The organism is Hamadaea sp. NPDC050747 (assembly GCF_040654195.1).
Lineage (GTDB): Bacteria > Actinomycetota > Actinomycetes > Mycobacteriales > Micromonosporaceae > Hamadaea.
In genome coordinates, this window is record NZ_JBFAHM010000020.1 from 1 (window position 1) to 57,671 (window position 57,671).

Genomic DNA, 57,671 nt, shown 5'->3' on the forward strand with positions numbered 1-57,671 from the left:
GACTACCCGTGGGGTGTCCAGGCGGTGCGAGTGCTCACCTGCCGGCGGCTACGGAACCGAGTCTGCGTCACAACCCGGCAGAACTCATTAGGCGGATTCGGGGCTGGGGGCGGGGCCGACGATGGCGTGCGGATGGGCGGCGGGCAACCGCGAGGCGAGCCGCCGAGCGCCCGGCAGCGTCGTACGCGCGATCCAGGCCAGCAGGTCCTCGGCCGGCATCGGGCGGGCGTAGAACCAGCCTTGGGCCACCTCACAGCCCTGCTTGTGCAGCATCCGCCAGGTCGGCTCGTCCTCGACGCCTTCGGCGACCACTCGCAGCCCGAGCGCGCCGGCCAGTTCGATGATCGAGCTGACGATCGCGGCGTCGTCGGGGTCGTCACGCATCCCGAAGACGAACGTGCGGTCGATCTTCACTTCGGCCAGCGGCAGCCGCCGCAGGTGCTGCATGGAGGAGTACCCCGTGCCGAAGTCGTCGAGGGCGATGGCCACCCCGAGCTTGTCCAGCTTGGCGAGGGTTGCGAGGACCCGGTTCGGGTCGGCCATCAGGCCTTCCTCGGTGATCTCCAGCTGGAGCTGGTCGGCGGTGACGCCGTACTCGCGGAGCAGGTCGGTGACGTGCTCGACGATGTCGTCGTTGTGCAGGTCCCGCACGCTCACGTTGACCGCGCAGCGCAGCCGCAGCGCCATCGGCCGCCACCGGGCCAGCTGGGCGACGACCTCGGCCAGCACCCAACGGGTGAGCTGCCGCATCACCGCGCTCGGCTCGGCCGCCTTGATCAGCTCCTCCGGATCGACCGGCCCGTACGCCGGGTGCTGCCAGCGCAGCAGCGCCTCCACGCCGACGACCTCGCCGGAGGAGATCTCGATCTGGGGCTGGTAGAAGACGGTCAGCCCACCGCCGTCCGGAGCCTCCAGCGCCTTCCGGAGGTCGGCGACGAGGCTGAGGCGCCGGGGCGAGTTGTGGTCCGACTCGGCGGCGTACACGGCGATGCCGTCGCCGCGGTGCTTGGCGTCGTACATCGCGACGTCGGCGTGCCGCATCAGGGTGGCGAAGTCGGTGCCGTGCTCGGGGTACAGGGCGATGCCGATGCTGCCTGAGATGTCCAGCGGCAGGCCGTCCAGCGTCACCGGGTCCTGGAGCGCCTCGGTGATCCGGGCGGCGAGGCGTACGGCGTCGTCGGGGCTGGTCAGCCGGCCGGAGACGATGGCGAACTCGTCCCCGCCCAACCGCGCCACGAGGTCGCCCTCGCGGATGTTCTTCGCCAGCCGATCGGCCACCGCGACCAGGAGCCGGTCGCCGACGGTGTGCCCGAGCGCGTCGTTGACGTGCTTGAACCGGTCGAGGTCCAGCAGCAGCAGGGCGAACCGCGCCTTGGCCGGCGAGCGGGCGTACTCGGCGGCGATCGCGCCGACCTCGCTGATCAGCACCTTGCGGTTGGCCAGCCCGGTGAGCGCGTCGAGCCGCGCCAGCCGGGTCTGCTCGGTGGACAGCACGGCCAGCCGCTGGACGGCGATCAGCGGAATGATCGCCAACGGCACGTAGAGCGCGCTCTGGTCGGCCGCGGCCGCCAGGATCACGCCGAGCAGGAGTAATGCGCCGGTGGTCAGCGCCTCCGGGGCGAACGGCGCGCGCAGGGTCGGCCACAGTGGACCACCGAAGCGCAGCCAGACGGCCAGCGAGGTCGTCGTGTACTTGCAGAGGAACCAGGCCACGGCGGCGAGTACGCACACCAGCACGGTCCACCCGGGGGCGGCGTCGACCGGCAGCAGCGTCGAGCCGATGTGGATCACCGCCGACGCGGCCGACAGCGCGATCGCGTACTGGGCGATGTTGAAGACCGCCCGCCACGGCCGGTGCTTCATCCGCCAGGAGGAGACGACGACCGCCGCCGCCTGCACCAGCAGCGCCGCCACGAGGTTCGAGTCGATGAGGACGGCGAAGCTGAAACAGATGGACGGGAACACCGCCGAACTCATCCGGCGCCCTGGCGGACTCATCGGAAACGCGTCCGCGGCGAGCGCCATCGCCGCCATCAACCAGATCTCGGCCTCCCAGGTGCCGGAACCGGCGAACGGCGTCGCGAGTTCGACAACAAGGACGGCGGTCGCCAGGACGACCACAATCGCCACATACCCGATAAAACGTCGGGAACCCATGACGGGTGCGGTGTTCCGGAGCGATTCGGGAGGAGCTGTGATGGACGGAGTCTCGGCACCACCGGCGGCCGAGCGTGACGCCGATGCCGTCATGCGTCCCCCACCTTCCCGCATATCTGCAGGTCGGAGCCCTGGTCCGAGCGCCAACACACGAACCTACAGCCTAGGACCTCCGAGGGCGGAGAGCGAGCTTCCCGCCACGCCCGGTTACCGATGTGAGATAGGAAACCACACCGGAGAGCGTGACGGGGAACGCCGAACGTCGCTGTAAGGGGCGGTTTCAGGCAGCGGTCGAGGCGGCGTGGGCCCGGGCGGCGTCCGGCCCTTCGGCGAGCAGGATCGCCAGACCCGCGTCGTCGAGGATCGGTACGCCCAGACTCTGCGCCTTGTCGAACTTCGAACCCGGGTTCTCCCCCACCACGACGAAGCTGGTCTTCTTGGAGACGGATCCGGCCACCTTCGCGCCCTGGGCGGTCAGCGCGTCGGACGCGTCGTCGCGGGTGAAGTCGGTCAGCGTCCCGGTGACCACCACGGTCAGCCCGTCCAGCGGCTTGGGGCCGGTGTCGACGCCGATCTCCTGCTCCATGACGACCCCGGCGGCCCGCCACTTCTCGACGATCTCGCGGTGCCAGTCGACGGTGAACCACTCGCGGACGGCTTCGGCGATGATGCCGCCGACCTCCTCCACCGAGGACATCTGCTCGACGCTCGCCTTGCTGATCGCGTCGACCGAGCCGAACGCGTTGGCCAGCGCCTGCGCGGCCGTCGGACCGCAATGCCGGATGGAGAACGACACCAGCACCCGAGAGAGTGCGACCGTCTTCGCCTTCTCCAGGTTCTCCAGCAGCTTGGCCGCGTTGGCCGACAGAGTGCCGTCCTTCTTCGTGAAGAACGGCGACTGGGCCAGATCCTCGGCGGTCAGCGCGAACAGGTCGCCCTCGTCGGCGATGACTTTGTCGTTGATGAGCGCGACGCCCGCCTTGTAGCCCAGGCCCTCGATGTCGAAGCCGTCCCGGCCACCCAGGTAGAACAGGCGCTCGCGCAGCTGCGCGACACAGAAGCGGGTGTTGGGGCACCGGACGTCGACATCCGACTCCTTCGCCGGTGCCAGCGCGGTTCCGCACTCCGGGCAGTGGGTCGGCATCACGAACTCGCGCTCGGTGCCGTCTCGCAGGTCGACGACCGGTCCCAGCACCTCCGGAATGACATCGCCCGCGCGCCGGATGGTGACCGTGTCGCCGATGAGGACGCCCTTGCGCTTGACCTCCTCCTGGTTGTGCAGGGTCGCGCTGGTGACGGTGACCCCCGCGACGTGGACCGGTTCGAGGACCGCGTAGGGCGTGACCCGGCCGGTGCGGCCGACGTTGACGAGGATGTCGACGAGCTTGGTGTTCGCCTCCTCCGGCGGGTACTTGTACGCGATCGCCCACCGCGGCGCCCGGCTCGTGGTGCCCAGGCGGCCCTGGATCGCCACATCGTCCACTTTGATCACGATGCCGTCGATGTCGTGTTCGACATCGTGCCGGTGCTCGGCGAAGTACGCGATGAACTCCCGCACCTCGTCGAGGGAGTCGACCACCTTCCACCGCAGCGACGTGGGCAGACCCCAGCTCTGCAGCAGCTTGTACGCCTCGGACTGCCGCTGCGGCTCGAAGCCCTCGTGCGCGCCGATGCCGTGCACGATCAGGCGCAACGGCCGGGAGCCAGTGATCGAGGGATCCTTCTGCCGCAGCGAGCCGGAGGCGGCGTTACGCGGGTTGGCGAACGGGCGCTGACCGGCCGCGACCAGGCCGGCGTTGAGATCGGCGAAGCCGGAGGTCGGGAAGAAGATCTCGCCCCGCACCTCGACGAGAGCCGGGACGTTGTCGCCCTGCAAAGTCTTGGGAACGTCCTTCAGCGTACGCACGTTGGCCGTGACGTCCTCGCCGGTCCGCCCGTCGCCCCGGGTCGCCGCCCGGACCAGGCGGCCGTTGCGATAGGTCAGGTTGATGGCGAGGCCGTCGATCTTCAGTTCACAGAGGAAGGGCACGGGGCCGCCGGCGTCGCGCACGACACGGTCGGCCCACCCCGTCAGCTCCTCGTCGGAGAAGGCGTTGTCGAGGCTGAGCATCCGGGCCGCGTGCTGCACCGTGGCGAACCCCGCCGCGGCCTGCCCGCCCACGCGCTGGGTCGGCGAGTCGAGCGACCGCAGCTCGGGGAAGTCCTGCTCGAGGCCCTCCAGCTCGCGCAGCAGACCGTCGTATTCCGCGTCGGAGACGGTGGGCGCGTCGAGCTCGTAGTAGCGCTGCTGGTGCGCCTCGATCTCGCTCGTCAGCTGGGCAATCCGCGACCGGGCTGCATCAAAGTCCTTCTCGCTCACACGAGGAATCTAGCGGCTGCCTACGACACTTCGACGTCCGCGTCAGACCTCGGCGAGCCGCCGACCGGCCTCCCGGCACGCGGCCAGGACGTCGCGCGCATAGGCCGGGGTCGCTCCGGCGAGACCGCAGGCCGGTGTCACCACGACCTGCTCGGGCAGCTGCGACTCGCTGAACCCGAGCGTGCGCCACGTTGTGCGTACCCTGTCGGCGAGCGTGGCGGACGACGGCGCGCGAGTGCCCCGCGTCGGCGCGACCCCCGCGAAGAGCGTCAGCCCGGCGTCGATGAGTTCGCCGACCGGATCGAGGTGCTTGACCTGGTCCAGGTCGAGCGCGACCGCGGCCGCCCCGGCCTCCCGGAACAGCTTCAACGGCGCGTCGGGCGCGCAGCAGTGCAGGACGACCGGCGCGTCCGCGGCCTCGACCACGCGAGTCAACGCCTCGCGGGCGACCGACTCGGCGACCGACCGATAGGTGTGCAGGCCGCTGGCCGTGCGCACCCGCCCCGCCAGCACCGCGGGCAGCGACGGCTCGTCCACCTGCAGGATCACCTGGGCGCCCGGCACGCGGCGGCGCACATCGGCCACGTGCAGGCGCAGCCCCTCCGCGAGCGACTCGCTCAGGTCCCGCGCCGCGCCATGGTCGGACAGCACGGCCTGGCCGAGGGCCAGCTCGATGCTCGCGGCCAGCGTCCACGGCCCCGCGGCCTGGACCTTCAGTGGTCCCGCGAAGCCGTCCGCCTGCTCGGTCAGCTGGTCCAGGTCGCGTTCGAGGAGATCATGGGTACGCCGAAGGTCGCGCCCGCCGCGGGCGGCGATCCGCCACCGTCCCGTGTACAGCTCGACCGGGAGCCCGACGAGCAGCCCGGCGCCACGGCCGATCATCTCCGCGCCCGGACCCCGGCCGGGCAGCTCCGGCAGGTACGCCACCGGCAGCTCGCCCAGGCTGTACTTGACCGCCTCGACGAGGTCCGAACCGGGCAGCGACCCGATGCCGGTCGCACTTCCGCGTGGCAGCTCGATCATGCGGCGCTCGTCGCGGCCACGTCGGCGGTGACAGCCGTGGTGCCTGTGCTCGTGGCGGTCGCGCTGCTGTCGGTGGCGCTGCGGTCGGTGGCGCTGCGGTCGGTGGCGTCGGCGCTCGTGATGGTCGCGCTGGCGAGGACTGCGTCCCCGGCGGCGTCGGACCGGTAGACGACGATCGCCTGACCGGGCGCGATCCCCCGGGCCGGCCGGCGCAGGCTGGCCGTCAACACGCCGTCGACGATCTCGACCACGGCGTCGATCGGCTCGCCATGTGCCCGGAGCTGCACCTGGGCCTCCGTCTTCGGCTCCAGGGGAGCCAGGATGATCGGGCGCGTGGCGGTGACGAAGGTGACGTCCAGCGCCTCGGCCGGGCCGACCGTGACGGTGTTCGTGACCGGCGTGATGCTCAGGACGTAACGCGGCTTTCCGTCGGGTGCGGGTCGGCCGAGGGCCAGCCCCTTGCGCTGGCCCACGGTGAAGGCATATGCCCCGTCGTGGGAGCCGACGACCTCACCGGTGGCCGAGTCGACGATGTCGCCGGGCGCCTCACCCAGCCGCTCCTGCAGGAACTTGCGGGTGTCGCCGTCGGCGATGAAGCAGATGTCGTGCGAGTCGGGCTTGCTCGCGACGGCCAGCCCCCGCTCCGCCGCCTCCTGCCGCACGTCGGCCTTGTGGGAGTCGCCCAGCGGGAACATCGCGTGCGCCAACTGCTCCGGCGTCAGAACGCCGAGCACGTAGGACTGGTCCTTCTCGGCGTCGGCGGCCCGCCGCAGGACCCCGTCGGAGCCCAGGCGGGCGTAGTGCCCGGTCACGACGGCGTCGAAGCCCAAGGCCAGCGCCCGGTCCAGGACGGCGGCGAACTTGATCTTCTCGTTGCAGCGCAGGCACGGATTCGGCGTACGCCCCGCCGCGTACTCGCTCAGGAAGTCCTCCACGACGTCGGCGTGGAACTCCTCGGCCATGTCCCAGACGTAGAACGGGATGCCGATCACGTCGGCGGCCCGCCGCGCGTCGTGGGAGTCCTCCCGCGAGCAGCAGCCCCGGGCGCCCGTCCGATAACTCTGCGGATTCTTCGACAAGGCCAGATGCACTCCGGTCACGTCGTGCCCGGCCGCCACCGCCCGGGCGGCCGCCACCGCCGAGTCGACACCACCGGACATCGCCGCAAGAACTCGCACCCGACGAGCTTACCCGCGGACTACGAACGGTCCTTACGGAGTTTCCCGGCTCGGCGGGCGCGCTCGACGACGGCCGGCAACGCGGCCACCAGCTCGTCGATCTCCGCCGAGGTCGACGTGTGCCCGAGCGAGAAGCGCAGCGACGAGCGGGCCATCACCGGATCGCACCCCATCGCCAGGAGCACGTGCGAGGGCTGGGCGATCCCCGCGGAGCACGCCGACCCGGTCGAGCAGGCGATTCCCTGAGCGTCCAACAGCATCAGCAGGGCGTCGCCCTCACAGCCCGGGAAGGCGAAATGGGCGTTGCCCGGCAGCCGGTCCACCGGGTCGCCGTTCAGGACGGCGTCCGGCACGGCTGTGCGTACCTTGGCGATCAGCTCGTCCCGCAGGCTGGTGAGGTGCGCCGCCGTCGCGGCCTGTGTCGAGACCGCGATCTCCACCGCCGTGGCGAAGGCCACGATGCCTGGGACGTCCAGCGTGCCGGAGCGTACGTCCCGCTCCTGACCGCCGCCGTGCAGCAGCGGGGTGCAGGGGACGTCCCGGCCGAGCAGGAGCGCGCCGACCCCGGTCGGTCCGCCCAGCTTGTGCCCGGTCAGCGTCAAGGCCGACGCCCCGGACGCGGCGAAACCGACCGGAATCTGGCCCACCGCCTGAATCGCGTCCGTGTGCAGCGGTACGCCCCGCGCGGCCGCCTTGGCCGCCAGCTCGGCGATCGGCTGGACGGTGCCCACCTCGTTGTTCGCCCACATCGCGGTGACCAGGGCGACGTCGTCGTCCAGTGCCTCGTCGAGCACGGCCGGATCGATGCGCCCGTGGGCGTCCACCGCCAGCCAGGTGACCTTGGCGCCCTCGTGCTGCTCCAGCCAGTTCACCGTGTCCAGGACGGCATGGTGCTCGACCGAGGAGGCGACGACGCGGCATCGGCCGCCCGGTCGCTGAGCCCAGAAGATGCCCTTGACGGCGAGGTTGTCGGACTCCGTCCCGCCCCCGGTGAAGATCACCTCGGACGGGCGGGCGTCGAGCGCCGCCGCGATCCGCTCCCGGGACTCCTCGACCTTACGGCGGGCACAGCGACCCGGCCCATGGAGGGAGGACGCGTTGCCGACGTCGCGAGCGGTGGCGACATAGGCGTCGAGCGCTTCGGCGAGCATGGGCGTGGTCGCCGCGTGATCGAGGTATGCCATCGCCCCTCAGCCTATCCGCCGAAGCCCCGATATCCCGACCCGCTCCTAGATCACAAGCAGATCAGGGTTCTCGGTCATATCTTGCTCCAAGATTCGACCGAGAACCCTGATCCGGCGCCTTCAGCAGGTCGGCGGAGGCTACTTGCGCTTACGGATCTCCTCGGCGGCCTGCGGCACGACCTGGAACAGGTCGCCGACCACGCCGTAGTCGGCAAGCTCGAAGATGGGCGCCTCGGCGTCCTTGTTCACCGCGACGATCGTCTTCGAGGTCTGCATGCCGGCCCGGTGCTGGATCGCGCCGGAGATGCCCAGCGCGACGTACAGCTGCGGGGAGACCGTCTTACCGGTCTGGCCCACCTGGAAGGCGTGCGGGTAGAAGCCGGAGTCGACGGCCGCCCGGGACGCGCCGACGGCGCCGCCGAGCAGGTCGGCCAGCTCCTCGACCAGCTTGAAGTTCTCCGCGCTGCCGACGCCGCGGCCGCCGGAGACGACCACCGACGCCTCGGTCAGCTCCGGGCGGGCGCCCTTGGCCTCGGCGACCCGCTCCACGACCGTGGCCAGCTTGGCGTTGTCCGGCACGGAGACGGTGACGGTCTCCACGGCCGGCTCGGCCGGCGCCGGGCTCGGCGTGAGCGAGTTGCCGCGTACGGTCACGAGCGGGAAGCCCTTCGTGACCTTGGACTTCACGATCGTCGAACCGGCGAAGACGACCTGTGTCGCCACGCCGTCCGCGCCGAGCGCCACCACGTCGGTGAGGATGCCGTTGTCCAGCTTGACCGCGAGGCGGGCGGCGATCTCCTTGCCCTCCTGGGTCGACCCGATCAGCACGGCGGCCGGTTCGGCCGACTTCACGATCTCGGCCAGCACGGCGGCCTTCGGGGCGACCAGGTAGCCGTCGAGGTCAGCGTCCTCGGCGACGAGGACCTTCTGCGCGCCGTACTCGCCGAGCTTGGCGACCAGCGGCTCGGCCGTGCCCGCGCCACCGAGCACCACCGCGACCGGGGTGCCCAGGTCACGGGCGAGGGTCAGCATCTCCAGCGTCACCTTCTTGACGGCGCCGCCGGCGGACTCCACTACAACCAGAACGTCAGACACTTGAACCTCACACGAACTTCTCGGTGGCGAGGAACTCGACGAGCTGCGAGCCGCCGTCCCCGCTGTCGGTCACCTTCACGCCGCCCGAGCGCGCCGGGCGCTTGCTGTGCTCCACGACCGCGCTGTACGCGCCGGCCGCGCCGACGGAGGCCGGGTCGACGCCCAGGTCGCCGAGGGCGAGGGTGGAGACCGGCTTCTTCTTGGCCTCCATGATCCCCTTGAAGGACGGGTAACGCGGCTCGTTGATGGTGTCCCAGACGCTCACGATGGCGGGCGTGGCCGCGCGCACGACCTCGTAGCCCTCCTCCGTCTGCCGCTCGGCGGTCAGCGTCGAGCCCTCCACGGTGAGCTTGCGCGCTCCGGTGAGGGCGGCCACGCCGAGCCGCTCGGCCAGCATGTGCGGGAGCACCTGGCCCCGCGCGTCGGTGGCCTCCGCTCCGCAGATGACGAGGTCGGGCTCCAGCTGCTGCAGGGCGGCGGCGAGCACAGCCGAGGTGCCCAGCGCGTCCGACCCGTGCAGGGCGTCGTCGACGACGTGCACGGCCTTGTCCGGCCCCATCGACAGCGCCTTGCGGATCGACTCGGTCGCCCGCTCGGGGCCCATGGTCAGCAGCGTGACCTCGGTGCCGGCGTTCGCCTCGCGGATGCGCAGAGCCTCCTCGACGGCGTACTCGTCCATCTCGTTGATCACGTTGTTCGCCGACGCTCGGTCGACGGTGTTGTCGTCAGTACGCAGCGTGCGGTCCGCGCCGGAGTCCGGCACCTGCTTGACGAGTACGACGATCTTCATCGTGCTTCGACGCCTCCTGTTATGCCACAGCCTGAACGTTCGTTCATGCTGCCATGTGACACCGGATTCGGATGTTACCCGCTAGTAGCTTGCCGTGCTCAGCCAGCTGCTTCCGGGACCGAGTGACACAACTCACCTCGTAATGATCGCGGGCCGGTAGAGTCCTATATGCAGGAGGTGTCGCGAATGTCCACACAAATGGCTCCCCTGCCCGTCACCAAGGCCGGGCCGGTCGAGAAAACACGCCCGGCCCCCACCGGAAAGACAACCACGAGCCGATCCGGCCAGGACGGGCAGGTCGGTCATCACACCCGGAAATCACCGAACGAGCACCTGTGCACGTGCGGCCGGCTCCGGGAGGAGTGCGTACGGGACACCGTGCGCGCGCTCTGGCGGGACGCTCAGGCGTAATGCCGGCGCTGCGGCCAGGTCAACTCGGCGCGCAGCCCGTTCTCGGTGAACACCAGCGGATGCCGGGGATCCACCCGGAGCGGCGTACTGGGATCGCGATCGTGGTCGACGGGCAGCCCGGTGGCCTGACGCTCGGCGTTCGGCACGCCGACGCCACCCGGCCCCACCGGAATCCGGTCCGGGTCGCCAGGGTCCTCGTGCCGCCCGGGGAGGACGGTGCCGTTGACGAAGTCGTATTGGTGCGCCATCTCGTGGTAGAGGACGGCGACCGGCGGTGTCGAGCCGAGGAACGTGCTGAAGCCGGCGTTGTAGTCGATCGCCCGTTGATGACCACGCTCGAACGACACATCGGCCGACGCGGCCGCGTTGTGCTCACTCCACTCCCGGATGGTCAGCGTGTCCGGCCCGCGCAGCCCGGCGTCCAGCGCGGTCAGCATCTGCTGGCCGGTCGGCGACGCCGCGAGGAACTCCAGGTCTGACCGCACCCGCGCGGTGAACTCCGGCGAACCCTCCACGTGGATCTGGGCCGGGATCTCCGCCAGCTGGACGGTCACCTCCCGGTCGACGCCCATCAGGGCCGCGTCCTTGTCGTGGTACGCGATGTCGTCGCCGTCGCCCCCGTCGACCACGTCGGCGCCGCCACCGGAGTAGAGGACGTCGGCCCCGGCACCGCCGGAGACGCGATCCGCCCCGGATCCGCCGACGAGCACGTCCGCGCCGTCGTCGCCGGACAGCACGTCACTGCCGTGCCCGCCGTCGAGGTAGTCGCGGCCGTCGCCGCCGTCGATCGCGTCCGCCCCGGCCAACCCGTACGCCGTGTCGTGGCCGTCGCCGCCGGACAGCTTGTCGTCCCCGGCGCCACCACTGAGGTAGTCCGCGCCGGCCGACCCGTAGAGGACGTCGTCACCGTCGCCGCCGTGCAGTTCGTCGTCGCCGTCGCCGCCCACCAGCGTCAGCCGGACGGAGGTCCCGGGTGCGACGGTGACAGTGTCGTCCCCACCCCCGGTACGCAGAATGAGCCGGAGGCCGCCGGGAAAGCGCCACTCTCCGCTCCGGCCGGTGATGATCTGTTCGCCGGTCACCGGATCGACGCGTACGCCGACCTGGTCGTCCTCCGAACCGGTGCTCACCACGACGGTGTCCCCGCTGCGCAGCACCTGCGTCGCCGCGACCTCCCGCGGCACGGTGAAGGTCGCCGACCCCGCCGCGCGCCAGGTCTTCGCCAGGGCTTCCCATTCGGGCAGCGTGGCGGTGATCTCCTTCGCCTGCGCGGCCAGCGTCCGCTCCAGATCGCCCCGGAGCCGGACGGCCTGCGCGACGGCCGCCCGGGCCGCGCCCGCCCCGGCCGGGTCGCTGACGGTGAGGCTGACCGTGCCGTCGGCCGCCGGGCGAGCCTGGAAGACGTCGCACACGACGGAGAAATGCGCCGACAGCCGATATCGGGCGGTCGCCGACGCCTCGGCGCAGACCTCCAGGGCGGCGGCGATGCGGGCCGCCAGGCGCGCGCAGCCGTCCACTCCGCCGGCCAACCGCATCCGATGGGCGTCGTAGGTCGAGGCGGTCGCCCCCGACCACTCGGTCAGCACCCCGGACGCCTGGCCGGACCAATCCAGGCGGTGCGCCTGCGGACCGGCGGCCAACCCGCGCCAGGCCGCGGCGGCTTGGGCGTATCCGTCGTCGGCGAGGTGCCAGTGATCGGCGACTCGCAGCTCCCGGGGCCTCACGACCGCCGCCCCGGCTTGCCCATGCGCCAGGCGGCCCGGTCGTCGGCCGCCTCGTACGCGAACGCGGTCTGCCACAGCCGATCGGCGTCGGCCGCCATCACCTCCGCGATGCGGCGTACGGCGAGATCGGCCTGGGCGGCGGCGGCCTCGGCGGCCCGGCGGGGCGCCGTCCGCGGTGTCGCCGGGGTCAGCAGCGGGCCGTGTTTCCGCCAGGCGTCGGACAACGCCGTGGCCAGGTCGAGCGTCGCCGACGCGAGCCGGCTCACCCGCGCCGGATCGACCTTCGTCTCCTCAGCAGCCATGCTTGCGACGGTAGGACGGACCGGGCGGCCCAGGATCGGCTTGTGGATGACGGCGTTCCCGTCAGAGAACCGGAAATGCCGTCATCACAGCGTCATGGGTTCATTCACCGGCCAGATCGGGTCGGAACATGTACGGCGTCGTGGTGGTGATCGGGATGAGCCCCACGCGCTCCAGGATCGGACGGCTGTCCGGCGAGCAGTCCACCTGCAACAACGAGTACCCGCGCTCGGCGGCCCGCCGCGCCCGGTGCTCGACGACCGCCTTGTAGATGCCGCGACCCCGGAACTCGGCGAGGGTGGAACCACCCCAGAGCGTGGCGAACTCCGTTCCCGGGATGTACCGGGTCCAGCCGGCCGAGACGACCCGATCGCCCACCTCGGCGACCACGACAAGCAGCCCCTGAGGGTCGGCGGCCAGCTCACCGGCCAGGGACTCGGCGAGGTACTCGCGCGACCCGTCGCCCCAGACCTCCTCCTCCATCGCCGCGATGCGATCGAAATCTGCACGGCTGGTCACCTCGCGAAGGCGTACCCCTGGGATCTCGCGCAGCGGCGCGGCCGCTAGCGGGGCGACCGGGCCGATCACGACGGTCTCCTGCTCCTCCGGCACGAAACCGTGCGCGACCAGCCGGTCGGCCAGATCGGCGGGCCGGTCGTGGCCGTGCAGCTTCCACTCCACCTCCTCGCCCCGGTCGGTGAAGGTGCGCACCTGGCGCGCGATCAGCTCGTCCAGCTCGGCGCCGTCGAGTCCGCCCAGGTCGCGATAGGTGAGGTAACCACTGCGGCTGAGCCCGAAGAACCGCACGAGCGGTCCGTCCCGGTCGACCGTCACGCCGGCGGGCAGCCGCTCCGGCACGTGGGCCTTGAGCTGTTCGTCATAGATCTCACGCAGGCGTCCCGCGTCCAAGGCTTCGTTCACGCCGGGATAATAGGCACGTGTTCCGCCTGATCAGGATGTGGTTTTTCCCGCGCGACGTGCTCGAGGTCGGAACCACGCCCGACTACCGCTTCTCGCTCGCCAACGAACGGACCTTCCTCGCCTGGATCCGGACCGGCCTGGCGCTGGTGGGCGGCGGGCTCGCGGTGGCCCAGTTCCTGCCCCCGCTGGCCGTTCCGCACCTGCGCGAGATCTTCGCGCTGGGCCTGATCCTGGTCGGCGCGGCGTGCGCGCTGCGAGCGGTCGACCACTGGGTACGCTGCGAGATCGCCATGCGTAAGGGCAGGCCACTGCCGGCCTCCCGATTCCCGGCGATCCTGGCGTTGCTGGTGGTGGCCGGCTCCATCCTGCTGTTCATCGGCCTCGTCGCATGACGCCTTCCGCCGCCGATCCGGATGGGGGTGCCCAGGCTTCCGCCGATCGGGTTGGGCAGGCTCCCGCCGATCGGGGGGCGCAGGCGGAGCGCACCCGGTTGGCGTGGCGGCGTACGGCGTTGGCGATGACCGTCGTGGCGGTGCTGACAGTGCGACTCGCGTTGCACGCCGGAGTCACCCCCGTACGCGCGGCCGCCCTGATCGCCGGCTGCGTCGTCTGGGTGTTCTTCCTGATCGTGGCGCAGCGTCGCATCTGGTCGCTCGCCCGCCCGGCGGACCGCACTCCCGGCGGCGCACCCCGGAGCGCCCCGGTCAACGCGGCCGTACGCTCCCCCGCGTTGACCGCCGTGTCCTGTTTGGCCATGGCGGCGGTGGGGGCCGCCCTCGCCGTTGATCTTTGGTCGCTACCGCTCTGGCGTTAACGCGAGAATTTCTCTACGCTCCGCGACCATGAGGAGGATCACACTCGGCATCGCGGCCGTGCTGTGCGCGTACCTGGTCATCGGACTCGGTCAGGCGCCCGCCGCCGCTCACGACGAGCGCCCGACCCGGACGCTCGACGGCAGCGGAAGCGTGCCGGTCTACCGGACCGACGGACCGACGCTGCTGGTCTGCAAGACCGACAAGGCGGCGTTCGACCAGGCGATCGCGGGCTTCTCCGCCGATCTCAAGGCGCAGAACGAGGCGCTGTGGACGCAGTGCCAGACCAACGGCTACCGCCATCTGCAGGCGGCGGTCGACGCCGCGAACCTCCCCGGCACGATCATCAAGATGCTGCCCGGCCGCTACCAGGAGGAGCCGAGCCTGGCCCCGGCGCAGGGCGCCTGCGTCAACCTCAGCGGACTGCGGAAGTCGGCGCTCTACAAGTACGACGTGCTGACCTTGCAGCAGCAGCTGGACTGCCCGCACAACCAGAACCTCGTCGCCATCATCAACAAGCACGGGCTGCAGATCGAGGGCACCGGGGCGAAGCCCACCGACGTGATCGTCGACGCGCAGTACCAGAAGCTGAACACGATCCGGGCCGACAACGCCGACGGCGTCTACTTCAAGAACATGACCGCCGAGCGCAGCCAGTTCAACGCCTTCTACATCATGGAGACCGACGGCTTCGTGGTCGACCACACCGTCGGGCGCTGGAACGACGAGTACGGCTTCCTCACCTTCGCCGTCGACCACGGGCTCTACACGGAGGCCGAGGGCTACGGCAACGGCGACTCCGCGTTCTATCCGGGAGCCGCGTCCAACATCAACAAGGACGAGGGCTACACCCCGCCCCGGTACGCCGTCGAGATCCGCAACAGCTACGGACACGACAACATGCTGGGCTACTCGGGAACCGCCGGCGACTCGGTCTGGGTGCACGACAGCGTCTTCACCCACAACTCGACCGGGATCTCGACCGACAGCGCCTTCCCCGACCACCCCGGCATGCCGCAGAACCACTCCAAGTTCGAGCGGAACATCATCGCCGACAACAACAACGACTACTACCGCTATCACAAGGACGGCACCTGTCAGAAGCCGTACGAACAGCGCGGTTACGAGAACGGCGTCGTCTGCCCGGTCGTCGGCGTACCGGTGGGCAACGGGGTGATCAACCCGGGCGGCAACTACAACATCTGGCGCGACAACTACATCTACGGCAACAAGTACTCCGGCTTCGTAACGAGCTGGGTGCCGGGCTTCGTCCGCAACGACACCTCGTTCGCGGCCCAGTTCGACACCTCGAACCACAACCGCTACCTCAACAACCACATGGGGATCAGCGAGAAGGGCGTCGCCTCGCCCAACGGCGTCGACTACTGGTGGGACGGCCAGGGCGTGGACAACTGCTGGACCACCGCGTCCGACAGCGTCGACGTGACGTCCAACATCGGCCCGGTGCCGTCCTGCGGCTCGGACGAACTGCCGACGGCGCTGGGCACCAAGCGCTTCATCGGCGAGCCCGCCGGGACGCTGAAGATGTACTCCTGCGCGCAGTACAGCCTCCAGAGCCAGAAGATGCCGATCGACTGCGACTGGTGGGGCGCGTACGCCGCTTCCACGTCGGAGCGCATCGAGGTCCGCTGGGCCTTCGGCGAGGCGATCGTGCTGGGCCTGCTCTTCCTCGCGACCTTCTTCCGCCGCCTCCGCCGGTCGCCGGTCGCCACTGGTGGCGTGGTGCTCGTCGCCGCCGGATTCGTCCTCGGCGTGATCGGCACCGCTCAGTACAACGCCCTGCTGGAAGGCGTCGGCCTGGGCCTGGCCGGGCTGGGCTGGCTCGCCCTCGGCCTGCGGCTTCGCCGGATAGGCCGGGGCGCGCTCGGCTGGCTCACCCTGCTCGTGGCGTTCTTCGCCCTGCTGGGCGCGGTGGACCGGGCGGTCGTGATGATCCCGTTCATCCCGGTCGCGCCGTCGCTGATCCGAGTGCTGCTCGAGGTCATCTGGATTCCGTCGGCGATCGTGTCGCTGTTCCTCCGCGACAAGTCCACTTCAGCGGCCGACGCAGCCGACGCGGCCGCTCCCGCCGACACTCCGGACAGTTCGGACACTCCCGACGCGCCGGACTCGCCGGCCGAGGAGGCACCCACCCCCGCTTAGGCAGCGGATCAGGGTTCTCGGTCGAATCACGGGCCAAGATTCGACCGAGAACCCTGATCCAGCGCTGATCATGCGCCGGCGGGGCGCCAGAGGGCGTCAGAGGGCGTCAGGGGGCGTCAGCGGCGTATCAGCGAGGTGTCAGCGACCCCCGGCAGAGTCCGGGGCATGACGAACGCGATTGTTGCGGAAGGGCTGGTCAAGCACTACGGCGAGACCAAGGCCCTGGACGGCGTGGACCTCGCCGTCCGTACCGGTTCCGTGCTGGGCGTCCTGGGTCCGAACGGAGCGGGGAAGACGACCACCGTCCGCATCCTGGCCACGCTGTTGCGGCCGGACGCCGGCCGGGCCGTCGTGGGCGGGTTCGACGTCGTACGCCAGGCGCACTCCGTCCGCGGCCTGATCGGGCTGACCGGCCAGTACGCCAGCGTGGACGAGAGCCTCACCGGCGTCGAGAACCTCCTCATGATCGGCCGCCTGCTCGGCTTCAGCCGTAAGGAGGCCCGGGCGAGGGCGAACGAGCTCCTCGGGAACTTCTCCTTGAGCGACGCGGCCGACCGGGCGGCGAAGACCTACTCCGGCGGGATGCGGCGGCGGCTGGACCTGGCCGCCAGCCTCGTCGGGCGGCCCCGGCTGCTCTATCTGGACGAGCCCACGACCGGTCTCGATCCCCGCGCCCGGCTGGAGATGTGGGACATCGTCCGGACTCTGGTCGCCGACGGCGTCACCGTGCTGCTGACCACGCAGTATCTCGAGGAGGCCGACCAGTTGGCCGACGAGATCGTGGTGATCGATCACGGGAAGGTCATCGCGGGCGGTACGCCGGCCGAGCTGAAGTCCCGCACCGGCGCGCAGACCCTCGCCGTACGCCCCGTCGACCCGGCCGAGCTGGAGATCGTCACCAAGGTCGTGGCCGACGTCGCGCGTACCACTCCGGAGATCGCGGACAGTGTGGTGACCGCGCAGGTCACCGACCCCGCGGCTCTGCCGGCCGTGGTCCGCCGCCTCGACGACGCGGAGGTCGCCGTGGCCGAGCTGACCCTACGCACGTCCACATTGGACGAAGTCTTCCTGTCCCTGACCGGCCACCGCACCGAGCAAGAAGGAGTCCCGGCGTGACCACTCTGGCCGTCCCGAGCGCCGCCACCAGCCGCGTCAGCCCGCTGACCGGGGTAACGAACACGGCGACCCTGGCCTGGCGCAGCCTGGTCAGCATCAAGCACAACCCGTTCGAGATCATCGATCTCAGCATTCAGCCGCTGATGTTCCTGCTGCTGTTCACCTACACGCTGGGCGGCGCGATCGCCGGGTCGACGGACAAGTACCTCGCCTTCGCCCTGCCCGGCATCCTGGTGCAGAACACCATCTTCGCCACGATGAACATCGCGCTGCTGCTCAACAACGACCTGACCAAGGGCGTCTTCGACCGGCTCCGGTCGCTGCCGATCTCCCGATGGTCGCCGCTGGCCGGGCGGATCCTCGCCGACACGGTGAAGCAGGCCTGGTCGGTCGCGTTGTTACTGGGCTTCGGGATGATCCTCGGCTTCCGGGTGCAGACCAGCTTCTGGGGCGTGCTCGGCACGTTCGGGCTCATGCTGGTCTTCTGCCTGTGCGTCGCGTGGATCGCGGTCCTCGTCGGCGTGGTCGCGTCCGCCGAGGACAAGGTGCAGATCTTCATGTTCTCGTTCATGTTCCCGCTGACCTTCACCAGCAACATCTTCGCCCCGACCGAGTCGATGCCGGGCTGGCTGCAGTCCTGGGTGAAGATCAACCCCGTCACCATCCTGGCCGACGCGGTCCGCGCCATGCTCAACGGCGGCGACGTCGCGACGCCCGTGCTGCAGTCGCTCGGCTGGGGGGCCGCGATCCTCGCGATCTTCGCCCCGCTCGCGGTCTGGCGCTTCAAGCGCCGCGTCTAGAGCAGCTCAAGCACGTTCTCCATCGTGTACGCACGACCGCGCTCGACCGCTTCGGTGAACGCCGAGGGGCCGAGCGCGGTGCGTACCGCGGACTCGACGCGGGCGCGGTCGACGACCGCCCGGTCCTCCACTCCGACGATCGCGGCGGCCGCGCCGAGCTGCGTGGCCGCCTTCGCCGGATCCCCCTGACGCTCGGCGAGATCGGCCAGGCCGATGAGGACCATCCCGACGATCGGCGAGTCCCCGGCCGACAGCCCGTCCTCCAGCGCCGTCCGATGCTCTCGGGCGGCGGCGGCGTACTCACCCTGGGCGGCCAGGGTGAGGCCGAGGCCGTTGCGGATCATCGCCCGGAACTGCGGCGCCGCCGAGGCCGGGCCGAGCTGGACCAACGCCGCCTCCATGAGCCGTCGCGCGCCCGGCAGGTCACCGGCCAGCCGGGCCATGTTGCCCCGCCCGAACGAGACCACCGCATGAACGTGCGGCTGGGTGGCGTCCTGCGCCAGCCGGGTGGCCGTCTCGATGGCGTCGTCCACCGCCGCCGACTCCCCCGCCAGGTAGAGCGCCCAGGCCAGGTTCATCCACTGCTGGACCTGATCCTCCTGGGCGCCCAGCTCCTCGGACAGCGCGATCGTCTCGCGGGCGTACTGAGCGGCGGCGGCGTAGTCCCCGGCGTTGTTCGCGATCGTGCCGAGCGCGTCGAGCACGAGTGCGAGCCCCCATCGGTCGCCGAGCTCCCGGAACCGAGCCAGCGCCGCCTCGAAGTCCCCGACGGCCACCGCCCGATCCCAGCCGAGGTTGATGGCGGCGTGGCCGTGCAGCGCCCGGGCCGTCGCCGCGACCCACGGATCGGGATCGTCGAAGTACTCGGCCAGGATCTCCGCCTCACTGCCGAGCCCGTTGATCCCGCTGGACATCAGCGCCCGCATCGGTTCGGCCAGCCGCAGCATCGGGTGCTCCGACTCGTGTCCCCGCGCGATCCGGGCCGCCTCCTGGAGAACACAGGTGGCGTACTCGAAGTCACCGAAGGTCTCGACGTAGATCACCGCGGAGAACACCTTCGCCAGCGCGAAGTGGCGGACCGGGACCTCGCCCGGCAGGTTGAGCGCGTCCTCCACCAGGACGGCGGCCTCCGCCCGGTAGTTGCGCAGCCACCAGTACCAGCCGAGCCCGGCGATGAGGCGTACGGCGGTCTCCTTCTGGCCGTGCCCGACCGCCCAGCGCAGCACCGAGAGCAGGTTGTCGTGCTCGGCCTCCAGCAGCCGCAGCCAGGGCAGCTGATCAGCGGTACGCAGCCGCGCCTCGGCCGCCTCGGCCAGCTCGACGAAGTACTCCGTCCACGCCTTGCGCGCCTCGGCCTCCGCGCCGGACTCGGCGAGCCGCTCCAGCCCGTACTCCCGGATCGTCTCCAGCATCCGGTAGCCGGAGCCCTCCACCCGGATCAGCGACTTGTCGAGCAGCGCGCCGACGACGTCCACGGCGTCCGGGCCGAGCAGCGCCTCGGCCAGGTCGACGCTGATCACCGAGGTCGCCATCGCCAGCCGTTGCCAGCCCCGGCGCTCGTCGTCGCCGAGCAGGTCCCAGCTCCAGTCGATGACGGCACGCAGCGTCTGGTGCCGGGGCAACGCCGTCCGGGAGCCGCCGCGCAGCAGCCGGAACTTGTCGTCGAGGCGATCCGCCAACTGCCCAGCCGGCATGCTGCGCAACCGGGCGGCGGCCAGCTCGATGGCCAGCGGCATGCCGTCCAGCGCCCGGCAGATCGCCACGCTCGCCTCGTCGATCTCGAAATCCGGCCGGACCGCACGGGCCCGTTCCCGGAGCAGCTGCACGACCGGGAAGGTCAGCGCCTGCGCCACCGTCGCGTCCGGCGGCGGCAACCGCAGCGGCTCCACCGGCCACAACGCCTCCCCCGGTACGCCCAGCGGCTCCCGGCTGGTGGCGAGCACGCGCAGCAGCGGGCACGCGGCGAGCAGTTCGTCGACGAGCCGGGCGGCGGCGTCCACCACGTGCTCACAGTTGTCCAGGACGAGCAGCGTCCGGTGCTCGGCCAGCACGGACACGATCCGGTCGAGCGGGTCGGCGGCGTCGAAGAAGACGTCTTTGCGTAGGGCGCGAGCGCGGGCGCCGAGCGCGCTGACGACGGCGGGCGCGACATCCTCCGGCTTGGTCACCGGAGCCAGTTCGACCAGCCACACCCCTTCCGGGTACGCCGGCAGAAGCCCTCGCGCGACTTCGAGCGCCAGCCGGGTCTTGCCCGAACCACCCGGCCCGGTCAGGGTCACCAGCCGCGAACGGTCGAGCGTCTCGCGTACGCGGAGGAGGTCGTCGTCCCGGCCGACGAAACTGGTCCGCTGGGCGGGCAGGTTCGTCCGGGGTCCCTTGACCGGGACGGATTCGCTGTCGCCTCGCAGGATGTCCACGTGCAACTGCCGCAGCGCCGGGCCAGGATCCGCGCCGAGCTGATCGGCAAGCAGCTCCCGATGACGTTCGTACGCCGACAGCGCCTCCGGGCCGCGCCCGGCCGCCCGCAGCGCCAGCATCAGCAGCTCGACCGGCCGGTCCCGGAGTGGCCGGGCCGCCACCCATTCCTGCAACGCCGCCAGTTCGACGGTGCCCGCCTCGATCTGCCGGGCGAAGAGCGTCTCGCTCACCTCGTCGCGCAGAGTGGCCCAGCGCGCCAGCGTCACCTGGGCGAACTCGGCGTCCTCGGCCTCCAGCAACGGTTCGCCCCGCCACAACGCGAGGGCCTCCTCGGCCCGGCCCGCCGTCGTCAGCCGCTCGAAGCGGACCGCGTCGACCGCGTCGGCCGGAATCCGCAGGAGGTAGCCGCCCGGGGCGGCCTCGACGGGGAACCCCGCCCGCCGCAGCCGGCTGACCAGCGCCTGCAAGGCGTTCACGGCGTTGGCCGGGACGTCCTCGGCCCACACCGCGTCGACCAATGCGGCCACGCTCACGGCCCGGCCGGGGTCGAGCGCCAGCCGGATCAGCAACCGCCGCAGGCGTACGCCGCCGAGGTCGAGGCGCGTGCCGTCATCGGCCCGCGCCTCCAACGGCCCCAGCAGCGAGATCTCCACCGGCCCATTCTGCCCGACCGACCCTCCGCGGAAGCGGCTAGGCGAGGTTGGCCGAGCGGGGGTACGCGTCCGCCGGATCGGTCAGCACGTTCACCAGGTAAGGCACTCCGGCGTCGAACGCACGCCGCAACGCCGGACCGAGCTGGGCCGCGTCGGACACCGTCTCACCGGCGCCGCCGAGTGCCGCGACGACCGCGTCGTACCGCAGGCCGGGCTGCAGATCGGCGGCCACGTCGTAGCCGTAGACCGCCCGCATCGGGTGCTTCTCCAGACCCCAGATGCCGTTGTTGCCGACCACGATCACGACCGGCAGCTTCTGGCGTACGAGGGATTCGGCGTCCATCAGCGAGAACCCGGCCGCGCCGTCGCCCATCAGGACGCAGATCTGTCGGTCCGGATGGGTCACCCGGGCGCCCATCGCGTAGCCCATGCCGGTGCCGAGGCAGCCGTAGGGTCCAGGATCCAGCCACGTCCCCGGCTGCGCGGGCTCCAGGTAGCGGCCCGCGTAGGAGACGAAGTCGCCGCCGTCGCCGATGGTGATGGCGTCCGGCGCCAGCACCTTGCGCAGCTCACCATAGACGCGCGCCGGCTTGATCAGGTCGCTGTCCGCCGCCATCTCGGCCGCGTGCTTCTCCGCCGCCGCGGTCTCCACCGCTCGCAACTCGCCCACCCAGTCCGGGTGCGTCGTGCGTACCCCTTCGGCGAGCGCGGCGAGGATCAAGCGGAGGTCGCCCGCGGGCGAGACCGCCACGGACACGTGCTGGGCCCGCTGAGCCGGCGCGTCGACGATGTGCACGACCTGCGCGGACCCGAAGTCGCCGAAGCCGAGCCGGAAGTCCAGCGGCGTGCCGACCACCGCCACCACGTCCGCGCGGTCCAAGGCCGCGCGCCGGGCCTTCGCGAAGGCCAGCGGATGCTCCGGCGGCAAGGCGCCGCGGCCCATGCCATTGGTGAAGACTGGTACGCCCAACGCCTCGGCGGCCGCTCGCAACGCGTCGACGGCGTCCCCGGCGTAGACGTCGGACCCGGCGACGATGACCGGCCGCTGGGCGCTCCGGAGCAGCTGCGCGGCCTTGTCGACGTCGTCGGGATCGGGTTCGATCACCGCGACCTCGGGCGCCTCGACGACGGCTTCGCCGGTGCTGAACACGACCTCCAGCGGGAAGTCCAGGAACGACGGTCCTCTGTGGGCGGTGAGGCTGGCCTCCAGCGCGTGCCGGACGTCCCGGGCGATCTCCGCCGGATCGGTGACCGTCTTCGCGACCTTGGTGACCGGCGCGACCAGCGGAATGTGGTCGATCTCCTGGAGGCTGCCCGATCCCCAGCGGAACTGCGGCGCTCGCCCACCAAGAACGAGCACCGGCACGGCGTTGAAGTACGCGCTGGTCAGCCCGGAGATGCCGTTGGTGACCCCGGGGCCGGCCGTGAGCGCCGCGACCCCCGGCCGGCGGGTCAGCTTCGCGACCGCCTCCGCCGCGAACACGGCGGTCTGCTCGTGCCGCACGTCGTACAGCGGAAAGCCGGCCTGCACCGCCGCGTCGTAGAAGGGAAAGATGTGCCCGCCGGAGAGCGTGAACAGCTCCCGTACGCCCGCCTTCCGCAGCGCGGCCAGCGCGAGTGCGCCGCCGTGGCCCTCGATCGTCTCGGTCATTGGCGCAGCCTACCCACGCTTCCAGAAAATGTGAAGGAGTCTCGTCTTTGCTTCGCGTACGCCTCGCGTCACCGCCTGCGGTCGAGCAGCGCGACCGTCAGCAGTGAATGACGCCAGACCTGGTCCACCGTGTAGTGCTCCAGCAGGAAAGGCGTCTTCCCACCGTCGAGACCGCCTCTCGGATCGCCCGGATCGTCCGCCCGGATGACCCAGATGCGCGGCGCGGGACCCACGCAGGCCACCACGTCGGCGCACTCCACCGCGAGAAGACGGCCGCCGGCTCGTTGCGGGCGGACCATCAGCGCGTCGCGGGGCGTCCGGTCGGCCGGCAGATAGCGGGCGACGATGTCGCGCGGCGACCATGGGATCGACGGATGGTTGTCGCCGTAGACCGCGACGTCGTCGACACCGAATCGGGGGCCGATGATCTGGGCGATTCGGCGGGAGTCCTGGCTGTGCCCGTCCGGTCGCCGAACGGCGACGTTGCCGGCCACGCCGAAGACCATGAGCAGCAGCATCACGACGGTGGCCCGCCGGACCGACAGCCGGTGCAGGCCCGCGGCGGCCAGCAGGGCGAGGCCCGGCAGGGTGAAGACGACATAGCGGGCGACCCAGATCGGGGTCAGGATTCCCGCCGCGAGCAGGAGACCGATCGGCAGCAGTCCCCAGCACGCCATCGCGATTATCCGGCGTTCCCGGCGCAGCGCGAGCAGCCCGAGGAGGAACAGCGTCGCGGTCACGGCGATCGGTCCGGCCACCCCCAGTGACCGCTCCACCACTCCGTTGCGCCCCTCCCACCCGAGCAGGGGAATCCAGGAGACCTGGGCTCGCTGAGTCAGTGCCCCGGCGAGAAACAGCGTCAGCCCGGGAAGGACGGCGGCGAAGGCGCTGACTGCCCACGCCCGTCTGGCGTACGCCGGCCAGGCGAGCACGGCGTGCGCGACGAGGATCATCGCCCCGAAGGGCACCAGGGAGACGGCGATGCCCAGCGTGATCGCGTACGCCGCGAGCCGGGCCGCGCCGGGCCGCTCGGTCCAGCGCAGGAGCAGCAGCGTCGCCAGGGTGAACCCGAAGACCGCGAGCGAGTACCCCCGGGCCTCCTGGGCGAAGCGCGAAAAGACCGGGAGGACGGCAAGGACGAGTCCGGCGAGCAGACCAGCCCGATAGCTCCACAGCCGGGCCCCGACAGCGGCGGTCACGCCGACCGCGCCGACCGCCGCCAGCGCGGACGGGAGCCGGACGGCGATCTCGGAGGTCCCGGCGAACGCCGTCCAGACGTGCAGGAACGCGTAGTAGGGAGCGAGCACGAGGTCGGTCTCACCGAGGAGATCCTTGAGCCGCCCCCAGGTCAGCGCCGCGGCGTTGACCGAGGCGAGTTCGTCGGCCCAGAGCGCGGGACGGCCGAGGTGCCAGGCGGCCAGCACGGTCATCAGCAGCACCGGCGGCGACCACGGTGCGGCGAGCAGCCGACGGCGGACGGCCGGGGTGGCGGGGTGAACGGTCGGGCTCAGGGTCTGCGGCTGAGGGATGGTGGACGGTGGCCTCACCGCAGCCCTCTGACGCGAGCGAAGAACGTGACCATCTGCCCTTCCTTGGACAACAGCGAGCGGCTGCAGCGGTCCCCGTCGACTTCGGGGGGACCGTATATCAAGGACAGAGCCGCTGGTGTCTCATCCCCGACGCTCTCCCAACGAGCGTGGGCGAGCCCTGGTCGCGCGGGGCCGCAATCGCCAGAGGCCGCGTCATCTGTGATAACGCGGCCTCTGCCTGCCGAGGTCAGCGGCCGGTGAACTCCGGCGGGCGCTTGCCGACGAACGCGGCCATGCCCTCCCGCTTGTCGTCGGTCGCGAAGAGCGCCGCGAACAGCTGCGACTCCCAGGCCAGCCCGCCGGCCAGATCCCGGTCGAGGCCGCCGTCGATGGCCGCCTTCGCCGCCGCGAGGGCCTGGGCGGGGCCGCCCACGTACGCCCGGACCAGGTTGATCGCCTCGTCGTAGACCTTGTCGGCCGGAACCACCCGATCGGCCAGCCCGATGGCGAGCGCCTCCTGCGCGTCCACCATCCGGCCGGTGAAGATGATGTCCTTGGCCTTCGCCGGGCCGACCAGCCGGGCCAGGCGCTGCGTACCGCCCGCGCCGGGGATGATGCCCAGCTTGATCTCGGGCTGGCCGAGCTTGGCATCCTCCGCGACGACCCGCCAGTCGCAGGTCAGCGCCAGTTCGCAGCCGCCACCGAGGGCGTACCCGGTGATGGCGGCGACCACGGGCTTCGGAATCCGGGCGACGGCGTCGAACGCGCTGCTCAACGCGCCCGCCCGCTTCGCCATGTCGACGTACGACATGTCGGCCATCTCCTTGATGTCCGCGCCCGCCGCGAACACCTTCTCGCCGCCGTAGATCACCGCCGCCCGGATCGAGTCGTCCGCCGTGATCTGCGCCGCGACCGCTCGCAGCTCCTCCTGGACCTGGATGTTCAGCGCGTTCATCGGCGGCCGGTCCAGGCGGATCGTGCCGATGCCGTCGTTGATCTCCAGGCGTACCAGTTCGCCCATCCGTGTGCCACCTACTTCGTTGTGGGTTCGCGTCTTGCCCGAGCATATGGGGCGCCGACGCGCTGGGCGTGCGAGGATGAGTGAACGTTGATGGGGGTCAATCTTGATCGTTTACTATCGAGATCGGCACGTCCAGGTCACGTCCGAGGCGCTGCACGTCGGCGAGTCCCGGATTCCCCTGGCGCGACTGCAATACGTCTGGCATCGCGAAGGAGTGGCGGAGCCCGCCGTCCGGCTCCGGCGCACCCACCGCGGCATCATCGGATTCGCCGTGATCGTGGGAGCACTGCTCGCCCTGATCGGCGTCCTCTACGTGTTCGCCGGCGTGATCGGTCAGGCGGCCGGCGCCGGGCGCGTACTGTTGCCGCTGGCCGGGGTGGTGGCGCTGATCGGCTTCGCCGGGCCGCTGCTGGAGATGGCGCTCCACCGGGTCGATCACAGCGTCGACCAGGGCCATCAGGTGCACGAGATCTGCGCCGTCATCGACGGGGTGGAACGCCGCCTGATCCGGATCGCCGACACCCACCGATTCGGCAAGATCTACCGGGCCTTGGAACGGGCACTCGAAGACACCGAGGGCGACGCGCTGGAGGCCGCCGAGTTCGCCCAAGGCTCCGAAGACGGAACTTGACGTTTCTCGAGCGGTGCTGGCCGCTCGGGGCGGTGCGGTGCGCGTTTGTCCGGGATAACGCGGCTACGCGGGCGTCCGAAGGCATCGTGATCCCGGATAACGCGATGATCTTGCCGCTGTGGGCAACCGCCTGCGGAAGGGGAGCGGGTCAGCCCACCGTGGCGAGGGTCTGAGTCGCGATCTCCAGCTCCTCCTCGGTCGGCACGACGAGGACCGCCACCTCCGCATCATCCGGCGAGATGAAGGTCTCCCCAGCCGCGTTGCGGACGGGGTCGATCTCGATGCCCAGCCGCTCCAGCCCGCTGAGCGACGCCGCCCGGACGAGTGGCGCGTTCTCGCCGACGCCGGCCGTGAACGTGATCGCGTCCACCCGCCCGAGCTGGGCGTAGTACGCCCCCACATAGGACTTGATCCGGGCGCAGTAGACGTCGAAGGCCAGCTTCGCGCGCTCGTCGTTCGCCGCCGCCTGGGCGAGCACGTCACGCATGTCGTTGACCCCGCTCAGCCCCTTCAACCCGGAACGCTGATTGAGCAGCTCGTCCACCTCGTCCAGGCTCATCCCGCCGACCCGGACCAGGTGGAAGATGACCGCCGGGTCGACGTCGCCCGAACGAGTGCCCATGACCAGGCCGGGAAGCGGGGTGAACCCCATCGAGGTGGCCACGCTCCGGCCGGCCCGGACGGCGCACACACTAGCGCCGTTGCCGAGGTGCAAGGTGATCACATTCGCGTCGGGATTGCCGAGCAGCTCCCCCGTACGCCGGGACACGTAGCCGTGCGACGTCCCGTGGAAGCCGTAGCGGTGGATGCCGAAGCGCTCGGCGACCCCGGTGTCCAGGGCGTACGTGGCGGCCTCGGGCGGCATCGTCCGGTGGAAGGCGGTGTCGAAGACCGCCACCTGCGGCACCTCCGGCAGCAGCTTGCGGGCGACCTCGATGCCCGTCAGATTGGCCGGGTTGTGCAGCGGCGCCAACGGGATCAACTCGCGTACCACGGAGATCAGTTCGTCGTCGACGAGACTGGGCGCGGAGAACCGCGTACCACCGTGAACCACGCGATGGCCGACCGCGACGAGCCCGGTGAGGTCGAGCTGGGCCAGGATGTCGCGCAGCGCCGCCTCATGGTCGGTGACCCGCTCGGTGATGCCTTTCGCGAGCGTCTCCCCGTCGTCGAACAGGCGGTACTTCACCGACGACGACCCGCAGTTGAGCACCAAAACCCGGCTGGTCACGAGGCCGCCTGGATGGCGGTGATCGCGACGGTCGAGACGATGTCGCGGACGGTGGCCCCGCGCGACAGGTCGTTCACCGGCTTGCGCAGCCCCTGCATGACCGGGCCGATCGCGACCGCGCCCGCCGACCGCTGCACGGCCTTGTAGGTGTTGTTGCCCGTGTTCAGGTCGGGGAAGATCAGCACGGTCGCGTGCCCGGCCACTTCACTGCCCGGCATCTTCGTGGCGGCCACGCTGGGGTCGACCGCCGCGTCGTACTGGATCGGGCCGACCACCGGCAGGTCGGGCCGCCGCTTGCGGACCAGATCGGTGGCGTGCGCGACCTTGTCGACGTCCGCCCCGAACCCGCTGATCCCGGTCGAGTAGGACAGCATGGCGACCCGCGGCTCGACCCCGAACCGTTCGGCCGTCTCCGCACTGGAGATGGCGATGTCCGCCAGCTGCTCCGGGTCCGGATCGGGGTTGATCGCACAGTCCCCATACACCAGTACGCGATCCGCCAAGCACATGAAGAAGACGCTCGACGCGATGGACACTCCCGAGGCGGTCTTGATGATCTCGAACGCCGGCCGGATCGTGTCGGCGGTCGGGTGCACACAGCCGGAGACCATCGCGTCGGCGCGTCCGCTGTTGACCATCAGCGTGCCGAAGTAGTTCACGTCGCCGACCTGGTCCCATGCCTTCTCCAAGGTCATGCCCTTGTGCTCGCGCAACTTGGCGTATGTGGCGGCGAACTCGCTACGCCACTGGCTGGCGTTGGGGTCGACGATCCGCGCGCCGCCGTCGTCGAGTCCCAGATCAAGCCCAAGGTCGCGGGCCTTGTCCCGCACGACGTCGGCCGGGCCCAGCAGGGTCAGCTCGCACACGCCCCGCCGCAGCAGCTGCTCGGCCGCACGCAGCACCCGCTCCTCGGTGCCCTCGGGCAGCACGACGTGCCGCAGATCCTCCCGCGCCCGTTCGATCAGCTCGAACTCGAACATCAGCGGCGTCACGCCGTCGGACCGTGTCACGTCCAGCCGCGCCGTCAGCTCGGGAACGTCGACCGACGCCTCGAACGCGCCGATCGCGGCGGTCACCTTCCGCGGATTCTGCGCGGTCAACGCCCCTTCAAGCCCGGTGAGCCGGCCGACGGTGGCGAAGCTGTCCTCGCGTACCGAGATGACCGGGACCTCGCCCCGGAACCGGCCGACCAGCGCGACGACCCTCGGATCAGGTTCGATGCCGAGCGTCAGCACGAGCCCGGCGATCGACGCGTGGCCCGCGAAGTGCGCGGCCATGGCCGCGACGATCAGATCGGACCGGTCTCCCGGCGTCACCACCAGGCAGCCGTCCCCGACGTGGTCCAGGAAGGTGGGCACGGTCGCGCCCCCGACCACGATGTCCAGCACGTCCCGGTCCAGCGCCTGCGGCGAGCTGCCGGACAGCGGCGTCGCGTTCAGCACGTGCATGACCTCCGCGACCGTCGGGGCGCTCACGGCCGCGACGCGGGGCACGGCATAAACCGGCGTTCCCTCAAGATCAGCTGGTACGCCGGAACGCAGCTCGGGCGCGACACGATTGGCCACGATCGCGATCACCGAATGACCGGCCACCGCCTGCCGAGCACCCCGGATCGCGGTGTCGAGATCGGCCGCGCTCCGGCCGTCCCCATCCACCACGGGCAGCAGCGGCGCGCCGAGTTCCCGGGCGAGCCGGAGGTTCATGCCCAACTCGTCAGGGAAGGTCGGCTCGCCTTCGCCCCCGTCCGGCGCACCGAAGTCGGTGCCGACGATGACCACCGCGTCGCAGCCCCGCTCCACCTCGTGGAACCGTTCGAGGATCAGCCCGACCATGGCGTCGACCTGGCCCCGGGCCAGCATCAACGCCGCCTCGTCATATCGGACGCCGGTCGCCGCCGCCGACGACGGCATACCGTAATGATCTCGCAGCAGCGCCACGATCGGGTCGTCGTCGGTCCTCGTGAACGGCCGAAACACCCCGATCCGGCGTACGCGGCGAGACAGCAGCTCCGCCACGCCGAGAGCGATCGCCGACTTTCCGCCGCCCGCGTCCAGGCCGGTCACGTACACGCTGCGCGCCACGTGGATCACTCTACTTCCGCCGCGCCCGGCCTACTCACGGACTGCGCGTCGGCTGTGAAGTTCGGCGCGGTCGGCCGCCGCCCGGCCCTCGGCCCAGCCCTGCCGGTTCGAGACCGTGATCGACCGAGTCCGGAGCGTCGGGAACAACTCCTGGAATCTGCTCTCCACTTCCTCGGTACGCGCCTTCAGCACCGGCAGCAGCGTGCTCTCCCCCACGTCCCGGATCGTCTCACTGACCGCCGCCTCGGTCGCCCCCCGCAGCCGCTCGCCGATGCGCTGGGCGTACGCCGTCAGGAAAGCCTGCCGGAACGACCGGGTGTTGTTGCGCCCGAACCGGTCCTGCCTCGGCCCGGACTGCGTCATCGCGGTCACCGCCTGCACGAGCAGTGAGGTGAACAGCAGCTCGACCGAGTCCAGGTCGCCGGGGAACCCGGTGACGGTGGCGAACCCGTAAGACTCCGTCCACACCGACCGGCAGCCGTTCGCCTCGGCCACCGCCTGAAGCAGCAGAGTCTTCGCCGCCTCATAAGGATTGTCGATCGGAATCCGCCGGACGGCGGGCTCGTCCTTGCCACCCGTCCGCGCCATCAGCAACGCGAAGTCGATGCTGTGCCGGGCCATCAACTCCTGCGCCTTGGCCGTGTACGCCTCCGCCTCCTCCGGGAAGGTCGTCGACTCCGCCTTCGCCAGCAACGCGCGTACTCGGTCGAGCATCTTCTGGTCCACCGTGTGCTGGTGGATGTGCCGAGGACGCGCCTGACCCGGCAGCGGCCCCTGGAACGGCAGATTCGGCAGACGGCGCAGGTGCCAGATGGTTTGGATCACCTGCTGGGGATCGGTCCTCGCAGCTCCCGCCGCGTTGTCCCTATCGCTCGCCGCGCCATCCCTGGATCTCGCGGCGTTGTCCCTGGATTTCGCCGGTGCGATCTGGGTGAGCTGCGCCTGCCAGCGCTCGTCCACCGTGGTGGCGGCATAGGTCCGGGTCTGCGCGATCATCGCCGCCCCGGCGAGCCGGGCGTGCTCCTCGGTCAACGCCTTCCTCACCGACCGGTGCAGCTCGAACGGCTGCCACCCGCGCTGCCACACCGCCAGCACCTCGGCCTGCATCAGCGCGAACACCGCCGTCGGTGCCCCAGGACGCGCAGCCAGCGCCTGCGCCGCCCGGGAAACCTCGGCCGGCCGTCGGGCATCGTAGGCGAAGACACCCTCGGCGACGATGCGCTCGACGATCTCGCGCTCGGACGGCACGCGCTTGTCCCCCACCGCATCCCCCTCCGTCGCGAGCCCAACCGCCTCAGCAACCCTATCGGGCCGGACCGACGCTTCCGGCCGTCGCCGCCGCGCCCGTCTGCGCCGGGATGGTGATCTCCAACTCCCCCTCGCTCACCACTTCCGCGCCGAATCCGCTCGCCCCGAACAGCATCGCGCTCGGCCGAGCGGCCACCGCATCACTCACGACGATCCCGCCCCGCGGACGGCCGGTCTCGTCGAAGTAGCGGAACTGGAGCGCCTGCAAGGCGTCCCCATGCTTTTCGCGGACCTCGGCGTAGCGCGGCGAGTCGTGCACCGTGCCCGGTGAGGCGCCGTACGCCGCGGCAACCATCGGCAGTGTGATCATGGAGGCGAGCATGTCGGCGATCTGAATCCCCGCGTGGTTTCGACTGTCGGCGAACGACGGCACATCGTGCAGCAGCCGGTACGGATCTTCGCCAGTACGCCACTTCTGCGTGAAGATCGAGTGCGCCACCTCGGAGTTCTGGCCTGGGTTTCGGCTGTCCGCGATGATCGCCCCGTGCGATCCTTTCTCCGCCAAATACCGCATGAAGTGAGCAGCAATGTCCTGCATCGAAAAGCCATAGGTCGAAGCCGGCTTCAGCCGTTCACCGGGACGCTTGACCCACACGCGTCCCACGATGCGACATCCGAAGCGCTCCAAGAGATTCAGCAACCCGTATCGAGCATGCTGAACATAGCGACGGCTGTCGCGCGAGTCGCTACGCGTCAGTCGTAGCATCTCGCCGCCCTTCACCTCGATCAAAATGTGGTCGAGCGCGCGGCCCTGCTGAAACCGGATCGCGAAGTGGCGCCGCTTGTACTCCAGAAACTCACGGGTGAGCTCCGGAATCGCGTTTACGTCGACGATCAATCCGAGGATGATCATCGCGGGTGTGGCCGCCGGATGGCCGTCCGGCTCCTCGACTCCGCCGGACTCGTCTAGATAAAGATGATGCACCCAAGGAAATTAGGCCGGAAATTGAGGACATTGCAATACCGCATTTGATCTGTGGATAACTCACCGCATTATGTGGACAAGAAGTGCGGCACTCCAATCAACGTCCACCAAACACTGAAGGCCACCGCAAGGTGGCCTTCAGGGACTGCTTTCAGCTCTCGCCTACGGCATGAATGACAATAGCGGAACAAGAGCGGTGGTGCAACTAGGAGAAGCGAGCGGCCAATTCGACCGTACGCCGCGCCGCCGCCACCATTGCGACATCCACGAAACGGCCATCGGAAAGGACTGCCGTTCCCGCATCGGGATCGAAAGCGGAAAGCAGTGCTTCCGCCTTTTCCACTTCGGGTTCGCTCGGCCGGAACGCCTCGACGATGACGCGCAGTTGCCGAGGGTGGATGGCGGCCCGCCCGAGCAGGCCCAGACCGCGGCCGACGGCGCAGGACGCGGCCAGCCCTTCCAGGTCCGAAACGTGCGGGTAGACCGACATCGCGGGCGGGCCGAGGCCGGCGGCCCGAGCGGCGACGACGACGCGGGAACGGGGCCACGCGAGCCCGGCCTCAGCCGAGACGTGCAGGTCGGCGCTCAGGTCGGCCTCGCCGAGACCGATGGACCCGTCCGGGGCGCAGACGGTCGCGATCTCGAAGGCTGCCTCGACTCCACGGGCTGACTCGATCAGCGCGTGGACGGGGACTCCGGCGAGGGCGGCCGCCCGGACCGCCTGTGGCGTCTCCACCTTCGGGACGCGTACGCCGGACAGGCCGGGCAACCCGGTCAGCGTGTCGAGCTGCTCGAATGCGCTGATGCGTACCTGCACGGGAACTTCATGAGTGGAGCCGAGCAGGTCGGTCACCGCCTCGAGGGCATACGCCTTCCGCGCGGGGGCGACGGCGTCCTCCAAGTCGACGATGACCGTGTCGGCGCCGGAGGCGAGCGCCTTGCCGAACCGTTCGGGCCGGTCACCGGGAACATAGAGCCAGGTCAGCATCAGACCACTCCTCGTTCGCGCAGTCCGGCGATCTCCTCTTCGCTCAGGCCGAGGCCGGCGAGGATCGCGTCGGTGTCGGCGCCGTGCGGGCGGCCGGCCTCACGGATCTCGCCCGGGGTGGCGGAGAGCCGGAACGGGACGTTCTGCATGAGCAGCTCGCCGCCCTCGGCCTTGGGCACCTCGACGAACGTGCCCAGCGCGGCAAGCTGAGGGTCCTCGGCGAGTTCGGGGACCTCGTAGACGGGACCGATGGCCGCGTCGGCGTCGGCGAACGCCTGGAGGACCAGGGGCCGAGGGCGGACCGCGATCCAGTCGGCGACCGCCTTGTCGAGCAGGTCGGCATGCTGAGCCCGGCCCGCGCCGGTGGCGAACCAGGGCTCGCCGACGACTTCGGGCATCCCCACCAGGCGCATCACGCGCTCGGCGACCGAGGTCGCGCTGGTGGACACGGCGACCCAGTGCCCGTCCGAGCATCGGTACGCGTTCCGGGGCGCGTTGTTGGCCGACCGGTTGCCGAGCCGGGGTGAGACGTAGCCCAACTCCTTCCACCAGGTGACCTGCGGTCCCAGCATCGCCATGATCGGCTCTACGAGGGAGAGGTCGACGACCTGACCGGTACCCGTGACGTCCCGGGCGCGCAGGGCGAGCAGCACCGCGTACGCCGCGGACAGGCCGGTGATCGAGTCGGCCAGCCCGAACGGGGGCAGCGTCGGCGGCCCGCCCGGTTCTCCGGTCGCCATCGCGAACCCCGACATCGCTTCGGCGAGGGTGCCGAATCCGGCGCGGGAGGCGTATGGCCCGGTCTGGCCGAAGCCGCTGATCCGGGCGATGACCAGCCGGGGGTTCACCTCGTGGAGCACATCCGGGCCGAGCCCCCAGCGTTCGAGCGTGCCGGGCCGGAAGTTCTCCACGAGGACGTCCGCGTCGGCGAGCAGACGCTTGAGCAGCTCCGCACCCTCCGGTGTGGACAGATTGAGCGTGCCGCAGCGCTTGTTGCGCATGAGGACCCGGCCCCAGAGCCCGCCGGGTCCATGTCCCCGGGCGGTGTCGGGCACCTTCGGGTGCTCGATCTTGACGACGTCGGCACCGAAGTCGCCGAGGAACGCGCCGGCGAGCGGCCCCGCGATGACGGTGGCGATCTCGACGACCTTGATCCCGTCCAGCGGCCGCATGCGGCCGGCGTCCTGACGTGGGTGATCGCTCATGGGAGATCCACCGCGATGCGGAAGCCCACGCTCGGCGAACGGTCGAGGCCAAGCCCCATGAGCAGGAGCTTGATGCTCACCTCCGGCGGCTGCGGGCCGCCGTCGAAGTACCACATCGAGCCTTCGGCCCGGTGGGCGCTGCCGCCCTTGAGGATCACAAACCGCGTACGCCCGTCGCTGTGCTCGCTCTCGGTCAGGTTCCACACGAGCGGGTCACGCCGATCGACGACACCGAGTTCGGCCGCGACCTGCCATTCGTCCTCGGTGGGCAGTCGCGCCCCCGCCCACGTGGCGTAGGCCCGAGCCTCGGCGAGCGTCACCCCGGTGACGGGTGCTTCCGGGTCAGCGACCGGCCACGGCTCAGCGCCGACGGCGGTCCGGTACGCCGCGAACTCGGCCTCGCTGACCTCCAGTTCCCCGATCGCGAACCGGCCGAGGTCGACCCGGCGGTGGAGCGTCGCCATGTCGTGCAACCGAGGCGGCAGTGGCTTCCACTCGTCGACGAAGGGCGCTTCACCGTAGAGACCGGTCTCGCGGCGCCGGTGGCGCACGACGAGGTCCCGGCGACCGGCGGGCACCTCGACCAGGCCGCCCGGCGGCTGCTCGGCGAAGACCGGCCGGTGCGGTACGCGTACCGCAGCGCGAGCGGGGAACCCGGTTTCGCCTACGGCGGACACCGCTTGGTCCCCGGCCGACGTGGCAACGGCGATGGCTCCGGCGGGAAGCGGCCCGGCGGCTACGACCTGACCGCCGTCGACGACCCAGGGGCCGTCATAGTCGGGTCCCCGGTTGACGATCGTCCACAGTGTCTCGCCGTCGAGATCCCAGCGGGAGGCGTACACCGCGGTCCCGGCGGGATGACCGGCCAGCGGCGTCCACTCGGCTTCCCGGAAGAACCGCGCGTGCGTCGACCACGTCTGGCGCATGAACCGCAGCAGCGCCTTGTCGCGCTCCGACCAGCCGACCCAGACACCGAAGACCGACTCCCAGACGAGGAGCCCGGTGCCGTTGAACCAGGCCGACTGGAGTTCTTCGAGATGATCCCGATGCCAGCGGCGGGTGTGGTGCAGCATGTGCCGCGGCTCGAACCATTTCGCCCGCAGTACGCCGGGGACCGCAGAGTCGGCGAACCACTGCGCCCAGGACATGGTGTGGTCCTGGATGCGCTCGAGCGGAACGCGGGACTCCCCGGCGAGCACGATGGTCGGAGGCAACGCGTCCACCAACTCGGCCGCGGACTTCAACGTGTCGAGGAAGACTCCGTCGACGCCCAAGTCGGCCACGAGCGTCGCGACCTCGTCGGCCGATCCGCCGTCCCACGGGTTGTAGTCGACGAAGACCTTCACCCCGCGGGCTTGGAAGGCGCGGACGACCTCGCCCAGGCCGGGCACATCGCGATAGAAGGCGAACTGATCGCGTCCGTCCAGCCCGATCACCGGGTACGCGTGCCAGAGCACGACCCCGTCGAAGCCGCCGAACTCCTCGATCGACGAGTCGACGAAGGCGTCGACGGTGAACTCGCCGGTCGCGTGGTCGAAGAGCGCCTCATCCCAGAGCCAGACCAGCGCGATCGCGAAGCAGTCCAGGGGCACCTGCTCATAGCGGGAGCCGTCGTAGTCGAGGCGCTCGCGGGCCGACTTCCGCCAACCAGCCAGCGCGTTACGCCATGCCGGCCACTGCGCGGGATCGTCGGGCGCGGCGAAGATCTTCGCCTCGTCGAGCCCGGACAGATCCGCCCCCAACTCCAGCGGCACGATCGCCGGCTGGTCGATCGGCCGGGGCACATAGGGGTTCACGGCTTCACCGCCAGCTTGTCGATCTCCTCACGCAAGGCCAGCGAGCTGGACGCGCCCAGCCGGGTCGCGCCGATCGCACCGGCGGCGCAGGCCCAGGCCAGCGTCTCCGCGATCGGCTTGCCCTCCGTGTACGCCACGGCGAACGCGCCGACGAAACCGTCCCCGGCGGCGGTCGTGTCGACGGCGTCGATCTTCGGCGCCGGGATCTGCATCCAGGTGCCCTCGCGGTCGGCGTAGAACGCGCCGTCGGCCCCGACGGTGAGCACGACCTTCGGCGCGATCTGCCGAAGCCGCTCCATCAGCGAGTACGCGTGCATGCCGCGCGCCGAGGCACTCGGGCTCCGCCGGGCCGAGCTGTCGATCTTGTCGCCGAGGACCATCTGCGCCTCGATGAGGTTCACGATGAGAACGTCGACCAGAGACAGCAGCTCAGTCGGCAGGTGCCGGGCCGGTGCGGCGTTGAGGAGCACCGGAACCCCGGCGTCACGAGCGACCTGAGCAGCCTCCTGCACCGTTTCCAGGGGAATCTCGAGCTGCATCACCAGCGCGTCGGCGGCCGCGATCGCCGCCCGATCGGCCTCGGTCAGGTAGGTCAGCTTCGAGTTCGCGCCGGGTGCGACGACGATGAAGTTCTCGCCGCTGTCGTCGACCGCGATGAGCGCCACCCCGGACGGGCCGGGTTCGGTCCGCAGCAGGGACAGGTCCAGCCCCGCCTGCGCCATGTTGTCGCGTACCTGCTGGGCGAAGGCGTCCTCGCCGACCGCTCCGACGAAGGTGACCTCCGCCCCCGCGTACTGCGCGGCGATCGCCTGGTTGGCGCCCTTGCCACCCGGGACGGTCGTGAAGCTCTCCCCGAGGACGGTCTCACCGGGCCGCGGCAGGACGGCCGCGGTCGCCACCAGGTCGAGGTTCACGCTGCCGACGACGACGATCTTCATGTGCTCACCTTCATTGTGCGTTCGGCCAACTCGGTGAAGGTCACCTTGTCGCTGCCGGGGATGCTGGTCCGCAGGGTGTCGCGCAACGGCGCGGCCCAGTCGGCGGGAACGGCTCCGGCGAGGGCGGCGGTGATCGCGCCCACGGTCGCGCCGTTGGAGTCGGTGTCGCAGCCCGCGCTGACCACAGCGCAGATCGAGGCGGCGAAGTCACCGCCGTGGAAGGCCAGAGCGGCCGCCACGAGGGCGGCGTTGGGCAGGACGTGCACCCAGTGACGCTTGCCGTAGCGGGCGTAGATCTCGTCGACCACGCCTTCCCAACTGTCGCCCCGGGTGGCCAGGTCACGGCCGTCCATGATGGCGTTGGCGAAGCGGCTCACCGGGGGCACGACCGACTCGCCGGCGTCGAGCACGTCCTCGATGGTGTCGGCGGTCAACGCGGCGCTGCTCATCGCGGCGACCCACATCGCGCCGTAGATCCCGGCCCGCACATGGCTCACCGACGCGTCCCGGTACGCACACTCCGCCGCCAGGTCCGGTCGCCCGGGATGAATCCAGCCGTAGAGATCGGTGCGGATCTGCGCCCCGATCCACTCCCGGAACGGGTTGCCCCGCAGTGCGGTCTCCGGCGGCGTGTGGCCGAGCAGCAGATTCCGGTATGCGATCCGCTCGGCGGTGAAGACGCGCCCGCCCGGAAGCTCGTCCAGCCAGGCCTGGGCCACGTCGTCGGCGGTGAACCCGGGACCGCAGCGCTCCACGAGCCGCAGCGCGATCAGCGTGTAGTTGAGGTCGTCGTCCTCGGGCATGCCGTCGCTGACCCCCGCCGCGAGCGGCTCGGCCAGACTCGTCGGGGCGGACCGCCGATTCCACGGCCAGCGCCGGGTGACCTCGGCCGGCACCGGATCACCGGCGATGTATCCGGTCAGCGGCCACTGCCCGCTGGATCGCAGGATCTCCTGGATGCCTTCGCGGGGAATCTTCTCGACCGGCTTGCCGAGTACGCAGCCCACCGCGCGCCCGACCCACGCGGCATGCAGCCGCTCCAGGTCGTGCCGCGGCTGCCGCCGAGGAACGTTGCGCCACAACGCTTGGACGCCCGCGAAGTCGTCGGGTTCGCCGGGGCGGGCCGGCATCGGCTGCTCGTCGAGCGCGGCCATGAGTTTTTCCGCGAGCGCGTGCAGCTCAGGCGACGCAGGCGTCGCCGAGGCACCGCTGCTGCCCGCGGTGAGCGATCCGCCCGCGTCCAGCCACCGCCAACTCACCTTCGAGACGTCTTTGCCCAGGTCACGGGCGGTCACCAGCTCGTGGGAGAGCAGGTCTTCGGGCTGCACCCAGCTCAATCGCATGGGCATCAAGCTACCGCCGACCACTGACAACGGACCGGGAATCGTTGCGGCATCCGGGATATCGCGGCCTCACGACGCTGTGAGACCGCGATTTCCCGGATAACGCGCGCTTCCGCCATAAGTTCATGATCAACCCACCGGGTTCCGGGGAGAGGGAGCGGGCGACGCAAGGAGCGAGCCGACGAAGGCAGCACGGGCGGAAGCCCGCGCGCCCGCGGCGGCAAGCAGCTCGGAGGCGACGAGCGCCAGCGAGGAGCCGACGGCCGGAAGGTCCAGCCGCGATTCCTCCGACACCGCGGTGACCCATTCCGCGGGCACACCGTCGATTCCGTGGAGCGTCCCGGCGATCGCTCCGGCCATGCTCGCGATGGAGTCCGCGTCCCGCCCGTAGTTGACCGAGCCGAGGATCGTGTCGCGTACGTCGCCGCCGGACACGACCAGCATGCCGAGCGCGATGGGCAGTTCTTCGATCGCGTGCAGCCGGGACGGACGGCGCGATCCCAATCCGGGTTCCCGGTACGCCTCCCCGACCGTGTCGAACGGCGCCATCGCGGCCCGCAGCCCTTTGACGGTCGCCAGATCCAGGCCAGACCGAGCGGCGTACCCCTTGGCGGCGGTGAGCACCGCCGAGATCGCGGCCCGGGTGCCGTCCCGCGCCACCGCGAGCGCCGCCGCCACCACATCGTCCACAGTGGCCGATGGCGGTACCGCGGCCGCGACGCACGCGGCCATGACCCCCGCGGCCTCGCGCCCGAAGCTGTGCTGATGGGCGCCGGCCAACTCGATGGCCTCCCGGTACGCCGCCACCGGATCGCCCGCGTTGACGATGCCCACCGGCGCGATGTACATGGCCGCGCCGCAGTTCACGGCGTTGCCGACGCCGGCCTCGCGGGGATCGGCGTGGGCGAAGTGGAGCTGGGTGATCAGGTGCCGTTCGCCGGCCGCGAGCCGATGCAGCGCGACGGTCTCGCGCTGCAGATCGGGCACCCACACGATCTTCTCCAGCAGGTCGGGCACGAGCAGCCCGGCCATGTCGTACGCGTCCAGGTGATCCCGCTTGCGCGAGTACGCCCGGACGAGCGCGTGGGTCACGAGGGTGTCGTCGGTGATCCGGCCGTGCCCCTTGGCGTAGGGCGCGGTCGGCTTGTCCTCCGGCGCCCGCATCGGCGGGACGATCCCCGTGACGGGTCCCGCGTAGCGGTCCCGAATCTCTTCCGCCGAGTGGCCCTCGACGGCGCCGCCGAGGGCATCACCCACGGCGGCGCCGGCGAGGCACCCGATGCTCTTGGCGAGGAGCACTACTTCAGGACCTGCTTTCCGCCGTCCTCCAGCGTCTTCGCCAGCTGATCGATCGAGATCTTGTTGGCGAAGTACTGCTGGAGCGCCGGGGTGGCGATCTTCGACTTCCACTCGGGGTAGCCCGTGGCCCGCTGGAACGGGGCCTGAACCAGGGTGTCGGCGCTGGCCACGGCCACGTCCCAGCCCTGCTTGCCCTGGGTGGACTGGACGAGCTGCGCGCCGGCCGCCTTGCCGGTCGGCACCAGCCAGTCGCCGTGGGCCAGCTTGGCCATGTTCGTGGCGTTGAGGAAGTTCGCGATGAACTTCATGGCCTGCGTCTTGGCCTTGGAGTCCTCGCTGATCGAGATGGTCTGCGGGTTGGCCGCCTGGTTCTGCGAGGTGCCCTTGAGCGCGGGCAGGGTGACCCACTCGAAGTCCTTGGGCGCCTGCTCGATCATCTGCTGCCGCAGGTAGATCGAGCCCGGGAGCATGGCGTACTTGCCGCCGAAGAAGCCCGGCAGCGGGTCGGTGCTGCCGAAGGACAGCGCCTCGGGCGACGCGGACTTGTCGACGTAGACCATGTCGTGGATGCGCTGCGGGACCGCCTTCTCGCCGTCGCCGACCTTGACCGTCCACTTGCCGCCCTCTTCGTAGAAGAAGGCGCCGTCGTAGTTGAGCGCCAGGTTCATCACCCGGTTGGTCGGCGACTTGAGCGCCCAGGCCACGCCGTACTGACCCGGCTTGGTCAGCTTCTTGGCGTTGGCCGCGAACTCGTCCCAGGTCCACGGGGCGTTCGCGGCGGGCACGGTGATCCCGGCCGCGTCGAGCAGCTTCTTGTTGGCCAGCACGACCTGCGACTCCAGCAGGAACGGCACGCCGACGACCTTGCCGTCGACCGTGACGGTCTGCCAGACCTTGTCGGAGATCTCCGCCTTGAAGTCGGCGGGGATCAGCGAGCTGAGGTCGGCGAGGTAGCCCTGCTTGGCGAACTCGCCCAGCGCAGCCGACTCGTAGTGGATGATGTCCGCCGCGTCGCCGCCCTCGAAGGAGGTCAGCAGCTGGTCGTGGACGGAGTTCCAGTCGCCCTGCACGTACTCGATCTGGATGTCGGGGTTGGCCTTGTTCCAGTCGTCCACGATCTGCTTGTTGGCCGCCAGCGACTCCTTCTGCCAGGCGAGGCTGAGGAATCGCAGCTTGACCGGGCCGGTCGTCTCCGGCTCCTTGTCGTCCCCGCAGGCCGCGAGGAAGGCGGCCGTCGCCACGAGGCCGGGCAGGGCCAGCAGCGATCTTCTGTTGATGTTCACGGGCGATCTCTCCATTGAGGTTTTTCCATCCCTAACCGTTTAACCCTTGACTGCGCCCGCCAGGGAGCCTTCGGCGAGACGCTTCTGAAGCACGGCGAAGAAGACCAGGCTGGGCAGGGTGGCCAGCAGCGAACCCGCCGCCAGCGGCCCGAGCCGCGCGATCCCCTCCACGCCGACGAAGCGAGCCAGGGTCACCGGCAGCGTCGCCAGCTCCGGGCTCTTGAGCAGGACCAATGCGAAGAAGAACTCGTTCCAGGCGCTGATGAAGGCGAACAGCGAGGTCGCCACCAGCCCTGGCGCGAGGAGGGGCGCCACGACCCGGCGTAGCACCTGCAGCCGGGACGCGCCGTCGACCGACGCGGCCTCCTCCAGTTCGCGCGGGATGCCGCGGACGAAGCCCTGGAGCATCCACAACGCGAACGGCAGCGACCAGGTGACGTACACCAGGATCAGGCCGAACCGGGTGTTGGTCAGGCCGGCCTCCCGCAGGATCAGGAACAGCGGGATGACCAGCAGGACGAACGGGAACAACTGGCTGACCAGCACCCAGCCGAGGGTGATCGTGCTGAGCCGGGTCTTGAAGCGCACCAGCGAGTACGCCGCCGGCAGCGCCAGGAGCACGGTCAGCGCCGCCGAGGCGGACGCGACGATGAGGCTGTTCAGCGCCGAGCGCGCCAGATCCTGCTCGGTGAAGGCGGTGACGTAGTTCTGCAACGTCGGATGCTTCGGGATCAGGGTCGGGTGCAGCTCGACCATCTCGCGCGGCTCCTTGAAGCTGATCGACAGCAGCCAGACCAGCGGGAAGCCGAGGAAGACCAGGTAGAGGCCGAGAGTCAGGTACTGAGCGACTCTTTTAAACGTTTTCACCGCAGGCACGCTGGATCGGCGCATCAGTTTGCCTCCCGGAGCCGGCGGCGCAGGTACACCGCGAGGAGCGCGACGATGATGAGGACCATGACGTTGCCCAACGCGGCGGCGTACCCGTAATGGCCGTAGCGGAACGCCTCCTCGTAGGCGAACAGCATGGGCAGCATCGTCTTGCCGCCCGGCCCGCCCCCGGTCAGGACGTAGACCAAGCCGAACGAGTTGAAGTTCCAGATGAAGTCCAGGCTGGTGATCGCCACGACGACCGGCGCGAGCGCGGGCCAGGTGACCGCCCGGAACCGGCGGATCGCGCCGGCGCCGTCCATCTGCGCCGCCTCGTGCAGTTCGCGCGGCACGCCTTGCAGCCCGGCCAGCAGGACGATCGTCGTCTGCGGCAGCCCGGCCCAGATCCCGACCAGGATGACCGCGGGCAGCGCGGTGCTGAAGTCGCCCAGCCAGTTGTGCCGCAACCCGTCCAGGCCCACCCGCGAGAACGCCTCGTTCAGCATGCCCGCGTCCGGGTGGTAGACGAGCTTCCACATGATGCCGACCACGACCGGCGGCATCGCCCACGGCACCAGCGCCAGCGTCCGCGCCAGCCAGCGCAGCCGCAGCGGCTGATTGAGCAGCCCGGCCAGGCCCAGGCCCAACCCGAACTGCAGGATCGTCACCGCGAAGGCCCAGATCAGGCCGACCTTGAACGCGTCCCAGAACTGGGTGTCCGCCACCAGCTCGCGGTAGTTCTCCAGGCCCGTGAAGGTGATGTCCACGTTGCGCCCGGCCCGCGCGTCGGTGAAGCCCAGGAACACGCCGCGGAGCAAGGGCGCCGCGGACAGCATCACGACCGGGAGCAGTGCCGGCAACAACAGGAGATACGCGAAACGCTTGTTCTGATCACGCGATGGCTGACGCGTCGCGCGCGGGGTTTCTTCGAGGACGGCCGTCATGCGGACTCCCGGCGGACGAGCGCGGGGGCGATGCTCTCCCGGCGGGCGGGCAGCGTCGGATCGTCCAGACGAGACAGCAGAAGTTGGGCCGCCTTGCGGCCACGGGCCGCCGCGCCGAGGTCGACGCTGGTCAGCCGGGGGAATGTGAGCTCAGCGATGTCGGTGTTGTCCATGCCGACCAGCGCCACCTCCTCGGGTACGCGAATGCCCGCCTCCAGGAGCGCGTGGAGCGCACCGGCGGCGATGAGATCGTTGGCGGCGAAGATGGCGTCCGGACGGGTGCGTGTGAGCAGCCGCCGGGTCGCCTGAAGTCCGGCGTCGAAGGTGAAGTCGCCGTTCTCCACGCCGACCGGTTCGTGGCCGTGTTTGGCGAGCGCGGCCCGGAACCCGGCGTCGCGATGCGTCCCCGGCACCGTGTCCGGGGCGCCGTTGATCAGGACGATCCGCGTACGCCCCAGGCCGACGAGGTGGTCGACGCCGAGGCCGACACCGGCGATGGAGTCCGCCCGGACGTTGTCGATCGGCGTCTCGTCGGGCAGTTGACCGACGACGACCACCGGAACCGCCGTACGCCCGAGTTCGTGCAGGTGCGCCTCGGTGACCCGCAGCGGCGACATGATCAGGCCGTCCACATAGCGCCGGGCCAGCCCGCGCAGCAGTTCGGTCTCGTTCGCCGTATGCGCGTTGGTCGCCTGGATGAGCAGCTGCCGGCCGGACCCGGCGATCTCCTGCTCGATCGCACGCATCATCTGCACGTAGACCGGGTTGCCGATGTCCGCCACGGCCAGCCCGATCAGCCCCGTACGCTGCGCCTGCAGCGAGCGTGCGATGGCGTTGGGCACATAGCCGACGCGTTCGGCCGCCGCTTTGACGCGGGCGGACAGCTCAGGGCTGCCACCCAGTCCGTTCAGCACCCGGCTGGCGGACGCGATCGAGACTCCCGCCAGGTCGGCGACGGTCCGGACGGTGGCCGGACCGGTGTGAGTCCCATGTTGGAAACGTTTCCGTCCCACGTGCGACGCCTCCGGGAAACTTTTGGCGAACTTTCCCGGGAGCTTTCCTCACGTTGTGGCGGCCGCAACATCATCCGTTCGGCCGGTTCTCATGCCACATGCTCCGTCGCGGCCCGCCATCGTTGTCGCTGGATCAGGGTTCTCGGTCGAATCTTGGGGCAAGATTCGACCCGGAACCCTGATCCAGCGCCCAAACGCGCTGGCGCGATCAGGGGATGGCGGTGATCTCGCGGCCCAGCGGCCACAGCGCGGCCGGCACCAGCTTGAAGTTCGCGATGCCGAACGGGATGCCGATGATGGTCAGGCACTGCGCGATGCCGGTCACGATGTGGGTGAGGGCGAGCCACCAGCCCGCGATGATCAACCAGACCACGTTGGCGATGGTGGACGCGACGCCGGCGCTCGGCTTCTCGGTGATGGTGTAGCCGAACGGCCACAGCGCATAGCGGGCCAGCCGGAACGAGGCGACCCCGAACGGGATCGTCACGATGAAGATGAAGCAGAGCACACCGGCGAAGGCGTACGCGAGAGCGAGCAGGAAGCCGCTGCCGAAGATGAACCACAGGACGTTCAGGATGGTCCGCATGCACTGATCATCCCGCGTCCACGCAAGCCGCCGTCAGCGGTTCTCGAACGGCACCGAGGCCCAGCCGGCGGGCAGCGTACGCGGAGTCCAGGCGGGGTCGGGCTCCCAGGTCGCCCAGCTGTCGTCCCACCAGCGCTCCCCCGCGTCGAGCCGGGCGGCGATCCGGTCGCCCTCCGCCTGGATCTCGGCGACCCGGCCCGGGTAGCGCAGTTCGCCGGTGCGGCCGAACTCCTCGACGTCCTTCCATTCGTAGGTCGGCGCGCCGTCCGGCCAGACGAGGTCCAGCTCATGGTCGAGCGTGTCGAAGCCGATGGGCGTACGCCGCGGCGCGTCCTGCAGGTTGAAGTACCACCCGGTGAACCGCCGCTCGGGGCCCTTCCAGAACACGAAGACCGCGTGGTCGACGCCCGTCCAGTGCAGCGAGAGCAGGCCGTGCCCCTGCCAGCTGCGATGCCCGGCGAGGTCCCACGGATGCCGTCCGGCCGGGAACTCGCCGTCAGGGAACGCGAACGGGCTGCCGGTCGGCAGATAGGTCACCAGCAGCTCGCCGTCGTCCTGCACGCAGATCGACGGCGACGCGAACCACAGTTCGCCCCGGATCACCTCACGGCGTACGACGGTGTCCCCGGGCTGGAAGGGCGTCAAGACGCCCGGGCGCTGAACCGCCCGTCCTCATGACTCACCTTCAAGGGGACGCCGAAAGTCGCCGACAGGTTGTCGCCGGTGATCACATCGTCGAGCAGCCCGGCCGCCACGATCTCGCCCTGACGCAGGAGCATCGCGTGGGTGAAGTTCGGCGGAATCTCCTCCACGTGGTGCGTGACCAGCACCAATGCCGGGGAATCGGGGTCGGCCGCGACTCGGGCGAGCCGGCCGACGAGGTCTTCGCGGCCACCCAGGTCCAGGCCGGCGGCCGGCTCGTCCAGGAGCAGGAGTTCGGGATCGGTCATCAGCGCTCGCGAGATCTGCACGCGCTTGCGCTCGCCCTCGGAGAGGGTGCCATAGAGCCGCTCGGCCAGGTGCCCGACGCCGAACTGCGTCATCAGCGCCTCGGCGCGCGCCAGGTCGCCGGGGTCGTAGTCCTCTTTCCACCGGCCCATGACCGACCAGGCGGCGGTGACGACCACGTTGCGGACGGCCTCGTCGGCCGGAATCGTCTCGGCCAGCGCCGCGGTCGACAAACCCACCCGCGTACGCAGCTCGTGCAGGTCGGTCCGGCCGATCCGCTCGCCCAGGACGTGCATCGTGCCGCTCGTCGGGTGTGTACGCCCGGCGGCCAGGTTGATCAGCGTGGTCTTCCCGGCGCCGTTGGGGCCGAGCACGACCCAGCGTTCGTCCAGCTCGACCCGCCAGGTCAGGTCACGCAGCAGGTGCTGGCCGGAGCGCGTGACGACTACATGGTCGGCCGCGACGGCCAGATCCGGGTCGTCCGCGGCCGGCAAGTCCGGCACGGCCGGAGGATCGGGAAGCTGATCGTGCGCCACGGGCCTATCAAATCAGCTACCCCGCAAGCGAGTACGCCCGGGTCGGCAGGGTGTGCATCCGCTCTCGGTCGCCCGGAAACAGCAGATAATGCTGAATCAGCCAATGGAGTTCGGCCGCGGGGACCGCGTACTGCGTGGCGTCCACCAGGACGCGACTCTGCACGGCCCGCCGGAGGCCGGGGCCGTCGGCGAGTTCGAGGACGAGGTTGTCGCCGTCGAGCAGCGCCGCCGCCAGGCCGGGCCAGGGGATGTGCCGACGCCCCACCGTCACCCCTGACGAAGTCGCCAGCAGCCCCGGCGGGCGCAGGCATTCGCGCACGTACCAGCCGAAGGCGAACACCGCGGGCCAGAACACCGTCTCCGGCGGCAGCTCGGCGTACGGGCCACCGGTCCGGACGATGCCGCCGTAGTACGCGGCCAGCGCGGAACCGAAGGCGACGAACGACAGCCAGCTCCAGAACCGCAGCGCCGCCTGACGAGGCGCCTCGAACCCGCCGCCGGGGAGCGGCCGCCACGAACCGGTCTGCAGCCGCTTCCGATGCCGCCGCACGAGCAGGCGGGCGAGCGCGGCCAGTCCGGCGAGGACCCACAGGGCGAATCGGTCCGGCGCCCGCCAGGCGTACCCGAGGAGGAAGAAGCCACCGAGGAGCGCGACGGAGGCCGCGGCCTCGGGCAGCGCGGACGTCCGTCGAACGTGCTCGATCACAGCGGCCATCGTAGCGAGGCACAGAAATCAGCCGATCGGCTGGAAACTCGCGGTGCGCCCGCGGACGTCATAGCGGGCATGACAGCGGTGATCGAGATACGCGGACTGCGGAAGACCTTCCGCCGGCTGCGCGGCGGCGGGAAGGTCGCCCTGGCCGGCTTCGACATGACGGTCGAGGCGGGCCAGGTGCACGGCTTCCTGGGGCCGAACGGCTCAGGGAAGACGACGACGTTGCGCACGCTGCTCGGGCTGGTCCGCGCCGACGCCGGTGAGATGACCGTGCTGGGCCGGCCGAGCAGCGAGTACGCGCAGGTCGCCCACCGGGTGGGGGCGATCGTGGAGAGCCCGGCGTTCTTCGAGAACTTCACCGCCCGCAAGACGTTGGCGCTGCTCGCGACGGCGGGCGGGGTGGCCGCTCCCCGGGTGGACGAGGTGCTCACGCGGGTCGGCCTGCGGGATCGGGCCGACGAGCGGGTCAAGACCTTCTCCCTCGGCATGAAGCAGCGGCTCGCCGTCGCGTCCGCGCTGCTCAAGGCCCCGGAACTGCTCATTCTGGACGAGCCGGCCAACGGGCTCGACCCGGGCGGCATCCACGAGATGCGCACGCTTCTGCGCGACCTGGCCGCCGAGGGCGTCACGGTCCTGGTCTCCAGCCACATTCTGAGCGAGATCGAGCAGGTCTGCGACACCGTCACGATCATCTCGCGCGGCCGCCGCGTCGTCGCCGGGCCCGTCGGCGACGTGCTCGCCGAGCATTCCAAGGGCGAATATCTGGTACGCGTGAAGCAGCCGGACCGGGCCCGGGAAGTGCTCGAAGGCGCGGGCCTGACCGTCTCGGCGACCGACGGCCACCTGGTCGTGGCCGGGGTCGCCGACGCCGCCGCGATCAGTGAGGCGCTCGGCCGCGCCGAGGTGTGGCTGACCGAGCTCACCCCGATCGGCGCCGATCTGGAGAGCGTCTTCCTGGACCTGACCGCGACGCGGCCGATGCCGGGGGCGTACCGGCAGGTCGACGACGCCGTGCGGGTTCAGTCCGGCGAGATGGAGGTCGTCGCGTGAAGGGCAGTCTGATCCGGGCCGAGCTGCAGCGTCTGCTCTCCCGGCGGTTCGTGCAGATCCTGACGGCCGTGATGATCGGCGTCTTCGGCGTCACCGTCGCCGTGACGATGGCGGGCAGCCATCAGCCGACGGCGGCCGACTGGGCGAGCGCGGTCGTGCAGGCCAACTCGAACAACGAGGTCCACCGGCAGCTCTACGACGAATGCGTCGCGGCCCGGCAGCCCGGCGCCTCGGCCGTCGACCGGGCGAAGTATCCGAACCCGTGCCGGCTGACCGTCGAGCAGCCCGAAGACTTCCTCTACGACACCTACGTCTTCCGGACGTCGATCCGGCCGCTCGTCGGGTTCCTGGCGGCGTATCTGGCGTTGTTCGGGTTCCTCGTCGGGGCCACCTTCATCGGTGCCGAGCTGGCCAGCGGCGGCGCCACCAATCTGCTGCTGTGGCGGCCGGAACGCGTAAAGGTCCTGGCGGCGAAGCTGGCCGTCCTGCTCGGCTCGATCGGCCTGTTCTCGGTCGTGTTCTCGGCGATCTACGTCGCGACGTTCTACGGCATCGCGCAGGCGACCGGCTACGTCGGCGGGGTCGACTCCGACTTCTTCGGCAACCTGATCGTCCTGGTCGTACGCGGCATCGCGTTGGCGGTCATGATCACCGCGGTCTCGTTCGGCGTCGCCACCGTCGGCCGGCACACCGCCGCCGCCTTGGGCCTGCTCACGGCGTACGCCGTCGTGTGGGAGGCGGGTGCGCGCCTCGTCATGGAGGTGCTGGGCTACCGACCGCAGGAACCCTGGTTCCTGTCCACCTACGTCGGCACCTGGATGACGGGCTCATTGCAGTACTACATCGGCTACGACGAATACGGGCACGTCGAGTGGTGGCAGGGGGCGGCCGTTCTCGGGACGCTGGTCGCGGCGGTCCTCGCGGCCGCGTTCGGCACCTTCCGCCGCCGCGACCTCGCCTGACCCCCGATGCGCTGGCACCCTCTCCGGATCGTTGCGCTGGATCAGGGTTCTCGGTCGAATCTTGGGTCAAGATTCGACCTGGAACCCTGATCCAGCCCGAAGAGTGGGCTAGTTGGTGGTGGAGCCGAAGACCTGGTCGCGGACGGCGTCGAGGCCGGTCAGCAGGGCCCCGCGGAGCACCGGCTCGGCGCCGACCTCGGAGACGACGACGCGCGGCGAGACCACCGAGATCGCGGCGACCTCGTGCTGTACGCGGTCGGCGAGCGGCGTGCCGCCAGCTTGGCCGACCTCGCCGGCGAGCACGACGAGCGACGGGTCGAGGACGACGCCGATGGAGGCGACGCCCAGCGCCAGCCGCCGGGCCAGCTCGTCGAGGACGGGGCCGCCCTTGGTGCCCGCCGCGATGGCGGCCCGGACCGCCTCACCCGCCGTACGCCCCTTGAAGCCGTGTTCGCGGGCGACGGCCAGCACCGCGTCCGCCCCGGCGATGGCTTGGAACGCGCCCTTCGCACCCCGCTTGCTGACGTCCCGGGGCAGATCGGCGCCGGGGACGGGCAGCCAGCCGATCTCGCCGGCCGCCCCGGTCGCGCCGCGGTGCAGCCGCCCGCCGAGCATCACGGCCAGACCGACACCGCGGTCGATCCAGACGAGGAGGAAGTCGCCGACGCCGCGTGCCGCGCCTTCGTGTGCTTCGGTGACGGCCGCCAGGTTCACGTCGTTCTCGAAGAACACGTCGGAGATGAGGTCTTCCCGCAGGTTGGCGAGCAGCCCCCGGTGCCAGCGCGGCAGGTCCCAGGCGAAGGCGATGTCGCCCGTCGCCGGGTCGACGAGGCCCGGGGTGCCCAGGACGATCCGGCGGATGTCGCTCAGCGCCGCTCCACCGATCTCGGCGGCCTCGAGGACCGCCGAGTGCACGACGCCCACCGGGTCGTCGGTGTCTCGAGTGGAGTGCTCGACACGGCCTACTATCGACCCTGTGATGTCGGCGCACGCCGCGACCACGTGGTCGGGGCCGACGTCCACACCGACGACGTAGGCACTGGACGGAGTGACCGCGTAGAGCTGGGCGTTCGGTCCCCGCCCACCGGCCTGCTCGCCGACGCGCCGGACCAGGCCCCGCTCCTCCAGGCGTTCGACCAGCTGGGATGCGGTGACCTTGGACAGGCCGGTGCGTTCGCCGAGCTGGGTCCGGGTGAGGGGGCCGTGCTCCAGCAGGAGTTCGAGGGCGGCTCGGTCGTTGAGAGCGCGCAGGAGACGGGGGGTTCCCGGGAGACGAGCAGATGACATGGCGGCAGCCTCTGGCGTTTAGTAAAGTTTCTTATTAGATTGGCAATGCTTTACCACTAACGGCAAGGGTACGACGTCTCAGTAGGTGGGGACGTCCCCCCGGCCCAGCGACACGGCCCCCGCCGCACCGGCGGTGGTCCACCCCGGCACACGACGAACAGTGGGACACGAGATGACGATCGACCCCGGGCTGCGGCGCCTCATCCTGCAGACCCTGCTCCCCTCCTTCGGTGGACGGACCGAATCGGGCGCGGGCATCGGCGCCGGACGGCTCGACGCGGAAGCCCTCACCGCCCCCCGATGGGCCGTCGACCTGGTATCCGAAGGTCTGGCCGGATTCTGCCTGTTCGGGTACAACATCGAATCCCCCGAACAGCTCGCCCGGCTCACCGCGCAGCTGCGCGCGGCCCGCCCCGACGTTCTGCTCAGCCTCGACGAGGAGGGTGGCGACGTCACGCGGCTCTACCACCGCACCGGCAGCCCCTACCCCGGCAACGCGGCTCTCGGCGTGGTCGGCGACTACGGCCTCACCAGCCGCATCTACCAGGCGATCGGGCAGGACCTGCGGGCCGCCGGGGTGAACCTCAACCTCGCGCCCACGGTGGACGTGAACGTCGCCACCGACAACCCGGTCATCGGCACCCGCTCCTTCGGCGCCGCCACCACGCAGGTCGCCGCGCACACCGCCGCGGCCGTCGTCGGCCTCCAGTCGACCGGCGTCGCCGCCTGCGCCAAGCACTTCCCCGGGCACGGGGCCACGGTCAGCGACTCCCACCTCGGGCTGCCGACCGTCGACGTCAGCGAGCAGGTGCTCCGCGAACGCGAGCTGCCTCCGTTCGCCACCGCTGTCGCCGCCGGCGTTAAGTCGATCATGACGGCGCACATTCGCGTACCAGTGCTGACGGGCGATCTGCCCGCGACCTTCAGCCGGCGCGTGCTGCACGACCTGCTGCGGGCGGAGTTCGGGTTCACCGGCGTGATCGTGACCGACGCGCTGGAGATGGCCGGCGCGGCGCAGGCCGCGGGCGGCATCGAGCGGGCCGCCGTGCTGGCCCTCAACGCGGGCAGCGACCTGCTGTGCATCGGCGCGGACGTCGACCTGGCCCTGATCGAGCGAGTCGTCGCCGAGATCGCCGCGGCGGTCGAGCGCGGCGAGCTTGCGCTCGACCGGCTGACCGAGGCGGCCGAGCGCAACGCCCAGCTGGCGGCGTGGACGCAGGGCGCGTTCCCGACCGAGATCGAGCCGGATCTGGGCTACGCGGCCGCCGCGCGGGCGATCCGCGTCGAGGGTTCGGTGGCGGATGTCCAGAACCCGCTGGTCGTGCAGCTCGTCGCGGGCTACAGCATCGCCGAGGGGCCGGTGCCGTGGGGCCTCGCGCAGCACCTCGCGGGTGCCGAGCAGCTCACCACGGACGCGGCGGAGACCTCCACCGGCGCGCTCATCGCCAAGGCGGGCGACCGCCCGATCGTGATCGTGGGCCGGCACATCCACCGCACCGAGCCCGCGCGCCGGCTCACCGAGGCGCTCGCGGCCACGCATCCCACGGTGGTCGTGGAGATGGGCTGGCCGGCCGAGTGGCGTCCGGCGGGCGCCCAGGCGTTCATGAACACGTACGGCGCCAGCCGCGCCAACGGGCACGCTGCGGCGGCGGCCCTCGGCCTGGCGTGATCTCGTCGGTGATCGGACTCCCACGGGGGGAGTCCGATCACCCCTAATTCACGTTGTACGCCTGAAGCCGCCACCGGCTCTTGGACTCGACCCGAAGCTCCACCCAGTGGCAGTTGCCGATCGAGCCGAGGGTGGGCAGGAAGTCCTCGGGCAGCCCGAGGAACGCGGCGACGCCGTATTTGATCGAACCGCCGTGCGTGGCCAGCACCGCCAGCCCGCCCGGTACGCGTTCGGCCGTCTCCCGGATTACCTCGCCGACCCGTTTGGCCAGGTCGGTCAGGGGTTCGATGCCGTCGCCGGGATCCGGGTCGGCCGCCTCCCAGCGCGCCCGGGACTCGGGGAAGCGCACCTTGATCTCCGGGGTCGTGAAGGTCTCCCAGAGCCCGAAGGCGCGTTCCCGGAGGCGGGCATCGCGTTCCGGGCGCAGCTCGGTCAGCTCGGCCAACGCGTCCGCCGTCCGCGCCGCGCGCTGGAGGTCGCTGCTGACGATCAGGTCCGGCTTCAGCGGGGCCAGCCGGGCCGCCGCCTGGGCGGCCTGCTCTCGGCCGAGATCGTTGAGGGGCACATCGGTCTGGCCCTGCACCCGGTGCTCGGCGTTCCAGTCGGTGTTGCCGTGCCGCCACAGGATGATCCGGGTGCCGGCGGTCAAACCTTCCGCACTGGTCATGACGCGGTGTCGGCCAGGTCCCGGTCGACGAACTCGATCCGTGGGCAGTCCTTCCACAACCGGTCGAGCGCGTAGAACTCACGCTCCTCGCTGTGCTGGATGTGCACCACGATGTCCACGTAGTCGAGCAGCACCCACCGGCCCGACCGCTCGCCTTCACGCCGGACCGGCTTGGCCTTCTCCGGCAGCTCCAGCAGCTTCTCCTCGATCGCGTCGACGATGGCGAGCACCTGCCGCTCGTTCGGCGCGGAGGCGAGAACGAAGGCGTCGGTGATGATCAGCTGATCGGCCACGTCGAGCAGGACGATGTCTTCGGCCTTCTTGTCCGCCGCGGCCTGGGCCGCGGTCAACGCCATCTCAACCGCACGCTCGGATGCTGGCACCTGGTTCCTTCCGTCGGGGACGTTTCCCTGACGTCCAGGATCTCACAGGTGGTGGCGTTCGCACCTGCGAGATATGACGCTTATCGCCCTAGCATCTCCGCACGATTAGCGCGGGTGTGGTCGGATTTAACGGTACAAGTGGTGCTTTGCGATGTATTGCACGACACCATCGGGTACCAAGTACCAGACCGGCTGCCCAGCGGCGACCCGCGCCCGGCAGTCGCTCGACGAGATCGCCAGCGCCGGGACCTGCACCAGGGTGACCGCCGCCGACGGCAGGTGCGAGTCGCTGAGGGCGAACCCGGGCCGGGTCACACCCACGAAATGGGCCAGCTCGAACAGCTGGTCGGCGTCCTTCCACGAGAGGATCTTCGCCAGCGCGTCCGCGCCGGTGATGAAGAACAACTCGGCCTGCGCGCCGTACACCTCGCGAAGTTCGCGCAGCGTGTCGACGGTGTAAGTCGGCCCTTCACGGTCGAGGTCCACGCGGCTGACCGTGAACTGCGGGTTGGACGCGGTCGCGATGACCGTCATGAGATACCGGTGCTCGGCCGGAGAGACCTTGCTGTCCGGCTTCTGCCAGGGCCGCCCGGTCGGCACGAAGACGACCTCGTCCAGGTCGAACCGGTCGGCCACCTCGCTCGCGGCGACGAGGTGGCCGTTGTGGATCGGGTCGAACGTCCCGCCCATGATCCCGACGCGGCGACGGCTCATCGCAGGTTCCGCTGGCGTACGGCCCGGCGCAGGTCGTCGGTGGAGTCCGCGATCGACCGGGCGAACTGCGTGTTCAGACCGGGCTGGGCGAGCATCCGCTCGGCGGCCTCCACAGTGGAGGTGTACGCCGCGGTCGCCGGGAAGGCCGCCCCGCCGAGGGTCGCCAGCAGATAGCCGGAACGCCATTCCTGCGACGCGGGCAGCTCGGTGAAGTACCGCTCGACGTACGCGTCGGTCAGCTCCCAGTGCTCGGCCCGCCAGAAGCCCTGGCCGATCGCCTCGAGCATCCGGTTCGACAGTTCGCGGTCACGGACGATCTGCTCGAACGCGGCCGCCTTGGCCGCCGCGTCGGGCCGCGCGGCTCGGCAGCGGGCCGCTTCGACCGCGCCCCGCGCGGTCCCGTCGCGGGTCTGCTCGGCGTCCAGCTCCGCCTCGGTCAGGTCGCCGAGGACGGCCAACCGCAGAAGCAGGGTCCACCGCACCTCGTCGTCGACGGTCAGCCCGGCGGGCAGATCCTGACCGGCCAACCAGGCGCGTACCGGCTCCGCCGAGGTCATGCCGCTGATCAGAGTGCGGAACGCCGCCAGCTGAAGACTGCCGCCCGGCGTCGCCTGCGCCAGGATGGCCTCGCAGGCGTCGTCGACGGCGGCCTGCCCGGCCGGTCGCGCGTCGACCGGGAGGAACCGGTTGACGGCGATGCCCCGGGCGAATCCGAGCATGTGCTCCGCCACGCCGACGTGCGTCTCGGCCGCCAGCGAGCTGCGGACGAGGTCGAGGAAGGTCATCGCGGGCACCTCCCCGTCCCGGACGGCGTCCCAGACCGCGCCCCAGACGACCGCCCGATCCAGTGGCGACTCCAGCCGCCCGAGCAGCCGGGCCAGGTCGGTGTCCGGGGTGAACCGGATCTTGGCGAAGCTCAGGTCACCGTTGTTGAGCAGCACGTCTTCCATCTCGACGCCGGCCAACTCACCGACTGCCGTCAGCGGGCCGTCCACATCGGTCTCGATCCGCTGCCGGACGCCGTCGGCGGAAGTCCAGCTGATGCCGATCCGATGCGGCCGCAGCGTCGGGTACGCCGCCGGAGCGGTCTGCTCGACGGCGAAACCGTCCGCGGTGCGTACCGGGTGCAACGTGTTGACCTGCGGCGACCGGAGCCACTTGTCGGCCCAGGCGGACAGGTCGCGGCCGGACGCCGCCGACAGCGACGCGAGCAGGTCGTCCAGGGTGGCATTGCCCCAGGCGTGCTTGTCGAAATGCGCCCGCAGCCCGGCGAAGAAGGCGTCGTCGCCCAGCCACGCCACCAGCTGCCGGAGCGTGGCGCAGCCCTTGGCGTACGAGATGCCGTCGAAGTTGGCGAACGCGGACTCGGTGTCGGCGACGAACACCGGGGCGACGGGGTGGGTGGACGGCCGCTGATCGGCGCCGTAGCCCCAGATCTTGCGCTCGCTGGCGAAGTCGGCCCAGGCGTCGGTGAACCGGGTGGCCTCGGCGGTGACCCGATAGCCCATGTAGGTCGCGAACGACTCGTTCAGCCAGATGTCGTCCCACCAGCGCATCGTCACGAGGTCGCCGAACCACATGTGCGCCATCTCGTGCGCGACGATCGACGCGCGCCGGGATCGCTCGGTGTCGGTGACCGGGCCGCGGTAGATGTACTCGTCCCGGAAGACGACCAGGCCCGGGAACTCCATCGCGCCCCAGGTGAACTCGGGGACGAACGCCTGCTCGTACTTGCCGAAGGGCAGGCGGATGCCGAACAGCTCGTGATAGCGGTCGAGGCACTGCTTGGTCAGCTCGAACAACTCCGGCGCGTTCTCGGCCAGCGCCTCCGTGTACGACTTACGGGCGTACAGGGCGAGCGGGATGCCGTCGTGCTCGTCGCGGATCTCCGCGTACGGGCCGCCGATGATGGTGATCAGGTAAGTGGCGACCGGCTTGGTCTCCGCGAACTCCCAGCGGCCCGGCTCGGTCTGCGTACCCGCGGCGTTCGAGCGCACGATCCACGACGGATCTGCGGTCACCCGGATCGTGATGGGCGCCTTCAGATCGGGCTGGTCGAAACAGGCCATGAACAGCGGCGCCTCGGCGATCGAGGGCTGCGCGTAGACGTACGCCTCGCCGTCGGCCGGGTCGACGAAGCGGTGCAACCCCTCACCGACATGCGAATAGGCGTACTCGGCGACGACGACGACCTCGTTGCGGCCGGCCAGCCCGGTCAACGGCAGCCGGCCCTCGGCGAACCCGGCGATCTCCCGGCCGTTGAGGGTGGCGCTGATCAGCCGCGTCGGCCTCAGTTCGAGGAAGGTCTCCGCGCCCGGCTCGTCGGCCCCGAACCGCACGACGGTGGTCGTCCGGAAGGACTCGCTGCTCGTCAGGTCGAAGTCGAGTTCGTACCGCAGGTCGCGAACGACGCCGACGCGCGTCTTCGCCTCGTCGAAGGTCAGGCTGGCCATCCCCCCATCATGCCCGCACCGGCGGCCGGTCGAAGGCGAGGGGTGATCTTCAGGGCAGCTTCTTCTCGAAGCACACCGACAACGGGTTGCCCACGTACTCCCCGAACGGCGGAATCCGCTGGTAGCCGGACGCTTCGTAGAGCGCGATCGCCTCCGGTTGGCGTACCCCGGTCTCCAAGATCACGGTGTCGTGGCCGTCCGCCTCCGCGCGGCGCTCAAGCCCCGCGAGGATCCGTCGCCCCACGCCCGCACGCCGGCTCGCGGGCCGCACCCACATGCGGGTCAGCTCCGCCACTCCCGGCGCGACGGTCGCCACAGCGCCGCAGCCCACCGGCTCGCTCATCTGGTACGCGACCACGAAGCGCGCCAACGGGTCGACGGGGCGGATGCGCTCATCCGGATACCGCGAGAGCAGCTCCTTCTCGGCCGCGAGGACGAGCAGGGTGACGTCAGGATGCGTGACTTCACGGTTCTGGATCAACACTCGCGAGACGCTAGCCAGGGCACGTTTCCGGGCTGTTTCCGGTTCCGCCCAAACGACTCGTGAGAGTGATCACTCCCCGATCATCCGCCCGTTACCGGCCGCTGTCCTCGTCGTCGGCCCATTCGCCCTCGACCTCCTGGTGGACCCGGCGGGCCTTGCGCGCGGCCAACCGGTCGGAGGCGGAGGTACGCGGCGTCGTCAGCGCCTCGTCGATGCGGATGTCGGTGCCCCGGTTGCCGGGCACGTACGAGGCACCGGCGTAGACCGTGGGCTGCCAGTCGAACTCGCGCTCGCCGATGCGGACCGGCGCACCGGGCTCGGCGCCCGCCTTGGCCAGCGCGTCCTCCACGCCCAGCCGGGCGAGCCGGTCGGCCAGGTAGCCGATGGCCTCGTCGTTGTCGAAATTGGTCTGGCGGACCCAGCGCTCGGGCTTGGTCCCGCGAACCACGTAGGTGCCTTCGTCGTCCTGCTCGATGGTGAACCCGTCGTCGTCGACCGCCTTCGGCCGGATGACGATGCGCGTCGGCTCCAGCACCGGCTTGGCCGCCCGCGACTCCTCGACGAGTTCGGCCATGGCGTAGCTCAGCTCCTTGAGCCCTTCCCGGGTCGCGGTGCTGATCTCGAAGACGCGGTAGCCCCGCTCCTCGAGGTCGGGCCGGACGATCTCGGCCAGGTCCCGCCCGTCCGGTACGTCGATCTTGTTCAGGGCGACCAGGCGCGGCCGGTCCTCCAGCCCCCCGTACGCCGACAACTCGGCCTCGATGGCGTCGATGTCCGCCAGCGGGTCCCGGCCGGGCTCCAGCGTCGCGGTGTCGACGACGTGCACGAGCACCGACGTACGCTCGATGTGCCGCAGGAACTCCAGACCGAGCCCCTTGCCGGTGGCCGCACCCGGGATGAGCCCCGGCACGTCGGCGACGGTGAACGTGTGCTCGCCGGCCTGGACGACGCCCAGGTTCGGCACGAGGGTCGTGAACGGGTAGTCGGCGATCTTCGGCTTGGCCGCCGAGATGACCGAGATAAGCGAGGACTTGCCCGCGCTCGGGAAGCCGACCAGGCCGACGTCGGCGACGCTCTTGAGCTCCAGGACCGCGTCGAGGCGGTCGCCGGGCTCGCCGAGTTCGGCGAAGCCGGGCGCCTTACGCCGGGAGCTGGCCAGCGCGGCGTTGCCTCGCCCGCCCCGGCCGCCCCGGGCCAGCTCGAAGGTGGTGCCCACGCCGACCAAGTCGGCCAGCACCTCACCGGACTGGCTCAGCACGACGGTGCCGTTGGGCACCTTGAGCACCAGGTCCTCGCCGTTCGCGCCGTCCCGGTTGCCGCCGGCGCCGCCCTTGCCGTTCTGCGCCTTGATCCGCGGCTTGAAGTGGAAGTCGAGCAGCGTGTGCGCGCCCGGGTCGACGGTCAGGAAGACGCTGCCGCCATGGCCGCCGTTACCACCGTCCGGCCCGCCGAAGGGCTTGAACTTCTCCCGGAGGATCGACACGCAGCCGTGCCCACCGTCCCCGGCCTGCAGGTGCAGCACCACTCGGTCGACAAAGGTTGCCACGGTTCAATCCTCTCAAAACAGTGAGCGGGTGGAGCGCGTCTCGCGCCCCACCCGCTCCTCGCTTTCGTGTGCGGCGAAGCCTCAGGCCTCGACCGGCACGATCGACACGGTCTTGCGGCCGCGCTTGGTGCCGAAGAGCACCGAGCCGTCGGCGAGCGCGAACAGCGTGTCGTCGCCACCACGGCCGACCAGGTCGCCCGGGTGGAACTTGGTGCCCCGCTGGCGGATGAGGATCTCGCCGGCGCTGACGACCTGACCGCCGAACCGCTTCACGCCGAGGCGCTGCGAGTTGGAGTCACGACCGTTACGGGAGCTGGACGCACCCTTTTTGTGTGCCATTTCGGAACGCCTACTTCCCGGTGGAGATGCCGGTCACCTTGACCTGGGTCAGCGGCTGGCGGTGACCCTGGCGCTTGTGGTAGCCGGTCTTGTTCTTGAACTTGTGGATCCGGATCTTCGGGCCCTTGGTGTGGGCCACGACCTCACCGGAGACCGAAACCTTGGCAAGCTTGGC

General features: G+C 70.5%; 50 protein-coding genes (1 of these 50 running past the window's edge). 9 read left to right on the plus strand and 41 right to left on the minus strand.

The window, feature by feature from the left end:
• Positions 1–87: 87 nt before the first annotated feature.
• The 10 genes from AB0H43_RS35850 to AB0H43_RS35895 form a co-directional block, all read right to left on the minus strand.
• A complete protein-coding gene (locus AB0H43_RS35850) occupies positions 88–2,034 on the minus strand; it encodes an EAL domain-containing protein (protein WP_360007323.1) in 1,947 nt (648 codons plus the stop codon).
• A 403-nt stretch (positions 2,035–2,437) separates the two neighbouring features.
• Positions 2,438–4,516 (minus strand): NAD-dependent DNA ligase LigA, encoded by a 2,079-nt coding sequence (gene ligA, locus AB0H43_RS35855; protein ID WP_360007160.1) that lies wholly within the window; start codon positions 4,514–4,516, stop codon positions 2,438–2,440.
• 42 nt (positions 4,517–4,558) lie between these two features.
• Positions 4,559–5,539 (minus strand): methionine synthase, encoded by a 981-nt coding sequence (locus AB0H43_RS35860; RefSeq protein WP_360007162.1) that lies wholly within the window; start codon positions 5,537–5,539, stop codon positions 4,559–4,561.
• Positions 5,536–6,717 carry a tRNA 2-thiouridine(34) synthase MnmA gene (mnmA, locus tag AB0H43_RS35865; RefSeq protein ID WP_360007165.1) on the minus strand — a complete coding sequence of 394 codons (1,182 nt, stop codon included), beginning with the start codon at positions 6,715–6,717 and terminating at the stop codon, positions 5,536–5,538. The genes AB0H43_RS35860 and mnmA overlap by 4 nt, the downstream gene beginning before the upstream one ends.
• Positions 6,718–6,737: 20 nt before the next feature.
• Positions 6,738–7,901, minus strand: coding sequence for a cysteine desulfurase family protein (locus AB0H43_RS35870; protein ID WP_360007168.1), 1,164 nt, complete (start codon positions 7,899–7,901; stop codon positions 6,738–6,740).
• Positions 7,902–8,039: 138 nt separating this feature from the next.
• Entirely contained in the window at positions 8,040–8,996 is a 957-nt protein-coding gene (locus AB0H43_RS35875; protein ID WP_360007171.1) for an electron transfer flavoprotein subunit alpha/FixB family protein, read from the minus strand.
• Positions 8,997–9,003: 7 nt separating this feature from the next.
• Positions 9,004–9,786, minus strand: coding sequence for an electron transfer flavoprotein subunit beta/FixA family protein (locus AB0H43_RS35880; RefSeq protein WP_360007174.1), 783 nt, complete (start codon positions 9,784–9,786; stop codon positions 9,004–9,006).
• Positions 9,787–10,187: 401 nt separating this feature from the next.
• Positions 10,188–11,921: a M91 family zinc metallopeptidase gene (locus AB0H43_RS35885; protein ID WP_360007175.1), complete on the minus strand. Its 1,734-nt coding sequence runs from the start codon at positions 11,919–11,921 to the stop codon at positions 10,188–10,190.
• A complete protein-coding gene (locus AB0H43_RS35890) occupies positions 11,918–12,223 on the minus strand; it encodes a hypothetical protein (protein WP_360007178.1) in 306 nt (101 codons plus the stop codon). Before AB0H43_RS35890 ends, AB0H43_RS35885 begins: the two co-directional genes overlap by 4 nt.
• Positions 12,224–12,323: 100 nt before the next feature.
• Positions 12,324–13,142, minus strand: coding sequence for a GNAT family N-acetyltransferase (locus tag AB0H43_RS35895; RefSeq protein ID WP_360007181.1), 819 nt, complete (start codon positions 13,140–13,142; stop codon positions 12,324–12,326).
• 17 nt (positions 13,143–13,159) lie between these two features.
• Between AB0H43_RS35895 and AB0H43_RS35900 the strand changes: the two genes are divergently transcribed.
• The 5 genes from AB0H43_RS35900 to AB0H43_RS35920 all read left to right on the plus strand — a co-directional run bounded on the left by AB0H43_RS35900 (position 13,160) and on the right by AB0H43_RS35920 (position 18,033).
• Entirely contained in the window at positions 13,160–13,534 is a 375-nt protein-coding gene (locus AB0H43_RS35900) for a DUF202 domain-containing protein (protein WP_360007184.1), read from the plus strand.
• Entirely contained in the window at positions 13,531–13,956 is a 426-nt protein-coding gene (locus tag AB0H43_RS35905; RefSeq protein ID WP_360007187.1) for a DUF202 domain-containing protein, read from the plus strand. The genes AB0H43_RS35900 and AB0H43_RS35905 overlap by 4 nt, the downstream gene beginning before the upstream one ends.
• Before the next feature lie 28 nt (positions 13,957–13,984).
• Entirely contained in the window at positions 13,985–16,117 is a 2,133-nt protein-coding gene (locus tag AB0H43_RS35910; RefSeq protein ID WP_360007189.1) for a hypothetical protein, read from the plus strand.
• Positions 16,118–16,282: 165 nt separating this feature from the next.
• Positions 16,283–17,233, plus strand: coding sequence for an ATP-binding cassette domain-containing protein (locus AB0H43_RS35915; RefSeq protein ID WP_360007192.1), 951 nt, complete (start codon positions 16,283–16,285; stop codon positions 17,231–17,233).
• The gene (locus AB0H43_RS35920) at positions 17,230–18,033 is read left to right on the plus strand and encodes an ABC transporter permease (RefSeq protein ID WP_360007195.1); all 804 of its coding nucleotides are present in this window, start codon (positions 17,230–17,232) and stop codon (positions 18,031–18,033) included. Before AB0H43_RS35915 ends, AB0H43_RS35920 begins: the two co-directional genes overlap by 4 nt.
• Here AB0H43_RS35920 and AB0H43_RS35925 read toward each other — a convergent pair.
• From AB0H43_RS35925 to AB0H43_RS35940, 4 genes are all read right to left on the minus strand, one after another.
• On the minus strand, positions 18,030–21,104 hold the full coding sequence (locus tag AB0H43_RS35925) for a BTAD domain-containing putative transcriptional regulator (RefSeq protein WP_360007198.1): 3,075 nt from the start codon (positions 21,102–21,104) through the stop codon (positions 18,030–18,032). The genes AB0H43_RS35920 and AB0H43_RS35925 overlap by 4 nt on opposite strands.
• A 37-nt stretch (positions 21,105–21,141) precedes the next feature.
• Positions 21,142–22,755, minus strand: coding sequence for an acetolactate synthase (locus tag AB0H43_RS35930; protein WP_360007201.1), 1,614 nt, complete (start codon positions 22,753–22,755; stop codon positions 21,142–21,144).
• Positions 22,756–22,823: 68 nt separating this feature from the next.
• Complete coding sequence (locus AB0H43_RS35935; protein ID WP_360007204.1) at positions 22,824–24,302, minus strand: glycosyltransferase family 39 protein; 1,479 nt, start codon at positions 24,300–24,302, stop codon at positions 22,824–22,826.
• A 229-nt stretch (positions 24,303–24,531) separates the two neighbouring features.
• On the minus strand, positions 24,532–25,305 hold the full coding sequence (locus AB0H43_RS35940) for an enoyl-CoA hydratase-related protein (RefSeq protein WP_360007207.1): 774 nt from the start codon (positions 25,303–25,305) through the stop codon (positions 24,532–24,534).
• A gap of 103 nt (positions 25,306–25,408) precedes the next feature.
• Between AB0H43_RS35940 and AB0H43_RS35945 the strand changes: the two genes are divergently transcribed.
• Positions 25,409–25,936, plus strand: coding sequence for a DUF6232 family protein (locus tag AB0H43_RS35945; protein ID WP_360007210.1), 528 nt, complete (start codon positions 25,409–25,411; stop codon positions 25,934–25,936).
• Positions 25,937–26,084: 148 nt separating this feature from the next.
• Here the strand turns inward: AB0H43_RS35945 and AB0H43_RS35950 are convergent, their stop codons facing one another.
• The 18 genes from AB0H43_RS35950 to AB0H43_RS36035 form a co-directional block, all read right to left on the minus strand.
• The gene (locus AB0H43_RS35950) at positions 26,085–27,167 is read right to left on the minus strand and encodes an acetate kinase (protein ID WP_360007212.1); all 1,083 of its coding nucleotides are present in this window, start codon (positions 27,165–27,167) and stop codon (positions 26,085–26,087) included.
• Positions 27,164–29,257, minus strand: a complete 2,094-nt coding sequence (gene pta, locus AB0H43_RS35955) for a phosphate acetyltransferase (protein WP_360007214.1) — start codon at positions 29,255–29,257, stop codon at positions 27,164–27,166. The genes AB0H43_RS35950 and pta overlap by 4 nt, the downstream gene beginning before the upstream one ends.
• Before the next feature lie 21 nt (positions 29,258–29,278).
• Positions 29,279–30,511: a DUF2786 domain-containing protein gene (locus AB0H43_RS35960; protein WP_360007217.1), complete on the minus strand. Its 1,233-nt coding sequence runs from the start codon at positions 30,509–30,511 to the stop codon at positions 29,279–29,281.
• A gap of 40 nt (positions 30,512–30,551) precedes the next feature.
• Entirely contained in the window at positions 30,552–31,481 is a 930-nt protein-coding gene (locus AB0H43_RS35965) for a DUF3800 domain-containing protein (RefSeq protein WP_360007219.1), read from the minus strand.
• A gap of 205 nt (positions 31,482–31,686) precedes the next feature.
• Entirely contained in the window at positions 31,687–32,469 is a 783-nt protein-coding gene (locus tag AB0H43_RS35970; protein ID WP_360007222.1) for a CoA ester lyase, read from the minus strand.
• A complete protein-coding gene (locus AB0H43_RS35975; protein WP_360007225.1) occupies positions 32,469–33,674 on the minus strand; it encodes a CaiB/BaiF CoA-transferase family protein in 1,206 nt (401 codons plus the stop codon). The genes AB0H43_RS35970 and AB0H43_RS35975 overlap by 1 nt, the downstream gene beginning before the upstream one ends.
• A complete protein-coding gene (locus AB0H43_RS35980) occupies positions 33,671–34,822 on the minus strand; it encodes an SUMF1/EgtB/PvdO family nonheme iron enzyme (RefSeq protein WP_360007326.1) in 1,152 nt (383 codons plus the stop codon). The genes AB0H43_RS35975 and AB0H43_RS35980 overlap by 4 nt, the downstream gene beginning before the upstream one ends.
• Positions 34,823–35,466: 644 nt before the next feature.
• On the minus strand, positions 35,467–36,408 hold the full coding sequence (locus AB0H43_RS35985) for a ribokinase (RefSeq protein WP_360007227.1): 942 nt from the start codon (positions 36,406–36,408) through the stop codon (positions 35,467–35,469).
• Entirely contained in the window at positions 36,405–37,751 is a 1,347-nt protein-coding gene (locus tag AB0H43_RS35990; RefSeq protein ID WP_360007230.1) for an ADP-ribosylglycohydrolase family protein, read from the minus strand. The genes AB0H43_RS35985 and AB0H43_RS35990 overlap by 4 nt, the downstream gene beginning before the upstream one ends.
• Before the next feature lie 129 nt (positions 37,752–37,880).
• The gene (locus AB0H43_RS35995) at positions 37,881–39,050 is read right to left on the minus strand and encodes an ADP-ribosylglycohydrolase family protein (RefSeq protein ID WP_360007232.1); all 1,170 of its coding nucleotides are present in this window, start codon (positions 39,048–39,050) and stop codon (positions 37,881–37,883) included.
• A complete protein-coding gene (locus AB0H43_RS36000; RefSeq protein ID WP_360007234.1) occupies positions 39,050–40,333 on the minus strand; it encodes a sugar ABC transporter substrate-binding protein in 1,284 nt (427 codons plus the stop codon). The genes AB0H43_RS35995 and AB0H43_RS36000 overlap by 1 nt, the downstream gene beginning before the upstream one ends.
• Before the next feature lie 39 nt (positions 40,334–40,372).
• Positions 40,373–41,200, minus strand: a complete 828-nt coding sequence (locus tag AB0H43_RS36005; protein ID WP_360007235.1) for a carbohydrate ABC transporter permease — start codon at positions 41,198–41,200, stop codon at positions 40,373–40,375.
• Positions 41,201–41,223: 23 nt separating this feature from the next.
• The gene (locus AB0H43_RS36010) at positions 41,224–42,144 is read right to left on the minus strand and encodes a sugar ABC transporter permease (protein WP_360007237.1); all 921 of its coding nucleotides are present in this window, start codon (positions 42,142–42,144) and stop codon (positions 41,224–41,226) included.
• The gene (locus tag AB0H43_RS36015) at positions 42,141–43,157 is read right to left on the minus strand and encodes a LacI family DNA-binding transcriptional regulator (RefSeq protein ID WP_360007239.1); all 1,017 of its coding nucleotides are present in this window, start codon (positions 43,155–43,157) and stop codon (positions 42,141–42,143) included. The genes AB0H43_RS36010 and AB0H43_RS36015 overlap by 4 nt, the downstream gene beginning before the upstream one ends.
• Before the next feature lie 208 nt (positions 43,158–43,365).
• The gene (locus AB0H43_RS36020) at positions 43,366–43,743 is read right to left on the minus strand and encodes a YccF domain-containing protein (protein WP_360007241.1); all 378 of its coding nucleotides are present in this window, start codon (positions 43,741–43,743) and stop codon (positions 43,366–43,368) included.
• Positions 43,744–43,776: 33 nt separating this feature from the next.
• Entirely contained in the window at positions 43,777–44,388 is a 612-nt protein-coding gene (locus AB0H43_RS36025) for a DUF402 domain-containing protein (RefSeq protein WP_360007243.1), read from the minus strand.
• A complete protein-coding gene (locus tag AB0H43_RS36030) occupies positions 44,385–45,194 on the minus strand; it encodes an ABC transporter ATP-binding protein (protein WP_360007245.1) in 810 nt (269 codons plus the stop codon). The genes AB0H43_RS36025 and AB0H43_RS36030 overlap by 4 nt, the downstream gene beginning before the upstream one ends.
• Before the next feature lie 49 nt (positions 45,195–45,243).
• Positions 45,244–45,933 carry a hypothetical protein gene (locus AB0H43_RS36035; RefSeq protein WP_360007247.1) on the minus strand — a complete coding sequence of 230 codons (690 nt, stop codon included), beginning with the start codon at positions 45,931–45,933 and terminating at the stop codon, positions 45,244–45,246.
• Positions 45,934–46,011: 78 nt separating this feature from the next.
• Here AB0H43_RS36035 and AB0H43_RS36040 point away from each other — a divergent pair, with 78 nt between their 5' ends.
• Positions 46,012–46,992: an ATP-binding cassette domain-containing protein gene (locus tag AB0H43_RS36040; protein ID WP_360007250.1), complete on the plus strand. Its 981-nt coding sequence runs from the start codon at positions 46,012–46,014 to the stop codon at positions 46,990–46,992.
• Positions 46,989–47,954, plus strand: a complete 966-nt coding sequence (locus AB0H43_RS36045) for an ABC transporter permease subunit (protein ID WP_360007253.1) — start codon at positions 46,989–46,991, stop codon at positions 47,952–47,954. The genes AB0H43_RS36040 and AB0H43_RS36045 overlap by 4 nt, the downstream gene beginning before the upstream one ends.
• Positions 47,955–48,062: 108 nt before the next feature.
• Here the strand turns inward: AB0H43_RS36045 and AB0H43_RS36050 are convergent, their stop codons facing one another.
• The gene (locus AB0H43_RS36050) at positions 48,063–49,241 is read right to left on the minus strand and encodes an ROK family transcriptional regulator (RefSeq protein ID WP_360007255.1); all 1,179 of its coding nucleotides are present in this window, start codon (positions 49,239–49,241) and stop codon (positions 48,063–48,065) included.
• Between the two features lie 172 nt (positions 49,242–49,413).
• Here AB0H43_RS36050 and AB0H43_RS36055 point away from each other — a divergent pair, with 172 nt between their 5' ends.
• Complete coding sequence (locus AB0H43_RS36055) at positions 49,414–50,910, plus strand: glycoside hydrolase family 3 N-terminal domain-containing protein (RefSeq protein WP_360007258.1); 1,497 nt, start codon at positions 49,414–49,416, stop codon at positions 50,908–50,910.
• A gap of 43 nt (positions 50,911–50,953) precedes the next feature.
• Here AB0H43_RS36055 and AB0H43_RS36060 read toward each other — a convergent pair whose 3' ends face one another.
• From AB0H43_RS36060 to rplU, 8 genes are all read right to left on the minus strand, one after another.
• Positions 50,954–51,577 (minus strand): histidine phosphatase family protein, encoded by a 624-nt coding sequence (locus AB0H43_RS36060; protein ID WP_360007259.1) that lies wholly within the window; start codon positions 51,575–51,577, stop codon positions 50,954–50,956.
• Entirely contained in the window at positions 51,574–51,960 is a 387-nt protein-coding gene (gene rsfS, locus AB0H43_RS36065) for a ribosome silencing factor (protein ID WP_360007261.1), read from the minus strand. The genes AB0H43_RS36060 and rsfS overlap by 4 nt, the downstream gene beginning before the upstream one ends.
• A gap of 126 nt (positions 51,961–52,086) precedes the next feature.
• Positions 52,087–52,674, minus strand: coding sequence for a nicotinate-nucleotide adenylyltransferase (gene nadD / locus AB0H43_RS36070; RefSeq protein ID WP_360007264.1), 588 nt, complete (start codon positions 52,672–52,674; stop codon positions 52,087–52,089).
• Positions 52,671–55,127 (minus strand): aminopeptidase N, encoded by a 2,457-nt coding sequence (gene pepN / locus AB0H43_RS36075; RefSeq protein WP_360007265.1) that lies wholly within the window; start codon positions 55,125–55,127, stop codon positions 52,671–52,673. Before pepN ends, nadD begins: the two co-directional genes overlap by 4 nt.
• Before the next feature lie 49 nt (positions 55,128–55,176).
• A complete protein-coding gene (locus AB0H43_RS36080; RefSeq protein WP_360007268.1) occupies positions 55,177–55,611 on the minus strand; it encodes a GNAT family N-acetyltransferase in 435 nt (144 codons plus the stop codon).
• Positions 55,612–55,702: 91 nt separating this feature from the next.
• Positions 55,703–57,157 carry a GTPase ObgE gene (gene obgE / locus AB0H43_RS36085; protein WP_360007270.1) on the minus strand — a complete coding sequence of 485 codons (1,455 nt, stop codon included), beginning with the start codon at positions 57,155–57,157 and terminating at the stop codon, positions 55,703–55,705.
• An 81-nt stretch (positions 57,158–57,238) separates the two neighbouring features.
• Complete coding sequence (gene rpmA / locus AB0H43_RS36090; protein ID WP_360007273.1) at positions 57,239–57,496, minus strand: 50S ribosomal protein L27; 258 nt, start codon at positions 57,494–57,496, stop codon at positions 57,239–57,241.
• A 10-nt stretch (positions 57,497–57,506) separates the two neighbouring features.
• Positions 57,507–57,671, minus strand: the 3' portion of a protein-coding gene (rplU, locus tag AB0H43_RS36095; protein ID WP_253761083.1) for a 50S ribosomal protein L21. Its footprint extends 150 nt past the window's final position; 165 of the gene's 315 nt are visible here — the last part of the coding sequence; the start codon falls outside the window, past its right edge; the stop codon is at positions 57,507–57,509.

Excerpts from the sequence above, each read along its gene's own strand:
- AB0H43_RS35850 (WP_360007323.1), bottom strand. The coding sequence starts at position 2,034 with ATGGCGGCGATGGCGCTCGCCGCGGACGCGTTTCCGATGAGTCCGCCA.
- AB0H43_RS35860 (WP_360007162.1), bottom strand. The coding sequence starts at position 5,539 with ATGATCGAGCTGCCACGCGGAAGTGCGACCGGCATCGGGTCGCTGCCC.
- AB0H43_RS35870 (WP_360007168.1), bottom strand. The coding sequence starts at position 7,901 with ATGGCATACCTCGATCACGCGGCGACCACGCCCATGCTCGCCGAAGCG.
- AB0H43_RS35880 (WP_360007174.1), bottom strand. The coding sequence starts at position 9,786 with ATGAAGATCGTCGTACTCGTCAAGCAGGTGCCGGACTCCGGCGCGGAC.
- AB0H43_RS35890 (WP_360007178.1), bottom strand. The coding sequence starts at position 12,223 with ATGGCTGCTGAGGAGACGAAGGTCGATCCGGCGCGGGTGAGCCGGCTC.
- AB0H43_RS35905 (WP_360007187.1), top strand. The coding sequence starts at position 13,531 with ATGACGCCTTCCGCCGCCGATCCGGATGGGGGTGCCCAGGCTTCCGCC.
- AB0H43_RS35910 (WP_360007189.1), top strand. The coding sequence starts at position 13,985 with ATGAGGAGGATCACACTCGGCATCGCGGCCGTGCTGTGCGCGTACCTG.
- AB0H43_RS35915 (WP_360007192.1), top strand. The coding sequence starts at position 16,283 with ATGACGAACGCGATTGTTGCGGAAGGGCTGGTCAAGCACTACGGCGAG.
- AB0H43_RS35930 (WP_360007201.1), bottom strand. The coding sequence starts at position 22,755 with ATGACCGAGACGATCGAGGGCCACGGCGGCGCACTCGCGCTGGCCGCG.
- AB0H43_RS35940 (WP_360007207.1), bottom strand. The coding sequence starts at position 25,305 with ATGGGCGAACTGGTACGCCTGGAGATCAACGACGGCATCGGCACGATC.
- AB0H43_RS35970 (WP_360007222.1), bottom strand. The coding sequence starts at position 32,469 with ATGCTGACCTGGCTCTATGTTCCCGGTGACCGGCCCGAACGGTTCGGC.
- AB0H43_RS35975 (WP_360007225.1), bottom strand. The coding sequence starts at position 33,674 with ATGAGCGATCACCCACGTCAGGACGCCGGCCGCATGCGGCCGCTGGAC.
- AB0H43_RS35980 (WP_360007326.1), bottom strand. The coding sequence starts at position 34,822 with ATGTCCTGGGCGCAGTGGTTCGCCGACTCTGCGGTCCCCGGCGTACTG.
- AB0H43_RS35985 (WP_360007227.1), bottom strand. The coding sequence starts at position 36,408 with ATGAAGATCGTCGTCGTCGGCAGCGTGAACCTCGACCTGGTGGCGACC.
- AB0H43_RS35990 (WP_360007230.1), bottom strand. The coding sequence starts at position 37,751 with ATGCGATTGAGCTGGGTGCAGCCCGAAGACCTGCTCTCCCACGAGCTG.
- AB0H43_RS36010 (WP_360007237.1), bottom strand. The coding sequence starts at position 42,144 with ATGACGGCCGTCCTCGAAGAAACCCCGCGCGCGACGCGTCAGCCATCG.
- AB0H43_RS36020 (WP_360007241.1), bottom strand. The coding sequence starts at position 43,743 with ATGCGGACCATCCTGAACGTCCTGTGGTTCATCTTCGGCAGCGGCTTC.
- AB0H43_RS36040 (WP_360007250.1), top strand. The coding sequence starts at position 46,012 with ATGACAGCGGTGATCGAGATACGCGGACTGCGGAAGACCTTCCGCCGG.
- AB0H43_RS36050 (WP_360007255.1), bottom strand. The coding sequence starts at position 49,241 with ATGTCATCTGCTCGTCTCCCGGGAACCCCCCGTCTCCTGCGCGCTCTC.
- AB0H43_RS36055 (WP_360007258.1), top strand. The coding sequence starts at position 49,414 with ATGACGATCGACCCCGGGCTGCGGCGCCTCATCCTGCAGACCCTGCTC.
- AB0H43_RS36060 (WP_360007259.1), bottom strand. The coding sequence starts at position 51,577 with ATGACCAGTGCGGAAGGTTTGACCGCCGGCACCCGGATCATCCTGTGG.
- nadD (WP_360007264.1), bottom strand. The coding sequence starts at position 52,674 with ATGAGCCGTCGCCGCGTCGGGATCATGGGCGGGACGTTCGACCCGATC.
- pepN (WP_360007265.1), bottom strand. The coding sequence starts at position 55,127 with ATGGCCAGCCTGACCTTCGACGAGGCGAAGACGCGCGTCGGCGTCGTT.
- rpmA (WP_360007273.1), bottom strand. The coding sequence starts at position 57,496 with ATGGCACACAAAAAGGGTGCGTCCAGCTCCCGTAACGGTCGTGACTCC.